This is a genomic window from Lysinibacillus sp. CTST325 (genome assembly GCF_054665055.1).
Genome location: NZ_BAAFHO010000006.1, coordinates 173015 through 230685, shown reverse-complemented (window position 1 = coordinate 230685; position 57671 = coordinate 173015). Strand labels below are relative to the sequence as shown.

49 protein-coding genes, 1 riboswitch and 1 other annotated feature (2 of these 51 running past the window's edge) are annotated in these 57671 nt (G+C 37.0%); of the genes, 36 read left to right on the top strand and 13 right to left on the bottom strand.

From position 1 onward, the window contains the following. On the bottom strand, positions 1-57 hold the start of the coding sequence (locus ACYQ73_RS16095) for an alpha/beta hydrolase (protein WP_460013421.1). It extends 900 nt beyond the left edge of the window; 57 of the gene's 957 nt are visible here — the first part of the coding sequence; it begins with the start codon at positions 55-57; the stop codon falls past the left edge of the window. A 219-nt stretch (positions 58-276) separates the two neighbouring features. Here ACYQ73_RS16095 and ACYQ73_RS16090 point away from each other — a divergent pair, with 219 nt between their 5' ends. Further along, positions 277-444, top strand: coding sequence for a hypothetical protein (locus tag ACYQ73_RS16090; RefSeq protein WP_460013420.1), 168 nt, complete (start codon positions 277-279; stop codon positions 442-444). Between the two features lie 227 nt (positions 445-671). On the opposite strand, the gene pckA is transcribed toward ACYQ73_RS16090, so the two are convergent. Continuing rightward, the gene (gene pckA, locus ACYQ73_RS16085; RefSeq protein ID WP_460013419.1) at positions 672-2258 is read right to left on the bottom strand and encodes a phosphoenolpyruvate carboxykinase (ATP); all 1587 of its coding nucleotides are present in this window, start codon (positions 2256-2258) and stop codon (positions 672-674) included. A 745-nt stretch (positions 2259-3003) separates the two neighbouring features. Then, a riboswitch (SAM riboswitch) is annotated at positions 3004-3121 on the top strand. Between the two features lie 327 nt (positions 3122-3448). Between pckA and metK the strand changes: the two genes are divergently transcribed. Then, positions 3449-4645: a methionine adenosyltransferase gene (metK, locus tag ACYQ73_RS16080; protein WP_460013418.1), complete on the top strand. Its 1197-nt coding sequence runs from the start codon at positions 3449-3451 to the stop codon at positions 4643-4645. Between the two features lie 170 nt (positions 4646-4815). Here the strand turns inward: metK and ACYQ73_RS16075 are convergent, their stop codons facing one another. After that, the gene (locus ACYQ73_RS16075) at positions 4816-5334 is read right to left on the bottom strand and encodes a gamma carbonic anhydrase (RefSeq protein ID WP_142510678.1); all 519 of its coding nucleotides are present in this window, start codon (positions 5332-5334) and stop codon (positions 4816-4818) included. Between the two features lie 135 nt (positions 5335-5469). Here ACYQ73_RS16075 and ACYQ73_RS16070 point away from each other — a divergent pair, with 135 nt between their 5' ends. Further along, positions 5470-6276, top strand: a complete 807-nt coding sequence (locus ACYQ73_RS16070; RefSeq protein WP_460013417.1) for an alpha/beta hydrolase — start codon at positions 5470-5472, stop codon at positions 6274-6276. A gap of 126 nt (positions 6277-6402) precedes the next feature. Then, positions 6403-7911: an alanine/glycine:cation symporter family protein gene (locus tag ACYQ73_RS16065; protein ID WP_460013416.1), complete on the top strand. Its 1509-nt coding sequence runs from the start codon at positions 6403-6405 to the stop codon at positions 7909-7911. Between the two features lie 114 nt (positions 7912-8025). Here ACYQ73_RS16065 and ACYQ73_RS16060 read toward each other — a convergent pair whose 3' ends face one another. Continuing rightward, positions 8026-8439 (bottom strand): DUF6241 domain-containing protein, encoded by a 414-nt coding sequence (locus tag ACYQ73_RS16060; RefSeq protein WP_460013415.1) that lies wholly within the window; start codon positions 8437-8439, stop codon positions 8026-8028. Positions 8440-8472: 33 nt separating this feature from the next. Beyond that, positions 8473-9126: a hypothetical protein gene (locus ACYQ73_RS16055; RefSeq protein WP_460013414.1), complete on the bottom strand. Its 654-nt coding sequence runs from the start codon at positions 9124-9126 to the stop codon at positions 8473-8475. A 339-nt stretch (positions 9127-9465) separates the two neighbouring features. Between ACYQ73_RS16055 and ACYQ73_RS16050 the strand changes: the two genes are divergently transcribed. After that, complete coding sequence (locus ACYQ73_RS16050; protein WP_460013413.1) at positions 9466-9630, top strand: hypothetical protein; 165 nt, start codon at positions 9466-9468, stop codon at positions 9628-9630. A gap of 411 nt (positions 9631-10041) precedes the next feature. Here the strand turns inward: ACYQ73_RS16050 and ACYQ73_RS16045 are convergent, their stop codons facing one another. From ACYQ73_RS16045 to ACYQ73_RS16035, 3 genes are all read right to left on the bottom strand, one after another. Then, positions 10042-10329, bottom strand: a complete 288-nt coding sequence (locus tag ACYQ73_RS16045) for a hypothetical protein (protein ID WP_460013412.1) — start codon at positions 10327-10329, stop codon at positions 10042-10044. A 113-nt stretch (positions 10330-10442) separates the two neighbouring features. Next, positions 10443-11012, bottom strand: coding sequence for a tRNA (mnm(5)s(2)U34)-methyltransferase (locus ACYQ73_RS16040; protein ID WP_460013411.1), 570 nt, complete (start codon positions 11010-11012; stop codon positions 10443-10445). Continuing rightward, complete coding sequence (locus ACYQ73_RS16035) at positions 11009-11965, bottom strand: tRNA modification radical SAM protein MnmL/YtqA (protein WP_370081976.1); 957 nt, start codon at positions 11963-11965, stop codon at positions 11009-11011. The genes ACYQ73_RS16040 and ACYQ73_RS16035 overlap by 4 nt, the downstream gene beginning before the upstream one ends. A 272-nt stretch (positions 11966-12237) precedes the next feature. On the opposite strand from ACYQ73_RS16035, the gene ACYQ73_RS16030 reads away from it, so the two are divergent. From ACYQ73_RS16030 to ACYQ73_RS15995, 8 genes are all read left to right on the top strand, one after another. Then, positions 12238-13413: an MDR family MFS transporter gene (locus ACYQ73_RS16030; RefSeq protein ID WP_460013410.1), complete on the top strand. Its 1176-nt coding sequence runs from the start codon at positions 12238-12240 to the stop codon at positions 13411-13413. 166 nt (positions 13414-13579) lie between these two features. Further along, positions 13580-13927, top strand: a complete 348-nt coding sequence (locus ACYQ73_RS16025) for an ArsR/SmtB family transcription factor (RefSeq protein ID WP_049667424.1) — start codon at positions 13580-13582, stop codon at positions 13925-13927. A gap of 65 nt (positions 13928-13992) precedes the next feature. Continuing rightward, a complete protein-coding gene (locus ACYQ73_RS16020) occupies positions 13993-15717 on the top strand; it encodes a SulP family inorganic anion transporter (RefSeq protein ID WP_460013409.1) in 1725 nt (574 codons plus the stop codon). Positions 15718-16521: 804 nt separating this feature from the next. Then, the gene (gene dhaK, locus ACYQ73_RS16015; protein ID WP_460013408.1) at positions 16522-18273 is read left to right on the top strand and encodes a dihydroxyacetone kinase subunit DhaK; all 1752 of its coding nucleotides are present in this window, start codon (positions 16522-16524) and stop codon (positions 18271-18273) included. 96 nt (positions 18274-18369) lie between these two features. Continuing rightward, positions 18370-18581 (top strand) — a binding site (T-box leader). Positions 18582-18671: 90 nt separating this feature from the next. Further along, positions 18672-21089, top strand: a complete 2418-nt coding sequence (gene leuS, locus ACYQ73_RS16010) for a leucine--tRNA ligase (RefSeq protein ID WP_460013407.1) — start codon at positions 18672-18674, stop codon at positions 21087-21089. A 755-nt stretch (positions 21090-21844) separates the two neighbouring features. Further along, complete coding sequence (locus ACYQ73_RS16005) at positions 21845-23026, top strand: MFS transporter (RefSeq protein WP_460013406.1); 1182 nt, start codon at positions 21845-21847, stop codon at positions 23024-23026. Positions 23027-23801: 775 nt separating this feature from the next. After that, positions 23802-25073 carry an L-lactate MFS transporter gene (locus ACYQ73_RS16000; protein ID WP_460013405.1) on the top strand — a complete coding sequence of 424 codons (1272 nt, stop codon included), beginning with the start codon at positions 23802-23804 and terminating at the stop codon, positions 25071-25073. Between the two features lie 388 nt (positions 25074-25461). Further along, the gene (locus ACYQ73_RS15995) at positions 25462-26154 is read left to right on the top strand and encodes an AIM24 family protein (RefSeq protein WP_053485054.1); all 693 of its coding nucleotides are present in this window, start codon (positions 25462-25464) and stop codon (positions 26152-26154) included. A gap of 128 nt (positions 26155-26282) precedes the next feature. On the opposite strand, the gene ACYQ73_RS15990 is transcribed toward ACYQ73_RS15995, so the two are convergent. Continuing rightward, positions 26283-27533, bottom strand: a complete 1251-nt coding sequence (locus ACYQ73_RS15990) for a BaiN/RdsA family NAD(P)/FAD-dependent oxidoreductase (RefSeq protein ID WP_460013404.1) — start codon at positions 27531-27533, stop codon at positions 26283-26285. A 176-nt stretch (positions 27534-27709) separates the two neighbouring features. On the opposite strand from ACYQ73_RS15990, the gene ACYQ73_RS15985 reads away from it, so the two are divergent. From ACYQ73_RS15985 to ACYQ73_RS15960, 6 genes are all read left to right on the top strand, one after another. Continuing rightward, positions 27710-27991, top strand: a complete 282-nt coding sequence (locus tag ACYQ73_RS15985) for a hypothetical protein (protein WP_460013403.1) — start codon at positions 27710-27712, stop codon at positions 27989-27991. 156 nt (positions 27992-28147) lie between these two features. Beyond that, positions 28148-29995 (top strand): asparagine synthase (glutamine-hydrolyzing), encoded by a 1848-nt coding sequence (gene asnB, locus ACYQ73_RS15980; RefSeq protein WP_460013402.1) that lies wholly within the window; start codon positions 28148-28150, stop codon positions 29993-29995. A gap of 415 nt (positions 29996-30410) precedes the next feature. Next, positions 30411-30668: a hypothetical protein gene (locus tag ACYQ73_RS15975; RefSeq protein WP_460013401.1), complete on the top strand. Its 258-nt coding sequence runs from the start codon at positions 30411-30413 to the stop codon at positions 30666-30668. A gap of 48 nt (positions 30669-30716) precedes the next feature. Further along, entirely contained in the window at positions 30717-32330 is a 1614-nt protein-coding gene (locus tag ACYQ73_RS15970; protein WP_460013400.1) for a putative polysaccharide biosynthesis protein, read from the top strand. Between the two features lie 9 nt (positions 32331-32339). Then, complete coding sequence (locus ACYQ73_RS15965; RefSeq protein WP_460013399.1) at positions 32340-33053, top strand: pseudouridine synthase; 714 nt, start codon at positions 32340-32342, stop codon at positions 33051-33053. Between the two features lie 174 nt (positions 33054-33227). Further along, positions 33228-34742: a GGDEF domain-containing protein gene (locus tag ACYQ73_RS15960; protein ID WP_460013398.1), complete on the top strand. Its 1515-nt coding sequence runs from the start codon at positions 33228-33230 to the stop codon at positions 34740-34742. Positions 34743-34930: 188 nt separating this feature from the next. On the opposite strand, the gene ACYQ73_RS15955 is transcribed toward ACYQ73_RS15960, so the two are convergent. Together ACYQ73_RS15955 and ACYQ73_RS15950 are read right to left on the bottom strand one after the other, a co-directional pair. Next, on the bottom strand, positions 34931-36106 hold the full coding sequence (locus tag ACYQ73_RS15955; protein ID WP_460013397.1) for an MDR family MFS transporter: 1176 nt from the start codon (positions 36104-36106) through the stop codon (positions 34931-34933). 630 nt (positions 36107-36736) lie between these two features. After that, positions 36737-36958, bottom strand: coding sequence for a DeoR family transcriptional regulator (locus ACYQ73_RS15950; protein WP_036118795.1), 222 nt, complete (start codon positions 36956-36958; stop codon positions 36737-36739). 355 nt (positions 36959-37313) lie between these two features. On the opposite strand from ACYQ73_RS15950, the gene pepV reads away from it, so the two are divergent. From pepV to ACYQ73_RS15905, 9 genes are all read left to right on the top strand, one after another. Further along, on the top strand, positions 37314-38720 hold the full coding sequence (gene pepV, locus ACYQ73_RS15945) for a dipeptidase PepV (RefSeq protein WP_460013396.1): 1407 nt from the start codon (positions 37314-37316) through the stop codon (positions 38718-38720). A gap of 27 nt (positions 38721-38747) precedes the next feature. Continuing rightward, positions 38748-39602: a D-amino-acid transaminase gene (dat, locus tag ACYQ73_RS15940; RefSeq protein ID WP_460013395.1), complete on the top strand. Its 855-nt coding sequence runs from the start codon at positions 38748-38750 to the stop codon at positions 39600-39602. A gap of 333 nt (positions 39603-39935) precedes the next feature. Then, positions 39936-40940 (top strand): nuclease-related domain-containing protein, encoded by a 1005-nt coding sequence (locus tag ACYQ73_RS15935; protein WP_460013394.1) that lies wholly within the window; start codon positions 39936-39938, stop codon positions 40938-40940. A gap of 3 nt (positions 40941-40943) precedes the next feature. Further along, positions 40944-41876: a diacylglycerol/lipid kinase family protein gene (locus ACYQ73_RS15930; RefSeq protein WP_460013393.1), complete on the top strand. Its 933-nt coding sequence runs from the start codon at positions 40944-40946 to the stop codon at positions 41874-41876. 111 nt (positions 41877-41987) lie between these two features. After that, the gene (trmB, locus tag ACYQ73_RS15925) at positions 41988-42635 is read left to right on the top strand and encodes a tRNA (guanosine(46)-N7)-methyltransferase TrmB (protein ID WP_460013392.1); all 648 of its coding nucleotides are present in this window, start codon (positions 41988-41990) and stop codon (positions 42633-42635) included. An 11-nt stretch (positions 42636-42646) separates the two neighbouring features. Next, entirely contained in the window at positions 42647-43510 is an 864-nt protein-coding gene (locus ACYQ73_RS15920) for a YtnP family quorum-quenching lactonase (protein ID WP_460013391.1), read from the top strand. A gap of 157 nt (positions 43511-43667) precedes the next feature. After that, positions 43668-43931, top strand: coding sequence for a hypothetical protein (locus tag ACYQ73_RS15915; RefSeq protein ID WP_460013390.1), 264 nt, complete (start codon positions 43668-43670; stop codon positions 43929-43931). A 140-nt stretch (positions 43932-44071) separates the two neighbouring features. Continuing rightward, complete coding sequence (locus tag ACYQ73_RS15910) at positions 44072-45298, top strand: carboxylate--amine ligase (protein ID WP_460013389.1); 1227 nt, start codon at positions 44072-44074, stop codon at positions 45296-45298. 142 nt (positions 45299-45440) lie between these two features. Beyond that, a complete protein-coding gene (locus tag ACYQ73_RS15905; RefSeq protein ID WP_460013388.1) occupies positions 45441-45581 on the top strand; it encodes a hypothetical protein in 141 nt (46 codons plus the stop codon). Positions 45582-45671: 90 nt separating this feature from the next. On the opposite strand, the gene ACYQ73_RS15900 is transcribed toward ACYQ73_RS15905, so the two are convergent. Further along, on the bottom strand, positions 45672-45986 hold the full coding sequence (locus ACYQ73_RS15900) for a hypothetical protein (protein WP_142508747.1): 315 nt from the start codon (positions 45984-45986) through the stop codon (positions 45672-45674). A 283-nt stretch (positions 45987-46269) separates the two neighbouring features. On the opposite strand from ACYQ73_RS15900, the gene ACYQ73_RS15895 reads away from it, so the two are divergent. The 8 genes from ACYQ73_RS15895 (at position 46270) to ACYQ73_RS15860 (ending at position 56475) form a co-directional block, all read left to right on the top strand. Further along, complete coding sequence (locus ACYQ73_RS15895) at positions 46270-47346, top strand: M42 family metallopeptidase (protein ID WP_460013387.1); 1077 nt, start codon at positions 46270-46272, stop codon at positions 47344-47346. Between the two features lie 75 nt (positions 47347-47421). Beyond that, on the top strand, positions 47422-47943 hold the full coding sequence (locus ACYQ73_RS15890; RefSeq protein WP_460013386.1) for a DUF84 family protein: 522 nt from the start codon (positions 47422-47424) through the stop codon (positions 47941-47943). 540 nt (positions 47944-48483) lie between these two features. Beyond that, on the top strand, positions 48484-49308 hold the full coding sequence (locus ACYQ73_RS15885) for a DUF1444 domain-containing protein (protein ID WP_248716915.1): 825 nt from the start codon (positions 48484-48486) through the stop codon (positions 49306-49308). Further along, positions 49305-49919, top strand: a complete 615-nt coding sequence (gene ytpR / locus ACYQ73_RS15880) for a YtpR family tRNA-binding protein (protein ID WP_460013385.1) — start codon at positions 49305-49307, stop codon at positions 49917-49919. Before ACYQ73_RS15885 ends, ytpR begins: the two co-directional genes overlap by 4 nt. 396 nt (positions 49920-50315) lie before the next feature. After that, positions 50316-53681 carry a DNA translocase FtsK gene (locus ACYQ73_RS15875; protein ID WP_460013384.1) on the top strand — a complete coding sequence of 1122 codons (3366 nt, stop codon included), beginning with the start codon at positions 50316-50318 and terminating at the stop codon, positions 53679-53681. 227 nt (positions 53682-53908) lie between these two features. Further along, a complete protein-coding gene (gene murC, locus ACYQ73_RS15870) occupies positions 53909-55222 on the top strand; it encodes a UDP-N-acetylmuramate--L-alanine ligase (RefSeq protein WP_460013383.1) in 1314 nt (437 codons plus the stop codon). A 111-nt stretch (positions 55223-55333) separates the two neighbouring features. Then, complete coding sequence (locus ACYQ73_RS15865) at positions 55334-55840, top strand: DUF948 domain-containing protein (protein ID WP_460013382.1); 507 nt, start codon at positions 55334-55336, stop codon at positions 55838-55840. A 134-nt stretch (positions 55841-55974) separates the two neighbouring features. Continuing rightward, positions 55975-56475 (top strand): YtxH domain-containing protein, encoded by a 501-nt coding sequence (locus ACYQ73_RS15860; protein ID WP_460013381.1) that lies wholly within the window; start codon positions 55975-55977, stop codon positions 56473-56475. Between the two features lie 51 nt (positions 56476-56526). On the opposite strand, the gene pilM is transcribed toward ACYQ73_RS15860, so the two are convergent. After that, positions 56527-57671, bottom strand: the 3' portion of a protein-coding gene (gene pilM, locus ACYQ73_RS15855; protein ID WP_460013380.1) for a pilus assembly protein PilM. Its footprint extends 1009 nt past the window's final position; the window shows 1145 of its 2154 coding nt (coding positions 1010-2154); its start codon lies beyond the right edge, outside the window; its stop codon occupies positions 56527-56529.

The following is a 57671-nucleotide window of genomic DNA, read 5'->3' as shown; positions in this document are numbered from 1 at the left end:
AAACAATACTAATAGCAGACTGACAATGGTAATAATCACTTTATATTTTTTTTTCATATGTATCCTCCTAAAACTACTATTATGAATTATACACAAAGTTACTAATATGAAAAGTAGAATTCTATAAAATAGGGGAGATAAAAAAGGGAACGATTCTAATTGTTCCCTTTGCATGTTGTTGAAATACATGAAATTAAGGTGTCTTAAAGTATGACTCTTCGGCAAAACGAGGGAGTTGATTTCCGTTCCGACTGAGCGCTTTCCTGGGGGCGTCCGATGAGCCGCTTCACTCGCGCTGCTCGCTCCAGGGTCTCGGGCCAACACGATGTTGGTCACGAAGGCGTTATCACAGGACGTGATGGTTTTAGCCTTCGTTCCTCTATTGCTGATCCCCAAGGAGTCGCTCTGTCTCCACTCCAATCAACGCGTCACTCTAATTTATAGTAATAAAACAAAACTTCAGGCAACAGGGTTTTTTTGTGAAAGTGAAGCGTCAGCAACAATGGTTTATCTATGCGAAAGCGGCCAGATGCTTGCTCTCAGGAAAGCGAGTAACATGGAACGGAAATCACCCTCATTTAAAGCTCCAAAACATTCACAAAGATTTGCTTGACCATATTTTTAACATAAAAAAGGGAACGACTATTAAATCGTTCCCTTTGCTTAGTAAATTATTTTAATGGACCGCCAAGTTTAGTGATAGCTTCAGAAACATTTGAGAATTTCTTGAAGTTTTCGTTGAATAAACCAGCAAGTTCAGCAGCTTTTTTATCATAAGCAGCTTTGTCTGCCCATGCATCACGAGGATTAAGCACTTCTGTTGGTACACCTTCAATAGAAGTTGGAATGTTTAATCCGAATACTGAATCTTGAATTGTTTCAACATCAGTTAATTTGCCATCGATTGCAGCACGTACCATTGCACGAGTGTAAGAAAGCTTCATACGGCTACCAGTACCATATTCGCCACCAGTCCAACCAGTGTTCACTAAGAATACTTGTGCACCGTGCTCGTCAATTTTTTGACCTAACATTTCAGCATAAACTGTTGCTGGAAGTGGAAGGAATGGAGAACCGAAGCAAGTTGAGAATACTGGTTCTGGCTCTGTTACACCACGTTCTGTACCAGCAAGTTTAGACGTGAAACCGCTTAGGAAGTGGTACATTGCTTGCTCTTTTGTTAATTTACTGATTGGAGGTAATACACCAAATGCATCAGCTGTTAAGAAGATGATTGTTTTTGGGTGACCTGCAACAGATGGATCAACAATATTTTCAATGTATTGAATTGGATAAGCTACACGTGTATTTTCTGTTAATGAACCATCATCATAGTCACAAACTCGAGTTTCTGGATCAACAGCTACGTTTTCTAGAACAGAACCGAAGCGGATTGCATTGTAGATTTCTGGTTCTTTTTCAGCAGAAAGGTTAATTGTTTTTGCATAGCAACCGCCCTCAATGTTGAATACACCGTTATCAGACCAACCGTGTTCATCGTCACCGATAAGCTTACGGTCAGGATCAGCTGATAAAGTAGTTTTACCAGTACCAGATAAACCGAAGAATAATGCAACATCACCAGCTTCACCAACGTTTGCTGAGCAGTGCATTGAAAGGATGCCTTGTTGTGGTAACAAGTAGTTCATAATACCAAAAATAGATTTTTTGATTTCACCAGCGTATTCAGTACCACCGATTAGGATAATTTTCTTTTCAAGTGATACAATGATGAATGTTTCAGAAGCAGTGCCATCAATAGCAGGATCTGCTTTAAAGTTAGGAGCTGAAATAACTGTGAAGTCAGCAACATGAGAAGCTAATTCTTCTTTAGTTGGACGGATAAATAATTGATGAGCGAAAAGATTGTGCCAAGCATATTCATTGATGACTTGGATGCTTAATTGCGAATCTTTGTCAGCACCAGCAAAGCCTTTGAATACGAATAATTCGTCACGTTCTTTTAAATATTTTACTACTTTTACATATAAGTTATCGAACACTTCAGAAGAAATTGGTCGGTTAACTTTGCCCCAGTCAATTTTATCTTTTGTGCTATCTTCTTCTACCGTATATTTATCTTTAGGTGAACGACCAGTGTATTTGCCAGTTTCTGCACGAACTGCGCCATCTACTGTTAACATAGCTTCACCACGAGATGTAGCTTTTTCAGCTAATTGTGGTACTGAAAGTTGAACATTAATGTTACCGCCGTTTAATAATTCCTTCAGTTCGTTTGCAATTTCTACTGAATTCATCGATTAAATACCATCCTTTTTTATAGTATTCCCTTGAGTCTGGGGAGATTTTCTTAATTTCAAAAATAGTATAACACAATTGCTTAAATAATCTATACTAATTCAGAAATTATTTTTCAGATTTTATTACTTTTCAAGAAAACGACAAAAAGTAAATTTATTCGTTTTGATAATGCTTTTTACCCTATTTATAAGTGATTACACATTCACTTTCGACACAGCAAAATTGTGTTTGGAAGCTTTTGGCTAACATGGGGTTCGCACAGGATGTGAAGTTTTAGCTTGTTTTTTTATTAGTTGGAGCTTGTCTTCGACTAAAAAGGGGCTACAATCATATTCATCCACCACATGTTCTGTAGCTAACGCTTTGCTTTTGCTACAAAATGTGCTGTAAAGGGTTACACATATGTTAACACATGATGTGAGGTGGAGAGTAGGGATTATTTTGTTTTAATTTACAATATTATGCAATTTAGTTTCTGTATAAAACCCATACTTTCTTTATAAGAATACAATCAATTATGCCATGGCATAATTTTCGTCCGGAGGCTTTAGGCCAACAAATGTTTTTTGCGCGAAAGCGAAGTGCAAACGTAGCGACAGCAACAGATGTTTTTTGTAGATGAATTGCCAAAGGACGTGGCGTTCTTAGACGGAGTTCCTCTATTTCAGCGACTCGCTGAAGGAAGATAAAAATATTTGACAATGTTCGACCTTTTACGTATTATGAGATATTGAACGGATACTCTTATCCCGAGCTGGTGGAGGGTCAGGCCCTGTGAAACCCGGCAACCTGCATGAATCATTTCACGACATGCGCTGGTGCCAATCTGATGCAAGGGGAACCCCTTGAACGATAAGAGTGAAAGGTTACGAAGTCATTATTCCTTTCCTCATGTTAAGTAAGCGTGAGAAAAGGATTTTTTTTATTGTTAAAAACGAATTAAAGGTAAGTGTACAGTCCTTTCCTTATTATAATGACGGATCTTTCGAAAATCCTCGTGTTAAAAGCAGCAGCTGTTTATTTGTGCGAAAGCGTAGTGACAGCAACAATTGTTTTACTTGTGCAAACGTGCAACGACAGCAACAACGGCTTGAGAGTTCAATCCTTAGGGGCGAACTTGACATGGGTAATGAGTACCGTATTAATTCGCAAATATTATTTGTAAAAGTAATAGGAGGAAAATCAAATGACAAACCGTCGACTTTTTACATCAGAGAGTGTAACAGAAGGACATCCAGACAAAATTTGTGACCAAATTTCGGATGCCATTTTAGATGCTATTTTAGCAGAAGATCCAAACGCGCGTGTAGCGTGTGAAACAACAGTAACAACAGGCTTAGCATTAGTAGCAGGAGAAATTACTACTTCTACTTATGTAGATATTAAAGGTATCGTTCGTGATACTGTAGCAGAAATCGGTTATACACGTGGAAAATACGGCTTTGATGCTGAAAACCTAGCAGTACTTGTTGCTATTGGCGAGCAATCACCTGATATTGCTCAAGGTGTTGACCAAGCATTAGAGGCGCGTGAAGGCTCTATGACAGACGCTGACATTGAAGCAATTGGCGCAGGTGACCAAGGTTTAATGTTCGGTTATGCATGTAATGAAACGCCAGAGCTTATGCCATTACCAATTAGTTTAGCGCATAAATTAGCTCGTCGTTTAACGGAAGTACGTAAATCTGGTGAACTAGCATATTTACGTCCAGATGGAAAAACGCAAGTAACAGTTGAATATGATGAAAACAATGTACCAGTTCACGTTGATACGATTGTAATTTCAACACAGCATGATGAAGAAGCTACACTTGAGCAAATTCAAGCAGACTTAAAAGAATTCGTTATTGCTCCAGTTGTTCCAAGTGAATTACTAGATGCCGATACTAAATATTTCATCAACCCAACTGGCCGTTTCGTAATTGGTGGTCCTAAAGGGGATGCTGGTCTAACTGGACGAAAAATCATCGTTGATACATACGGTGGCTATGCACGTCATGGTGGAGGTGCTTTCTCAGGTAAGGACGCAACTAAGGTAGACCGTTCAGCGGCATATGCAGCACGCTATGTGGCAAAAAATATCGTAGCTGCTGGTTTAGCTGATCGAGCTGAAGTGCAACTAGCTTATGCGATTGGTGTTGCTCAACCCGTATCTATAGCTGTTGATACATTCGGAACAGGAAAAGTTACGGAAAGTGAAATTGTAAAATGGGTACGCGAGCTATTTGATCTACGCCCAGCGGGGATTATTAAAATGCTTAACCTTCGTCGTCCTATTTATAAGCAAACTGCCGCATATGGTCACTTCGGTCGTACAGATTTAAATGTACCTTGGGAACAAACAGACAAAGCTGACGCATTAAAAGAAAAAGCAGGTTTATAACTATTCAGCTAAAGCAATGAAGTAGCTGGAAAAATATTTTAAAATACTATTACAGAAAGGGGCTCAACATTTAAATAGCCCCTTTCACTGTTTTTAACGAAAAAATAAGCTCCTACTCATGTATGGCTCGATTGCTCGAGCAAATGTGGAGCTGCTTTGATTTAGTTAAATTAATTTTTTGGTTGAAGAGATTTATAGTATTGACCCTTTTCTACATATTCACGTATGATGCGTTCCATATCTTCTTTATCTTCATCATTTAATTCTCTTACAACCTTTGCAGGACGGCCTAGTGCTAAGCTATTTGGAGGAATGACTTTGCCCGGAGGTACAAGACTACCCGCTCCTATGAATGCACCCTCACCAATCTCCGCTCCGTCTAATACTATAGAGCCCATACCTATTAAGGCTTTTTTTCGAATCGTGCAGCTATGTAAAGTTACTTGATGTCCTACTGTTACTTCATCTTCAATAATTAATGGATATTTGGGGCTTTGATGTAAGCAACAGAGGTCTTGAATACTAACTCTTTTTCCTATAATTGTTGGTGATACATCCCCTCGAATAACTGTGTTAAACCAAATCGTTGTTTCAGCACCTATTGTAACGTCACCAGTAACGGTTGCATAATCGGCAATAAAAACGGATGGATCGATATTTGGCTTTTTACCTTTAAATGGATAGATCATTAGGATCGCCTCTTTTCTTTCTATGATGTAATATTATCGTATCAAATACGCAACTTGATGGAAATATAAAATTAAAATGAGCTAGATATTCCGATATAATCATTGTGTAATTATTTTTTAGGAGGACTATGTGAAATGTGGAAATGGGAAGCTGATGGACAAGCAAAGGCTGTGGTTGCTATTCTTCATGGTGCATATGAAAATCACCGATGGTATGCATGGCTTATTGAAAAACTTAGATTGGAAGGCTTCCACATAGTTATGGGGGATTTACCTAATCATGGAGTAAATGTAGGATTTTCTCGTGTTCACGATGAAGATTTTAAAGAATACAACAAATATACAAGGCATTTAATGGAGAATGCTTTTTCGTATAATTTACCCGTGTTTTTAATAGGACATGGGCTTGGTGCGACTCTATTACTACATACCATGCAAAAACGAAAATATGAATGCGCAGGGATTATCATAACTTCACCTTGGCTTCAGTTAAAGCTATTGCCAGGTAAACTATCAAATGCTTTAACTAGTTTAAGTGCCCTGACTGCCAATGTGAAGCTGACCCATGAAATTACATTAGAATCGTTAACGCGCAGTGTAGAAGGTAGAGATGAGATGAAAGATGAGGTTCCTTTTTCGTCCGTTGTTTCAGTGAAATGGTATCGAGAACTACAGCAAATGATGCGTAATTTAGTGTTATTGCCTAAGGCTGAATTCCCTAATATGCCGATGTTAGTTATGACAGCTGAAAAAGATAAAATTACTGAAACTAAACAAACACGTAATTGGCTTCATCAAATGGAGTTTACAGAGTTTCAATTCAAAGAATGGGAAAACTGTTATCATAATCTATTTCATGAAGTAGAGCGTGACGAGATTTTTGTTTATATACGTGATTTTATTAATAATGCTCTTCGAAGAATTGGCTATATAATTGAATAGTGAATTACCTCTCCAATTAACTAGAAAATTACTAACTTTTTATTACTTGAATATAATGTTGTAATTTTCAGAAAAGTGTAATACTATAATGACTTAAAGTTATATTTTTCACATTGGAGGGGTAAAATGGAAACAATCGTTGGGAAAATTAATGAGATTTTATGGGGACCGTGGTTTATTTATGGCATTTTGTTAATTGGGCTCTTCTTTTCAATTATTACGCGGTTCCTACAAGTAAGACACATTAAAGATATGTTTGTTTTAATGTTTAAAGGCGAAAAATCGGATAAAGGGATTTCATCTTTCCAAGCGATGTCTATCGCATTATCTGGTCGAGTAGGTACAGGTAATATTGCCGGTACTGCTACAGCAATCGGGATGGGGGGACCTGGTGCTGTTTTTTGGATGTGGGCAATCGCCTTTATCGGTGCGGCAACTGCTTACGTTGAGTCGACGTTGGCTCAAATTTATAAAGAAGAGAAAGATACAGAATATCGTGGCGGGCCAGCTTTTTACATAGAAAAAGGAATGGGGCAAAAGTGGTTTGCAGTTATTTTTGCTGTTGCCGCATTAGCTGCCATGTTAATTTTGATGCCGGGTGTTCAATCGAATGCAATTGCGACAGCTGTTGAAAACGCTTTCGATGTTAAGACTTGGATTACAGGACTTGTTATTGTCGTATTATTAGGTACTATTATTATCGGTGGTGTTAAATGGATTGCCAATGCTGCACAGATCATTGTACCGTTTATGGCATTAGCCTATATTCTGATGGCCATCATTATTATTGCAATGAATATTAAAGAAGTACCAGCTGTATTTGGATTAATTTTTTCTAGCGCATTTGGTGCGCATGAAATCTTTGGTGGTATTATTGGCTCCGCTATTGCATGGGGGGTTAAACGTGGTATTTATTCAAATGAAGCAGGTCAAGGAACAGGTGCGCATCCGGCAGCGGCAGCAGAAGTATCACACCCTGCTAAACAAGGTATCGTTCAAGCAGCTTCTGTGTATATTGACACTCTATTAATCTGTTCAGCTACAGCATTTATGATTTTATTTACTGGTATGTATAATGTACACGATGAAAAAGCAGCAGATGGCGCTGATTCATATGTTTATGTTGGTGATTTCAATAAAGGCGGATTAACGGGAGAAGAACAAATAACATTTGCGAAAAGTATTAAAGAAGGTGCAGCCTTCACACAATATGCAGTCGATTCTTCACTACCAGGTTTTGGTGGACCATTCGTAGCAATTGCCTTATTCTTCTTTGCTTTTACGACAATTATGGCATACTACTACATTGCCGAAACAAATGTGGCTTATTTATTCTCAGGAGCTACAGAAAAAGTCGTCATATGGCTTGCTAAATTTGCAATTTTAATTTCTGCGTTTTACGGTACAGTCCGCACATCCGATCTTGCTTGGGCGATGGGGGATGTTGGATTAGGCCTAATGGTTTGGATTAACGTTTTAGCGATTTTAATTATTATGAAGCCTGCTATAGTCGCATTAAAGGACTATGAGAAACAGAAAAAAGAAGGAAAAGATCCTGTTTTTGATCCTCGTAAACTGGGAATTAAAGGTGCAGATTTCTGGGTAGATTATAATGAAAAACGTAAAAATAAATAGATAATAGAGGTCAAAACCTTAAAAAGCGTGAGAAATCAATGTTAGGAATGTTGATTTCTCGCGCTTTTCTGATGTGAAATTTTTTTAATTTTGCTGTGAAAACATACTTATGACTCAGTCTCTTGCTACTGGAATACCAAAGACTTGGAATATATAGTCTTGTTCTTGCTCTTTTGTAGCAATACCAATGGCTAGTCCACCTTCTTTTGTTCCTTGAATATGCCACATATCATTATGGTCTTTATCAACCGATTTAAAATCACCTTGTTTCCAACGATTTAATATATCTAAATATTTATCGCTGTGTTCATATTTAGCTTTATTTTCCTCTACCATTTGCAGTAAAGTGTCAATGCTTTCAGGTGTAATCATAATTGATGATTTTTTCTCATCAGCAATAATCTTTTGATGTGACATTTCTTGAATAACTTCTTGAATTAGATTCTCAACAAAGGGTTCATCTTCACTTTTCCATTCATCAATCCATTTGGAAAACGTAGTCTCTTCCCAATCAAACCGCGTATCCACTGTCGTTTATAGTCTGAGACTGTAAACAAAGTTTTACCATTTAGAAACTGCTGTTCCAACATAAATGGCTTTTGCTTTTTTATCAAACGAAGATTTATTTGCCCAAATTTCAGTTTTCACATGGAATCCTTGAGAAGAATACCAAGTTGTAACCTTTAGATACTGTCCTACAACTGCTGGTGGAAAATCTTCAATTACACCAATACTAGTAAGACCATAATAAGTTATGAATCCTAAATATGCTTTGCCTAAAACGAATCCAATTTTACTTTTTTTGAAGTAATACTCAATTGCGGCACCTAAACCTACAACTACAAAATATTCAGCTCCAGCCTCTAATTTACTAACTTCATGATATGTTACTTCTTTTTTATCAGGATAATTAAATACTGACTTAAGATGTTTGCTCTCCGTGTATCTTCCTGAAAGTTTAGCAACAACATTTTGAGTTCCAATAGCATTAACTTTTGGTTTAGGAAGAGTAATAGTATGAGTACCAACAGTATTAGCTACTGTTGTAAAACTACTATCACTTAATCGATAATTACTTGGCCATTCGTAGCCAATAGAAATGCCTTTTTTCCCTGCATCTTTTACCTTTACTTTATAAGTTACTTTAATTGTTCCATTAGTGTTTTTTGTAACACCTGTTACTGCAATATTTGCATCAATGACAGCACTAGCCATAAATAAAACACTCCTTTTTATAGTTTTTGATGTACATCTATTATATATAGTGTAAATATTAACGTTAAAAACAACCATTCAATTAAATTAATTTTAAGAAAGAAGAATCCAGTAGACTTTTTTACTATTTTTGAACTAAGAGTTTAAAGAGATAGCATCAAGCTGTCCCTTTTTGATACCATATTTTTAAATAAAAGAAAGAGCAGGAGGAAAAGCGCTTAAATTAGTTATAGGGTTAGGTAGAACCAACTTATTTAGGTCTCGCAACAAATCGATATTACTTAAACTAAAAGAGGCAAGCTCAAAATGAGGTAGAATTTTAAATTTGGAGGGAAATGTGTGAAGAAAAAAATAAGATTTGGTTTGTTTGCAATTGGTATAGTAATGATGTTAATAGGTATGACTTATTTATTGGGGTATTCAACAAATGAATTTTTAAAGTATCCTTTGTATTTAGGAATGTTATTAATAGTTATATTTTTCCCTATCCATAAAAAATATTAAAAAGAAAGTAAGTTCTCGATCTTTTCGACGAGAGCTTTACTTATTAGCAATAGCAATATAAAAAAGCATAAGTGGTTTCAGGGTTAGAAAAATCCTTCTTTCATGATAAACAAAATATTTTTGTCATTTTAAGCCGTTTAAAATCAAAGCGCTTTTATAAAGTAATGGTATGTTTGCTCAGGTAAGTTAGATATTAGTTTTATATAATTTCTACTTTAAGCAAATCCCCCATGAAAAATGCTAAAGAGCATTTTCTTGGGGGATTTGTTCATTTTTTTGCTAGTATTAATAGTGAAGTTAAAGGTATTAAAAGAAGAGTATATAAAACAAAAGATGTATCTAGTTCAAAAAAGAAGTTATTAATAATGATATATATAATGCTTATGGATAAAAAAATTCTAAAAGTTATATCTAACCTTTTTTTGCAAGGATAAGTTCTTTTTCATCTTGGTTTTCATTTTTTTTATCTATTAAATTAATTGTTGTTAGTACAAAAGCTAGTATTGACCATAGTACAAAATTACTTTTAAGGAAGAGTAGAAAAATTGAAAGTACCAGTAATAAATAGGGTAATGGACTTGATATAAATATTTTTTTTGTGATTTTCACCCCCCCTTTTTTTAAGATTATATACCATAATGGATGTATAACTATTTGGGGGGCAATTGGAATGTCTTCACTGAATTTTTGTGGCGACAAAATGCGAGCGAGTAAAACAAAGAAGACGCTGAGACATAACTGCTCAAAACCTTAAAAAGCGTGAGAAATCAATGTTAGAAACGTTGATCTCTCACACTTTACTGATGTGAAATTTAATAATCTTTCATTTTCTCCAAAGCAATCACAAAGGGTGGATCATTTTGTTGATTTAGAAACTCGTATTTTAATACATGTACATATTTTTGGGGAAGTTGACTGACATATTCTATCACAGCATCTCGTTCTTCTTTACCACCCGGATGACCGTGATAAATGACAAGAACAATAAGACCACCGATTTTGAGCAGCTTTAGCAAATCTTCAAGTGCTTGTATTGTTGTATTTGGCTGTGTAACGATGTCGTGATTACTACCAGGCAAATAACCAAGATTGAAAATTGCAGCAGCTACTGGCTTGTGGACATAGTTGGCTACTTCTTCATGCCCTCTATTTAAAACAAGTGCACGATGCTCTAAGCCATTGTCTAAAAGGCGATGGAGAGTTGCATCAACAGCGCTCTTTTGAACATCAAAGGCGTATACTTGACCTTCATCACCGACAAGTTGTGCTAAAAACAATGTATCGTGGCCGTTTCCTGCTGTGGCGTCTACTACAGTGTCGCCCTCTTCAACTGTATCTTTTATCAGCTGTTGTGCATATTGTAAAACGCGTTGTAGCTTCATTTGGCAACCTCAGCTTGATAAAATTTCCCTTGCCAGCTTCCACGGCGTTCAAGCTCTGCATCAATGCCATTTAATACTTCCCATTTATTAACACTCCACATAGGGCCAATCATTAAATCAATTGGTCCATCACCTGTAATACGGTGAATAACCATATCTGGTGGTAGAATTTCAAGTTGATCTGCTACTAGCTTTGTATAAATGTCCTGATCTAAAAATTCTAACATGCCCTTTTCATATTGCTTAACCATTGGTGTACCTTTTAAAAGGTGTAGTAAATGAATTTTAATACCTTGTACGTCAAGCTTTGCGACTTCACGAGCAGTTTCCATCATCATGTCATAGTCCTCAAGAGGAAGGCCATTAATAATGTGAGAGCATACACGAATACCATGCTTTCGTAGCTTTTCAACACCTTCCACATATGTTGCATAGTCGTGGGCACGGTTGATAAGATTTGCTGTTTTTTCATGCACTGTTTGAAGTCCGAGCTCAATCCATAAATAGGTGCGCTCGTTTAATTCAGCTAAATATTCAACTACATCATCTGGAAGACAATCTGGTCGCGTTGCAATAGATAATCCAACAACACCCTCTTGAGCCAATGCAGCTTCAAATTTTTCCTTTAATACAGGAAGTGGTGCGTGTGTATTTGTATATGCTTGGAAGTAGGCCATGTATTTGCCGTCCTTCCATTTTTGATGCATTTTGTCACGGATTTCAGCAAATTGCACTTCGATAGGATCAACTTTGTTGCCCGCAAAATCACCTGAACCTGCTGCACTACAAAACGTACAGCCTCCAAAGGCAACGGTACCATCACGATTTGGACAGTCAAAGCCCGCGTCTAGTGCTACCTTAAAAACTTTATGACCAAATTGCTCACGTAAATAGCGATTCCATGTATAATATCTTTTTCCATCTGAAGGAAAAGGAAAGTTTGTTTCTGTCATTTATTTCACTCCTCTAACACTATATTTTATCACGTGCTAGTGCTTCCGTCATGAGGGAAGAATTTAATATTATGTGAATGACCGGAGTGAATGCTGTGGGAAGCTGAGCAAAAAGTACATCAACCGGAGTTAATCATGAGGTGGACAGAACGAAAGCTACACAAAATATATTCTAAAGAGTATGTAAAAAGAGTAAAATTATTTTTCTTGTGCTTTTGTATTTTTCAACATAAACTAACTATTTAGAGTAGCGAAATAATGGAGGTCAATCTATGCCAAAAAGTGTTTGGTTTTTAATTATCGGAATGCTTGTGAACACGACGGGCAACTCGTTTTTATGGCCTTTAAACGCCATTTATATGCACGATTATTTAGGGAAGTCACTTGCGATGGCTGGCTTTGTGTTGATGTTGAATTCTGCTGCTGGTGTATTAGGAAATCTCTTAGGCGGTTACTTATTTGATAGAATAGGTGGCTATAAATCAACAATGTTGGGCATTCTTTTGACGATTGCTTCATTAATTGCTTTAACGATTTGGCACGGCTGGCCGCATTATGTGTGGATTTTAACGATACTTGGCTTTAGTGGGGGTATTGTCTTCCCAGGAATGTTTGCTTTAGCTGGAACTGCGTGGCCTGAGGGCGGACGAAAGGCTTTTAACGCAATTTATTTAGCTCAAAATTTAGGAGTAGCCATTGGACCTGCACTAGCTGGTGTTGTTGCTGATTACAAATTTGACTACGTCTTTAAGGTCAACTTAGCTATGTATATTTTGTTCTTTTTTATCGCGTTTTTTACTTTTAAACGATTAGAAGCGGGGAGCATTGCACCGAAGAATGTCGTGGGAGAAAGTAAGCGAATTATTAATAAAGCGCCATTTTATGCATTATTAATTATAAGTGCTTCCTCTGTACTATGCTGGCTAGCTTATTCGCAATGGAGTGCGACTATTTCTTCCTATACACAAGATCTAGGATTAGGATTGAAACAGTACAGCTTACTTTGGACTATTAATGGACTACTTATCGTTTTAGGGCAACCGCTAATTGCTCCGTTAGTGAAACGCTGGGAAAATAAATTGAAGCGTCAATTAGTATTTGGTGTTATCCTTATCGCAATATCCTTTGGAATCATTGCATTTGCAAGTGATTTTAAAATGTTTGGGGCAGCGATGGTTGTGCTGACTTTTGGTGAAATGTTTTATACGCCTGCTTTACCTACCATCGCCAATCAGCTTGCGCCAAAAGGGCGTCAGGGCTTTTATCAAGGGATTATTAATAGTGCGGCAACAACTGGCCGTATGATTGGCCCTCTATTTGGTGGTATTATGGTCGATCAGTTTGGCATGATTGTACTCGTATTAATCCTAGTAATTATAGTATTGTTTGCGATTATTCCATGCCTAATCTATGATTATCCTTTACGTAAAACAGTGACAGAACGATAGTTAGATTTAACAAAAATATTTTCAAAACGAGCGAAAACCGTGTGGGAAACACGTTTTTTGCTCGTTTTTTTATGTTTGCTATTGAAAGTTAGCATATTGTAGCGTACAATCAATCATACATATTCAAATATTTGAATATATGAATATGAAACTTGGAGGGATTTATGTGGAAGAGAGCTTGCAGCAATTTAAGGCAGATTTTTTTAAAGCTTTAGCACATCCATTACGAATTAGAATTCTAGAATTACTTGTAGATGGTAAAAAAAATGTCAATGAAATTCAAAGCTGCTTAGAAAAAGAGGGCTCAGCTGTTTCTCAGCAATTAAGTGTATTACGAGGCAAAAATATTGTGCATGGGACGAAAGAGGGGAAAAAAGTTTATTATTCTTTAAGTGATCCGATGATTGGAGAATTACTTGGTGTTGCAAAGGATATTTTCAACAATCATTTGATAAATACAATTTCAAGATTAGAAGAAATGACTATTAACGAAAATAATGAAGAGGATATGTAAATTTTGTAGACTGTGTTCTTATGAAACATTTACCTTGCTTATTATTTTGAAGGGAAGATTTATAGATGAAGTCACTGTTTACAGGGCGATATGCAGGATATTCTGTTCATCATTTGAAGAAAGATTTAATATCAGGGATTATTGTCGGGATTGTGGCAATACCGCTGGCAATGTCTTTTGCCATTGCGTCAGGTGTTAAGCCTGAGTATGGAATATATACAGCTTTTATTGCTGGAATACTTATTTCTCTTTTGGGTGGTTCGAAGTTTCAAATCGGAGGACCTACAGGTGCGTTTGTACCAATTCTGTTAGGGGTAGTCATTTCGTATGGCTATGAAAACTTACTTATTGCTGGATTAATGGCAGGGGTTATTTTGTGTTTAATGGGCTTGTTTAAGCTTGGCTCATTAATTAAATTTATCCCCCGTCCCGTGACAATAGGTTTTACAGCGGGAATTGCAGTTATTATATTTACAGGACAAATTGCCAATTTCATAGGTTTGACTAATATTAAAAGACACGAGTATTTTATTGACAATGTAAAAGAAATTGTTATGCATATTGGTACAACAAACTTTTATAGTGTTTTAACGGCAATCACTAGTCTCATCATAATTTTAATAACACCTAAAGTTTTACCCAAAGTTCCAGGGGCGTTAGCAGGCATTGTTGTTTCTACATTAATTGCAACGTTCTTTTTTTCTGGACAAGTTGCCACAATCGCAACGGCCTATGGTCAAATTCCAAATACATTACCGAATTTTGCAATTCCAGAGATCACATTAGAGAAAATTCAGTTACTTATTGGACCAGCGTTTGTGATTGCCATGCTTGGTGGAATTGAATCACTTCTATCTGCAGTCGTAGCAGATGGCATGACAAATACAAAGCATAATAGTAATCGAGAACTCGTTGGTCAAGGAATTGCTAATATCGTTACTCCTTTCTTTGGAGGAATCCCTGCTACAGGAGCTATTGCTCGTACTGCGACAAATATTAAAACAGGTGCAGTATCACCGATATCAGGTATTATTCACGGTGTATTTGTATTAGTCACTTTATTATTACTAGCGCCATTTGCTTCACATATTCCATTAGCAAGTATGGCTCCAGTTTTAATGGTTGTAGCTTGGAATATGAGTGAGCAAAAGCATTTTGCGCATATCGTTAAATTAAAATCAGGAGATTCTCTCGTTTTAATGATTACGTTTTTACTGACTGTCTTTACAAGCTTAACATTAGCTGTTGAGGTTGGACTTGTGTTAGCAGTCGTATTATTTGCGAAGCGTATGAGCGAAAAGCTTGTAGTAACAAAAGTATTACCGGATCATTCGAAAGAGAGTGGGAAGGTACAATCACATGTTGTTCATCAGAAACGTGATTGTCCACAAATTAGTATTTATACAGTTGAGGGCCCGCTATTCTTTGGTGCAGCTCAAACTTTTGAGGAGGCAATTGTAAGTTCCATTCAACAACAACAAAAAGTTTTGATATTACGTATGAGTAAAGTGCCTTTTATGGATACGACAGGTGAGACATATTTTGGTAATGTCATCCGGAATTTTAAAGCCCAGGGTGGCACTATTTTAGTTACAGGTGTGCAAGATGAATTGAAGTTAGCACTACAAAAAAATGGTTTATATGCTGAAATTGGTGAAGAGAATTTCTATCAGCGTACAGGAGAAGCCATAAATAAAGCTTTAAGCTATTTAGATACAAATAAATGTATTGGATGTAAGCATTTTGCTTTCCGTGAATGTCAGGAATTGTCCCGCGTTAACGGGCAGTAAGTTATCAGGAAGATAAACTGCCCGTAAACGCCCGATTGGTGAAGACTAATAAGCAGTGGGGATAGAGAAAGTCCCCCCTGCTTAAAGTTTAACTTTATCCCGCGTTAACGGGCAGTAAGTTATCAGGAAGATAAACTGCCCGTAAACGCCCGATTGGTGAAGACTAATAAGCAGTGGGGATGGAGAAAATCCCCCTGCTTAAAGTTTAACTTTATCCCGCGTTAACGGGCAGTAAGTTATCAGGAAGATAAACTGCCCGTAAACGCCCGATTGGTGAAGACTAATAAGCAGTGGGGATAGAGAAAGTCCCCCCTGCTTAAAGTTTAACTTTATCCCGCGTTAACGGGCAGTAAGTTATCAGGAAGATAAACTGCCCGTTAACGCCCGATTGGTGAAGACTAATAAGCAGTGGGGGTAGAGAAAGTCCCCCCTGCTTAAAGTTTAACTTTATCCCGCGTTAACGGGCAGTGATTTATCTCACCGAAAGCGAAGCATCAGGTACAAGTCTCCCAACTCGTACTTCTATGAAAGCGTAGAAGTTAGGTGGGAGATGAACTGCCTGAGAGGTTATGATAATCATCTCTACAACTTTATTCTCTTTCTATAAAAAAGCTGAGTGTTTTTAGACAAATCGTTCATTTTGTCCTTTTCGATAAAACGCTTTCATTTTGCTATAATTAATAAGAATATGCTTTCAAATAAAAGAAATCATATCATAGCAGGAATCTCCTAAGAATAATTATAGAAGTATGGATATGAATAGGCTGCGAAGAATATAACCAAGCTTACACGGGAGGAATAAAAATGAAGAAAATTATGAATCAACCTGAAACACTCGTTATGGAAATGTGCAATGGGATGGTTATGGCTCATCCGGAACTTGAGTTGTTAAAAACATATAAAGTAATTAAGAAAAAAGAAATGAATGAAAATAAGGTAACTTTAATTAGCGGTGGCGGTAGTGGACATGAACCGGCACATGCGGGGTTAGTCGGGAAAGGAATGTTGGATGCTGCAGTATGTGGTGATGTCTTTGCTTCTCCTTCACAAATACAGGTATATCAAGCAATTAAAGCAACAGCTAGCAAAAAAGGTACACTGCTCATTATTAAAAATTACAGCGGAGATATTATGAACTTTAAAAATGGTGCTCAATTAGCTTCTGAGGATGGCATTCAAGTAGAATATGTCCGCGTAGATGATGATATCGCAGTAGAAGATAGTCTTTATACAGTAGGACGCCGGGGCGTTGCGGGAGTTGTGTTAGTACATAAAATCGCTGGTGCCGCCGCGGAAGAAGGTATGGATTTGATGCAGGTCAAAGCTGTGACAGAAAAAGCAGCGGCAAATGTTCGAACAATTGGTCTAGCGCTAACCTCCTGTACAGTTCCGGCTAGTGGCTCACCGACATTCAAATTGGGTGAAGATGAGATGGAATATGGCGTCGGTATTCATGGAGAGCCAGGAAGAAAACGAGAAAAAATGATGGCTGCAGATGACTTAGCTTTACGTATGACAAATGACCTTATGAAAGATTTAGGGCTAGATGAAGATGCTGAAATAGCTGTTCTAGTAAATGGATTTGGTGGTACACCGCTTCAAGAACTTTATCTGTTTAACAATGCAGTGACTAGAGAATTGAGTAAAAGAAAGATACGAATCAATAGAACGTTTGTCGGCAATTACATGACAAGTATTGATATGGCTGGAATATCTCTAACAGTAATGAAACTAGATGATGAGCTGAAAACATTGCTTTCGAAAGAATGTAATACCCCTGCATTTAAGGTAGATGGACCAGTTAAGAGTGTAGAATACGTAGATATTATTGATCACGTAGAAGAGAAGCAAGTTTTCTTTGAGACGGAAACAGAGGAAGAACACGCGATCATCAAAAATGAGGTAATCACATTAAGTAATATGATTTATCTCGTAGATAAAATGAGCGAAATTATTATTAAGAACGAAGTACCTTTCTGCGAATTGGATACCCATGCAGGTGATGGCGATTTCGGAATGAGCGTCGCTAAAGGATTTAAGCAATTGAAACGAGAATGGAGCTCGATTCTAAATCAAGAACATTTAAATATTGGGACTTTCCTTGATGCGAGTTCTATGGTAATTATGGAGCATTGCGGAGGAGCTTCTGGTCCAATATGGGGCGGGGCTTTCCGAGCTGCAAGTAAAGCTGTAGAAGAAAAAATGGAATTAACAGTCAGTGAGTTTGCTGAAATGTTACAAGCTACGCTTAAAGGTATACAGTCTGTCGGTGAGCGCTCTTTTGGAAGAGGGGCAGAGGTAGGCGATAAAACGCTTGTAGATGCGTTTGTACCTTGTGTAAATGCTTGGTTAGAAAGCGCTGCAGCTGGTACGGATTTTAAAACAGCTTTTGAAAACGGAGCAGAGGCTGCGGTTAAAGGAGCGGAATATACAAAAGGAATCGTTGCTCGAATGGGTCGTGCTGGTACAGTTGGTGAAAGAAGCCTAGGCTATCCGGATGCTGGTGCTTATGCGCTAGGGGTTATCTTTACGGAGCTTTCTCGTAGTTTAAAATAACTGTAACAAATAGGGATTGAATTGTTCAAAAATGGGTAGGATGTAAACAAAGTCTTGTGCTTTTCAATACTTTCTATTAGAATAAATGCAATACTTGTAAAGACAGTGATGAGGAATAGTAAATTTGTGGTTCTTTTTAGAGAGCTAGCGGTTGGTGGGAGCTAGTAGGAAAGCAAATTGAACTCGCCTTCTGAGTCTGCCCGCGTGAAATAGCGCGTGCCGTTCATTCCGCGTTAAGGAAGCAAGAGCCGAGTGTGATCACTAATGTGGGTGGTACCGCGGGAGATACGAATTCTCTCGTCCCTTTCTGACAAAGGAAGGGACGAGTTTTTTTATTTTTTAAATATTTTGTCAATTCTTTAAGTGAAAAGTATGACGCATTCAAAGGAGGAAAAATAATGAGTTTTAATCATCAACAAATTGAAAAAAAGTGGCAGCAATATTGGGCTGATAACAAAACTTTCAAAACTGAAAATGAAACAGAAAAACCGAAATTTTATGCATTAGATATGTTCCCATACCCATCTGGTGCAGGTCTTCATGTAGGACATCCAGAGGGCTACACAGCGACAGACATCCTTTCACGCTTCAAGCGCATGCAAGGCTATAACGTGCTACATCCTATGGGCTGGGATGCATTCGGTTTACCAGCAGAACAATATGCACTTGATACAGGAAATGACCCAGCAGAATTTACAGCGAAAAATATTGCGACATTCAAGCGTCAAATCCAAGAGCTAGGCTTTAGCTATGATTGGGATCGTGAAATTAACACAACAGATCCAGAATATTATAAATGGACACAATGGATCTTTATCCAACTTTATAAAAAAGGTTTAGCTTATGTAGATGAAGTAGCTGTAAACTGGTGTCCAGCACTAGGAACAGTACTTGCAAACGAAGAAGTTATTGATGGAAAGTCAGAGCGTGGTGGTCACCCGGTAGAACGTCGTCCGATGAAACAATGGATGCTTAAAATTACTGCCTTTGCTGATCGTTTAATCGACGACTTAGAGGAAGTTGATTGGCCAGAGTCTATTAAGGATATGCAACGAAACTGGATTGGCCGTTCAGAAGGTGCAGAAGTAACATTTAGTATAGATGGCACAGATGAAAACTTCACAGTATTTACAACTCGTCCTGATACTTTATTTGGTGCTACATACTGTGTTCTTGCACCTGAACATCATTTAGTGGAGCAAATTACAACTGCTGAACAACGTCAAGTTGTTGAAGCTTATTTAGATAAAGTAAAAATGAAATCTGATTTAGAACGTACAGATCTAGCGAAAGAAAAAACAGGCGTATTCACAGGTGCCTATGCAGTGAATCCAATTAACGGTAAGAAAATGCCGATTTGGATTGCAGACTACGTATTAGTATCATATGGTACAGGTGCAATCATGGCAGTTCCAGCACATGATGAGCGTGACTATGAATTTGCAAAAGAATTTGGTTTAGAAATTACTCCTGTTCTTGAAGGTGGAGACATTAGTAAAGAAGCATTCACAGGAGATGGTAAGCACATTAACTCTGACTTCCTTGATGGCTTGAACAAAGAGGACGGTATTGCTAAGGCAATTGAATGGCTTGAGGAAAAAGGTGTAGGAGAGAAGAAAATTTCTTACCGTCTTCGCGACTGGTTATTCTCTCGTCAACGTTACTGGGGTGAGCCAATCCCTATGATTCATTGGGAAGATGGTACAACGACGCCAGTGCCAGAATCAGAATTACCATTAATGCTACCAAAAACAGATAATATTCGTCCTTCGGGTACTGGTGAATCTCCACTAGCGAATATTTCTGAATGGGTGAATGTTGTTGACCCTGAAACAGGCAAAAAAGGTCGTCGAGAAACGAACACGATGCCACAGTGGGCAGGTTCTAGCTGGTACTTCATACGTTATATTGACCCAACAAATAAAGAAGCAATTGCGGATCCTGAGTTACTGAAACGCTGGTTACCAGTGGATATTTATATCGGTGGGGCAGAGCATGCCGTATTACACTTACTATACGCTCGCTTCTGGCACAAAGTATTATACGATTTAGGTGTTGTACACACGAAAGAGCCATTCCACAAATTATTTAACCAAGGGATGATTCTTGGTGAAGGTAATGAAAAAATGTCTAAATCAAAAGGTAATGTCGTTAACCCTGATGAAATCATTTCTTCACACGGTGCTGATACTTTACGTCTATATGAAATGTTTATGGGTCCACTTGAAGCATCTGTTGCATGGTCAACAAATGGCTTAGACGGGGCACGTCGTTTCTTAGATCGTATTTGGCGTCTATTTGTCAATGAAGAAGACGGTACAATCACTGCGAAAATTCAAGCTTCTGATGACAAAACTCTAGAAAAGTCATATCATCAAACTGTGAAAAAAGTGACAGAGGACTACGAAGGTATTCGCTTCAATACAGCTATTTCACAAATGATGGTATTCATCAATGATTGCTACAAAGCCGATGTTATTCCAACAGCTTACGCTGAAGGCTTTGTGAAAATGCTAGCTCCAATGGTTCCACACGTTGCTGAAGAGTTATGGCAGATTTTAGGTCATGGCGAAACACTTTCCTATGCGCAATGGCCAACATATGATGAGTCTAAACTTGTTGATGATGAAGTGGAAGTCGCTGTTCAAGTTGCCGGCAAAGTACGTGCGAAAATCATTGTAGCAAAAGACGCTTCAAAAGAAGAAATCGAAAAAGTAGCACTTGCAGATGACAAAGTACAAGAGTATATGGCAGGCAAAAATTTAGTAAAAATTATTGTCATTCCAGGTAAGCTTGTTAATATCGTCGTTAAATAAATGAAGGAAACAACTTTACATGCTTCTATAAAAGTTAAGATTACTTGTTACAGAACAGGTGAGTCTTAATGGAAGCACTTTTGATGGTTGGATCATTTCATTAATATATGATAAAAGGCAGAATCAAATTTTGATTCTGCCTTTTTATATTTACAATTTGTATTGTGGGACATGAGGTAAGCGAATGGAATAGCTTGGAAAATTGCAAGGGAGAATAAATTTTCCCTTAAATGATACAAGTATTGATCAAGCAAAGCAGACGGCAATGATTATATTATTAAAGAAGACATTAATATTCCTTTACAAGAAATGTCCCAATTTAGTGAGCGGGATTATGGAGATGCAGAAGGTTTAACGAAAGAAGAAAGAACAAGAATGTTTCCTCAAAAAAATTCCCCAAATCAAGATCTAGCGAGAATTAAACTAATAGAGTATTAGAGGGTAAACGCGTAATCCTTGTAGCCAATGGAGCGGTTATAAATGCAACTTTAGCAGCATTAGGAATGGTTTATCTAACTACGAAGTTGAGATTATAAGAATCCTTTCTTTGGTGTTTGGTTGGTAGCAATAACCTTAATAGAAATGAATTCTTTTTTCATCTTTTAAGTGAAAAAGAGAGTCCCACAGAAAAACTGATAGGTCAGTTTTTCTGTAGAATTTTGTATATGTTGGTAAATGATCTAGGTATTATAATCTATTTTTAATCAATATCATAAAATCTCCAAAAAAATATGAATCATATTGGAGGAATAACGATGTGGAAAAATAAAAACTTTGTGATGCTATTTAGCGGACAAATTGTTTCATTTATCGGCGCTGCTTTATTTACAACTTCCTTGCCTTTTTTAATTATTCATTTAGGTGGTCAAGCGAGCGATATTAGTGCAACGCAAAGCATGTTTATTATACCTCAACTGCTGATTCTTCTTTTAGGTGGTATGCTCGTGGATCAGCTACCTAAGAAGTTTCTAATTGTTATCATCAATCTAGTAAGAGGTATTGCTCTTTTACTAATCACTTATCTCATCATAAACAAACATATTCGTATTTGGCACATCTATTTGCTTACCTTTTTCTTAGGGACATTAAATACTTTATATCGTCCAGCATTAAAAGCAATCTTGCCTAGTATTGTGGATAAAGAATATCTAGTAAAAGCCAATTCTTATCGAACTATGGCACAACAAATCTTCGAAATGATTGGACCTATTCTAGCTGCCTATTTAGTCGTAACTTTTAGCATATTTATTACATTTGGTATCAACGCTGTTTCATTTTTACTTGCCGCTTTCGCCTTTGCCTTTCTATCTATAGAAAGAAAGCCAGCAGTTGAATCGAAAAAAACATTATGGCAACAATATAAAGAGGGTTTCCAAGTGTTAATTCAACATAAATGGCTAGGTTATAGCATCTTGATTGGTTCCGTTGTAAATATTGGGATTGCCTCATTTGATGTTATTATCCTACCTATTTATGCAAATGAATACTTTAAGGGGATTGAAAGTTTTGGCTGGTTATTGAGTAGCATGGCATTAGGAGCATTTTTAGGGGCATGGTTTATTAGTAGGCAACGCGAGGTTTCGAATAACTTCAAAAAATATTATCTTTTTATGCTTAGTGTTGGGTTGCTCATTTTATTTTTATCCTTTTCAAATATCTTTCTACTCTCTTTATTGATGTTGTTTTGTATCGGTTTTGCTATTACCTCATTTGTGATTATATGGGATAGTGCGGTACAAGAATTAATTGAAGAAGAATACCTTGGTCGTGTGACAAGTTTACAAATGTTCGGTGGGCTTTTATTTTTACCAATTGGCTATTATATTTTTGGCTATTTGATTGACCATATAAGCATTCAACTCGCCATGTTTTTAAGCAGTTTGATTATAATATTGGCATCTATCATAGGGATTTTAATTGTACAAAAAAAGAATTAGTTCAAGAAAGTTGTAGGAAAATATCTCACCCTACAACTTTTACTATTTTATTTTGGCTTAACGCCAAAATCTACTGTTATTACTTGTGTGCTATAGCAAAGTTTTTTGTTATAACTGATTGGTTTAGTCGCTTTTAAGTTTAAAAAGCATTACTTGCTATAGTCTAAAAAATGTGCAGGATTCATTTTAAGTGAAAAAATATATATTTGAATAATAAAAATGAATGGGTAGTGATGATTCATTTTGAAATATACAAAATGTGTATTGGGTTTATTTAATTGAATATCCATTAAAAGTTAAATAAATCATTTAATAGCGTATTTTAGTATCCTTTTACGGGAAAGAAATTCATTTATTTAAGCTTTAAAATTCTCTTTTATTCTAAAAATTTCTACATGGTGATTATCTTTTTGTGTCCTATTAAAGAAATGTGCAGGATTAATGAGAGTTAGAAAAAAGGCAATATACATAGTTTGTATGTGAAAATATGCACAAAATTAATTATATCAAAATAATTTATGTATAACTAGATAATAGAGTAGAAAAATAATATTAGCTAAAAAATGTTGTGGTTTTCGTTTAATAAACATCTATTTACTTAGAGGCTGTAGGGTTTTCGTTATAAAATCACTAGGGTGAAAAATAAAATACTTTTTCGAGAAATAATATTTTTTTAAAAAACATCTTGCATTTGAATAATTCTAAGTGTTAAATTGTTTTCAGGGACGTTCATAAAACTTTCACAGGTAGCAAAAGAGGGGAGAAAAGAGAAATTATGAATAAAAATAGATGGTTAATTGCATTATCCGCAATCGCTATTCATCTTTCGATCGGTGGAGCATATGCATACAGTGTATACAAGCTACCGATTGTCACAGAAATGGGATGGAGTGAAACAAACGTAACGGTTGCCTTCACAATAATGATGGGGCTTGCTGGTTTTTCAGCAGCATTATTCGGTAACTTAGTAGAAAAAATGGGGCCACGTAAATCTGCAATGATAGCAGCTGTTCTATTTGGAGCAGGACAAGCTGGTGCGGGACTAGCGATTTCTATGGATTCCGTAACATTGTACTGGTTAACATATGGTTTACTAAGTGGATTGGGTATGGGTATTGGTTATATTTCGCCTGTATCGACATTAGTTAAATGGTTCCCTGATCGCCGCGGTTTAGCAACAGGTATGGCTGTACTTGGATTTGGTTCAGGGGCACTTATTACAGCGCCAGTCGCAGCTAACTTAATGGAGGCTGTAGGTATTTCTACAACGTACTTTATTTTAGGGGCAAGTTATTTCACGTTAATGATTTTAGGGGCTTTATATATAGTACCGCCTGCACCTGGTTATATGCCAGCTAATATGAAGGCTGCTGCAAATAACGGTAAAGAAGTAGTGAAAAAAGATTTAGCTGTCATGTCAGCACGTGAAGCTGTGAAAACTAAGCATTTCTGGATGCTTTGGTCGATGCATTTAGTAAACGTAACAGCAGGTATTATGATGATTTCTGTTGCATCTCCAATGGCTCAAGAAATTGTAGGATTATCAGTTGCGGGAGCCGCAGCAATGGTAGGAATAATGGGATTATTTAATGGTGGTGGTCGTTTAATATGGGCTGCTGTGTCTGACTATATTGGTCGTTCGAACGTCTTTGTCATTTTCTTTATCGCACAGCTAGTTACATTTATTGTCTTACCGCATACAACAAACGTTATTGTTTTCCAAGCACTTATTTTCTTAGTTGTTAGTTGCTATGGTGGTGGTTTCTCGAATCTACCAGCGTTTGCAAGTGATTTATTCGGTACGAAACAACTCGGAGTTATTCATGGTTATTTATTAACAACTTGGTCATTAGGTGGTATTTTTGGGCCGCTTTTAGTGAGCACAATTAAAAACGCTTATGGAAGTTATATTCCAGTATTCTATGTGTTTACAGGATTAATTGCTGCTTCATTAATTATTTCATTAACTTTACGTGCAGATGTACGTAAACGAACAGCATTAAAACAAGCTTCTGAAAAGGTTGGAGACGTCTCCGCTACACAATAAATTATACTTTCAATTCGCACTTGAAGGTATCGGCCATATGAGAGTCATTTCGCACATGACGCTTGTATGGTCTTTTTTTTGTAGCTATTGTTATATAACACTTGATTAATCTCTGTTTAATGTATAACAGCTGATGTCTGATGTCAATATCATTACGGGAAATAAAGTGATTTCGCTACCAAAAGAGAAATTTTGTAACGGAAAGCAATTGTAGGGTTCATTTTTAAGAGGGCGACCTAAAACTGGTTTTTTGTCGCGCTCCCTTAAAGCTAGTCTTTTTAGTAGAGTCATCTAATAATTCAATTGTTTGTTTTTATCACTTCTTTCATTTGATTGAATCTTTTCATATGTTAAAACGTATATAAAATAAATAAGGAGGCAATGTGATATGGGGAAATTTTCTTTAAATGAATTTATCAATAAAACACAGCAAGACGACAACGAAAATGAATATTTCGAGTTAGAAACTGAGCGTGTATTAGAGGTCAACCTAAATGGCGAGGTTTGGTCGAAAATGGGCGCGATGATTTCATATATAGGAGATATTAAGTTTGAGCGTGAGCGTGTGTTGGAACATGGCCTCGGTAAAATGTTTAAAAAAGCATTAACCGGCGAAGGTACACAACTTATGAAAGCGAAAGGTAAGGGGCGACTTTATTTAGCCGATCAAGGGAAAAAAATAACGGTCTTCGATTTAAAGGATGAAAGTATTTGTGTAAACGGCAATGATTTACTTGCTTTTGAGCCAAGTATTGATTGGGATATTCATTTAATGCGTAAAATGGCAGGAGTGATGTCAGGTGGGTTGTTTAATGTAACCTTACAAGGAAGAGGGAAGGTAGCTATCACAACTCATTTCGAGCCGTTAACATTGTTAGTAAAGCCTGGTGAAACGGTCTATACTGATCCACATGCCACAGTAGCATGGTCAGGTAATCTGGCACCAGAGTTTAAAACAGATATTAGCTTCCGAACATTTATCGGTCGTGGTAGTGGTGAATCCATTCAAATGGCGTTTTCAGGTGAAGGATTTGTCATCATTCAACCATTTGAGGAAGTATATATGTCTAAAGATAGCTAAAAAAGCGTGTCCGCATTTCGGGACACGCTTTTTATATGATGAGAAGTAACTTGAATCGCTGATAGAACACTGAACATCGCTGATAACTCCCGAAAAATCGCCGATAGAAGTCTGAGATACAGAGTATATTACAGTGCTGCATTCATCCCTGCGATACGTCCTGTTACGAGTGCAGATGTTATATTATAGCCACCAGTGTAGCCATGAATATCAAGGATTTCTCCGCAGAAAAATAAACCAGCCTTTTTCTTTGAAGCCATTGTCTTTGAGTCAATCTCTTTAACGGAGACGCCACCTCCAGTGACGAATGCTTTTTCAAGGGATTGCGTACCACTAACTGTCATTGTGAAGTTGACGAGTAGTTTAGCTAAATTGCGGATTTTATCCTGTGATAATTCAGTACCCGTCAGTTGTACATCGATGTCTGCACGTTCACACAAAAATAGAAGCCAGCTTTCAGGTGCAATTCCTTTCCAAACATTTTTCACCGCTTTTTTTGGATCTTCTTTAATGAGTTTGTTTAAATATTGCAGACACGTTTCTTCATTATATTCAACAAGAGTTTGAATACGCATTGTCACAGGCTCGTAACCTGTTTTCATTAATTCTTTCACGACAAATTGACTGCAGCGTAAAACAGCAGGACCACTTAATCCGAAATGAGTAAAGAGCATGTCCATTTGATGTGTTACGAGTACCTTACCCTTTTTGTTTAAAACAGAGACAGCGACATCTCTTAGGGCAAGCCCTTGTAGCTCACGAGTTTGAATAAAATCCTCTTTCGATAGAACAGGAACCTCAGTAGGGAAAAGAGTTGTAATTGTATGGCCAGCACGCTCTGCCCATGTATAACCATCTCCTGTTGATCCTGTTTGTGGAACAGCTTTCCCACCAACTGCAACGACTACTGCCTCACTACGAATTTCAGTGCCATCTGTAAGGCGTACCCCAAGAATTTTTTCCTCATCCATTAGCAGTTTATTAACGGGTGTGTTTAAGCGCACTTCAACATGTAGCCTCTGAAGCTGACGAATAAGTGCATCTACAACATCTTGCGCGCGATTAGATACAGGGAACATGCGCCCATGATCTTCCTCTTTTAATGCCACGCCAAGTCCTTCGAAAAATGCGATAATATCTTCATTATTGTAAACTGTGAATGGGCTGTAAAGAAAACGGCCGTTCCCAGGTATGTGCTTAACGATTTCTTCAACAGGTAAACGATTTGTGACATTACAGCGACCACCGCCTGAAATGGCCAATTTTTTGCCAAGCTTCGTCCCTTTTTCTAGTAATAATACTTTCTTTTTATGCTCTCCAGCAGCGATAGCAGCCATTAAACCAGATGGGCCACCACCGATAACGATAACATCGTACATATATTTAAACTCACTTTCTTTTCAAATTAGGAATCTTTCCTATTATACATGAAGTCTATATAGAGGGGCTTCTTTCACATTGAAAATAAAACAAAAGTATTTTATAATTCCTTATCTTCTACTTTAAGTAGCTCGTCACCATAACGTGGAGTTGATTTCCGTTCCGACTGGGCGCTTTGTTGCTGTCGCTTCGCTTTCGCACAGAGCAAAGCTTCCTGGGGGCGTCCGATGAGCCGCTACGCTTCAGGGTCTCGGGCCAACACGATATTGGTCACGAAGGCATTATCACAGGATGTGATGGTCTTAGCCTTCGTTCCTCTATTGCTGATCCCCACGGAGTCGCCCAGTCTCCACTACAATCAACTTATACACATGACATACGTTTTAACACAATGTCATCCAAAAGTTTAGGGGAAGAGCTTACATGTGTAATGTTTAGATGGGAAATTCAAGTATAATTGAGAGATAAAGTGCTCGTTGTTTGAACGAATAATCAGTGTAGAATAACCTCACTGATGAAAGTTTTGCTTTATCTGTATTGTCTGTATGAAATGAATGTCTTTTCATGCTATTATGGTAAAGGTTAAGCACTAAATTATGAGGTGAAAAATAGAATGTGCGGATTTATAGGCTATATTAATGGAACAAATGTGATCGATCATCATCAAACGATCGAAAATATGATGAATACAATTATTCACCGTGGACCAGACAGCGGTGGGATTCACAGTGATGATAAAGTAACATTAGGATTCCGTCGATTAAGTATTATCGACTTATCAGACGTGGCAAATCAGCCGTTATACAGTGCGGATGGTAACATCGTTCTCGTATTTAATGGAGAGATCTTTAACTTCCAAGAGCTACGTGCGGATTTGGTTGAAAAAGGTCATAACTTTAAAACACACTCTGATAGTGAAGTTATTATTTATGGTTATGTTGAATACGGAGTAGAATTTGTCAAAATGCTTCGCGGAATGTTCGCATTCTGTATTTGGGATAAAAAGAATGATTTACAATTCATCGCTCGTGATGGCTTTGGTATTAAGCCACTGTATTACACAGAAAACACAACAGATGGTACTTTTATTTTCGGTTCAGAAATCAAATCATTTTTACCACACCCAGCATTTATTAAAGAATTAAATAAAAATGCGCTACGTCCTTATTTGACGTTCCAATACTCTTCAATGGACGAAACGTTCTTTAAAGGTGTGTACAAATTACAACCAGCACACTATATGCTTATTCAAAATGGGCAAAAGCAAATTGTGCAGTATTGGGATAAAAAATTCCATGCAAAAGAAGCTCCAATTGAAAAATATGTAGAAGAAATTCGTACGACAGTAAGAGAATCAGTAGATGCGCATCAAATAAGTGATGTAAAGGTTGGTTCTTTCTTATCAGGTGGTATTGATTCAAGTTATATTACTTCATTATTACGCCCTGATAAATCCTTCTCTGTTGGTTTCTCTGACTACGAGGATATGTTTAATGAAACAAATTTAGCAAAAGATTTATCTGATACATTAAACATTCAAAATGAGCGTAAATATATTTCGGCAGATGAGTGTTTTGAAGCATTACCAAAAATTCAATGGCACATGGACGAGCCACAATCGAACCCATCTTCTGTGCCGCTTTACTTCCTTTCTGAGTTAGCGTCGAAGGATGTAACAGTAGTACTTTCAGGTGAAGGTGCGGATGAAATCTTTGGTGGTTACTCATGGTACCAAAACTCTGGCAAAATGCAAAAGTATGAGAAAGTTCCATTTGGTATTCGTAAAGCGTTACGTGGCTTAGCAGAGGCGTTACCTAAAAATCAATATACACACTTCCTTGTTAAAGGTGGTCAAACCGTAGAAGAACGCTTCATTGGGGAAGCGGTTGTATGGGACGAAGAAGATGCATTAAATGTCTTGAAACCAGACTATAAAAATGGTCCATCTGTAAAATCGATTACAAAACGTATTTACGATGAGGTTCCAGGTGATGATGATGTTACTAAAATGCAGTATCTTGATTTAAATCTTTGGATGCCAGGCGATATTTTATTAAAAGCAGATAAAATGAGTATGGCTCATTCTATCGAATTACGTGTACCATTTTTAGATAAAGAAGTGATGGAATTAGCGAAAAACATTCCATCAAAATATCGTGTAAATGACATTGATACGAAATACGTTCTTCGTCAAGCTGCACATCAGGAATTACCTGAAGAATGGGCAAAACGTCCAAAACTTGGCTTCCCAGTGCCAATTCGTCACTGGTTACGTGAAGAAAAGTATTATAAGATGGTAAAAGAAATGTTTACAACTGACTTTGCCAATGAATTCTTTGATACAAAACAATTAGTAGGTTATCTAGATGAGCACTATGAAGAAAAAGCTAATCGTGGACGTTATATTTGGACAGCCTATGTGTTCTTAGTATGGTATAAACAATTTTTCGTAGATATGTAATAGAGAAGTAGCTTTAATCGGTGGGGGTTTTCTTAATCTCCACCGATTATTTTGAGCCTTCTACTTTCCGTGAGAAGGGCACAATCACTATTTTTTTTGAGCTCTAGAACTTTTTAATGTATTTGTGCGTCTGTTTACCTATAAATATGTTAAGATTACAGTTGGTTTACTTATTTAATATTTTGCGATGCTATGCTTTCTAGTTGTTTATTGGCGGTAGTATTAAGGTTTGAACAGTAAAGAAAGCTATTTTTTAACTTCTTACAGTGAGTGTCTAAACATACGCTGAAATAGAGGAACTCAGTCTAAGAACGCCACGTCCTGTGGCAACGACTGAGTGACCAACATCGTGTTGGCCTAAAGCCTCCGGCGGATGTCACGGAATGATGCCGAGGCATCATTGATATGACTGCTTTTGAAACAATCCAGTAAAACTGCTCGGGTAGCGGAAGAAATCGCTCAGGTATCCAGTAAAACTGCTTGGGTAGCGGAAGAAATCGCTCAAGTATCCAGTAAAACTGCTCGGGTAGCGGAAGAAATCGCTCAGGTATCCAGTAAAACTGCTCGGGTAGCGGAAGAAATCGCTCAAGTATCCAGTAAAACTGCTCAGGTAGCAGAAAGAACTGCTCTGCTTGTACTGAAACAAATACCTTTAACAGCAAATATTTTATAAGTGTTATGACAATGAAAATATTGACTTTACGATGAATGGATGGGTACGATGTCCAATTTAATGAAAGGTACTGCGATATTAACAATGGGAATGTTTTTATCGAAAGTGCTCGGATTAATTTATATTTTTCCTTTTTATGCGATTGTGGGTGAGGAAAATGTTGCCCTCTATCAATATGCATATATTCCCTATTCGATAATGCTAGCAATAGCCATCTCAGGTGCGCCAATTGCTGTATCCAAGTTTGTTTCTAAATACAATGCAATGGGTGATTATCAATCAGGTCGCAAGCTTTTGAAATCAGGCATACTTATTATGATGTCTACAGGGTTAGCGGCGTTTATTGTTCTCTTTATGTTAGCTACGCCAATAGCGGGGCTTGTTATTAAAAGTGATGAACAGGCATTTACGGTAGAGCAAATTGCTTCAGTTATTCGCTGGGTTAGTTTTGCGTTAATTGTCGTGCCGTTTATGAGCCTCTGGCGTGGATTTTTCCAAGGCTATGACAAAATGGAGCCTACAGCGGTTTCTCAGTTAGTGGAGCAAATTGTTCGTATTGTTGTATTATTGGGTGGTTCTTTCTTAGTTGTAGTAGTTTTCAAAGGGAAACCAGAAACAGCTGTTTCCTTTGCGGTATTTGCTGCATTTATTGGGGCGATTGGTGGGTTGCTAGTACTTTATTATTATTGGAAGAAGTATCAACCTGAATTTGATTTACTGCGCAGCCAAAGTGTGACGTCTACACAGCTACCAATGTCCAACATATACAAAGAAGTAATTACGTATTCAATTCCAATGGTATTTGTAGGCGTAGCCAATCCGTTGTTCCAATTAGTAGATATGCTAACATTTAATGGAGCTATGATATCTATAGGCTTAGCGGAAGTAACGGATAAGTATTTATCAATGATTAACTTTACAACACAAAAGGTTGTCATTATCCCAGTAATGTTAGCTACAGGTTTTTCGTCGGCACTAGTACCGACGATTACAAAGTACTTTACGCAAGGTGAATATTTATCGCTACGACACGCAATGGATAAAACATATCAAATATTAATTTTTATTACATTGCCTGCGGTAGTTGGAATTTCATTGTTATCAAATGAAATTTACTTTATGCTCTATACTGAGAGCGAGATGGGGGCTATGATTTTAGCCCATTATGCACCCGTTGCTATTTTATTTGCATTATTCCAAGTGACAGCAGCTCTTTTACAGGGCATTGACTTCCAAAAGTGGATTGTCTTAAGCTTATTAACTGGAATTTTCGTCAAGCTAGCGATTAACATTCCGTTAATTCGTTGGATGGAGGCAGATGGCGCACTTCTTGCTACAGCTATTGGCTATAGTGTTTCAATTATCATTAATATGCTTGTGCTACGAAAAACACTGAACTATAAATCAGAAATGGTTATTCGTCGTGTCATGCTCATTTCTCTTTTGACAGCGGCAATGGCGGTAAGTGTACTAATCGTTCATAAACTTTTAGTGTTATTAATGGGACCAGTAAGTGGTAAATTCTCTGCATTAGTTTATTCTGTTATTTGTGCTGGAGTAGGTGTAGCAGTATATGGCTTTTTATCTTTACGCCTAGGCTTAGCACAAAAGCTTCTTGGTGAACGATTGACAAGAATTACAAACAAACTGGGGTTTAAATAGGAGGTACTAATGCGTTTAGATAAATTACTGTCGAATATGGGTTACGGGTCACGCAAGGAAGTTAAGCAGCTTCTAAAGCAAAAAGCAGTGACAGTAGATGGCGCATATGCGAAGGATGCAGCATTACATGTTGATCCTGACAAGCAGGATGTCTCCGTATTTGGTGAACGTGTGAACTATACAGAATTTGTATACTTTATGATGAATAAGCCTCCTGGCGTTATTTCTGCAACGGAAGATTTACGAGATGAAACTGTCATCGATTTGTTAGATCCTCTACATCAACATTTTCAGCCTTTCCCTGTAGGTCGCCTAGATAAAGATACAGAGGGATTATTGTTGATAACAAATGATGGCATATTAGCACATAATTTGTTGTCCCCAAAAAAACATGTGCCTAAGGTTTACTATGCACTAATAGAAGGAATTGTGACTGAGGAAGACAGTGAGAAATTTGCTCAAGGTGTTGAGCTAGACGATGGTTATGTAACAAAACCAGGAGAGCTCATCATATTAAAATCTGCTCAGCAATCAGAAATTGAGTTAACGATTCAAGAAGGTAAGTTTCATCAGGTGAAGCGTATGTTTGAGTCTGTTGGTAAACGTGTAACGTATTTAAAACGCCTATCGATGGGCAGCCTAAAGCTAGATGACAGTCTAGAATTAGGTGAATATCGAGAATTAACGGCTGAAGAACTAGCTTACTTACAAAATAGGGATTAAAGAATTCCTCGATGCTAACATAGATTAGTATCGAGGCATTTTTTATATACATAGTTATACCAGTAACTGTATAATTAATATAACTTTTGTGTGAAAGTTATTTAGTCTATCGTACTAATAAATCTCTTAATGTTTCAGAAAATATGATAGTGAAAATAAGTAGAGGACAAGTTAATGAAAAACTTAAGAATTAAATTATTAATATCTTTAATTGCCTTTGCATTAATACTAGTTGGTGTGATTTTTTACGTTAATAGGCAAATACTTACCGAAGATATGAAAAAACAAGAAGTCATGAATAGAACATTAATTGAAAATCATATTCTTAAAGATATGCAGGCTGTAGATAATGCACATTTTTATTTTGATAAAAATCTCTCTGACAAAATGGAAGAGGTACTACGAAAACTAATTACTTATTATAAAGAAAATCCATATATAGCGAAGTGGGATTTGCAGAAAATAAAAAGCGAAAATGGAATGGATGTGTACATACTCGACCAATCAAATACCGTAATTTATACAACTTTTGAAAAAGATAAAGGTTTAAATTTTTCTCAATGCTGCCACCGTTTTTCTACTTTACTAGACGAACGTCGAGCAAGCGGGCAATATTACACTGATGGTATAGATATTTCAACAACTACTGGGGGATATCGAAAATTTGGTTATTTAGCAACACCTGACAAGAAATATTTATTTGAGGTAGGTATAGATTTACTTGATGATCCTGTATTCCAAACTTTTAACTTCGGAAAGACTGCTGACTATCTAATAGATAAATATGCAGATTTGTTAGAAGTACAAACGATAAATGCGGGTGGGATTTTCTTTGATGATTCTAAATCTCATGAAATAACTGTAAATGATAAATCGAAAATGTTTCAAGAGCATTTTGAGCTAGCGAAAAAAACGATGAAGCCAACAGAATATCAAACGGAGTTTAAAAATGGTTATATCGAAAAATACCGTTTTATACCATACGAAGCTGAAGCAGTTCGGGGAGAATCCTCTAAAAGAGTTGTATATGTGAAATATGGTAATTTCACAGAAATGAGAGCGCTAACTAAAAATACAAAGCAGTTTCGAGTATTGCTTGGTATTGCCTTAGTAACTTCTTTCATCATGCTATTAGTCATCAACAAACTCCTTTCTAAAACGATTCATCTTGCAACATATGATCCTTTAACAAATGTTTATAATCGTGCTACCTATATTAGTAAAATGGATAAGTTATTAAGACAAAGGAAGACGAATCAACCTGGTTTATTGCTGTTAGATTTAGATAATTTTAAACAAGTAAATGATCGGTTTGGACATGTTGAAGGTGATAAAATTCTGATTGAAACAGCAAGAACTTTAAAACAAGAAGTAGGGAAAAATGGCTTTGTTGTAAGATTTGGTGGAGATGAATTTGCAATTGTTTTATATGACACGAAGGATGAATGTATTGGGAAATTAGCAAATTCTATTTTGGAGAAAATTCATCACTTGAAGTGTGAGGATCAAGTTTCTACTGATAGATGGTCTATACTTTCAGTCAGTATGGGCGGTGCCATTTGCATTCATCCAGACGAGTCAGAAAGAAGCTTATTTGAGCGTGCAGATAAGGCTTTGTATCATTCGAAAAATGCTGGTAAAGACCAATACACCAGTTATGAAGAGGCTCCTGCTAATGAAGAAAGCTAAAGCCACTTTATATTTTTAAGGATAAAATTATATGCTCGCTCCATTCTTATAAGTGAGTCCAAGCAAGAAGTTAAAGTCTCCGGACGCAATTTGCCGAGGCATAATTGATATGCTTGAGATTCACATATAGAAATGGAGCGATTTTTTTGTCAGAAGTTAATATCTGTAAAAGCCCGATAAGTTTCACTTTATTTCTGGTGCGTCTTAAGCTTTGATCTATAAAATAAACAACTGCATAAAACTAGAACTGCAATGACCGCAAACATTACGTTCATATAATGTGTTAGCAGCCACCCGCCAATAATTGGCCCAATAAAGCCCCCTAAATTTTTAAATTGAGCTGCTCCTAAATAGGTTCCCTTTTGTGTATCAGGCGCAATTTCATCAATCATGACATTCATAGTTGGAAAGGCAAAAATTTCACCAATCGTGAATATAATCATAGCGATAATATAGAACGGATAGTTATTTGAGAAGCCGAATAATAAAAGACCAAACGCGAAGAACAGAATCCCTACTAAGAGAGTAGCTGTCGATGAAAAACGTTCTGAAAGTATACTAATCGGTAATTGTAGTAATAACACAACTGCTGCATTTAGCGAGATTAGTAGAGAATAGAGCTTGGCACCATCTTCAATTTTAAGTTCAATAATTTGTGGCAATGTTGAATCAAATTGAGAGTAACCAATATTTATTAAAATTGCCCCAAAAATAAAGCTTAATAGTACACGATTTGTTAATAGAATCGTAAAGGTTTGCAGTATTTTAGTTGGTGTTGAAGCTTTTGGTTGTTGCATTTCATAGCGATTTAAAACGAAAAATAAAAATACGGCGTAAATAATATACATAGTTCCTGTCAGCATGAATGGAATACTTGGGCTGGACAATTGAGAAATATAAACACCAATAATAGGGCCGATAACAGCGGCTATGTTAATGGCTGTATAACGAAATGAAAACAACCTTTTTCGTTTGTCAGCAGGAGTAAAATCAATCATTAATGCTTGTGTTGAGGGTTCGAAGAAGGATCGACATAAGCCATTAAGGGCGTTCAATGCTACAAAGAACCAAATCGTTTGTGCTGTTGCAAAGCCAAAGAACACAATGCTCCAAACAATAATGGTAAGCAAAATGACGTTTTTTCTACCAAATCGGTCAGTTAAATAACCACCAAAGAACCCTCCTACAGTGGAGATTAACGGTGCAATACCAATCGTCAAACCTATTTGTAAAGGGGATGCTTCAATCTCATTATGTAAGTAAATTGCTAAAAAGGGCATTGCCATAAAACTTGCAATACGTGTGAAAATAGTTCCTCCTAAAATAATCCAAACTAGTGGATGAAACAGTTTGGGAAGTTTCATAGAATCCTCCTCTCAAAATGTAGAGTGTTTCGATTTTAACGGATTGTTAAACAATTGTAAATAGTCGAAAAACATTTAAAGATAACGCTGACAAACCAAATTGTAATAAAAATACATGAATTTTTAGCAAATATAGGGCTTTGTATAAATAAGTTCATCACCATAACGTGTTGTTGATTTCCGTTCCGACTGGGCGCTTTGCCGCTGACGCTCTGCTTTCGCACAGATAAAACAATTGTAGCTGCCTCCTTGCTTTCGCTACAGAAAACATTTGCTGCCGCTTCGCTTTCGCACAGAGCAAAGCTTCCTGAGGGCTTGCGATGAGCCGCTTGGGCCAACAGGATGTTGGTCACGAAGGAGTCGCCAAATCTCCACTCCAATCAACTTTTATACATGGCATACTTTTAAAATAATGTTATCCTCAACTTTTGATGATGAATACCATAAATAATGAATTTCATGATTAGTGGAAATTTCACTAAAAGTAATCGCAATCTTTTGAGAGGTAATTTACTTGGAAGCTTGAGAAATTGTGGGGAATCAAAAAATAGTAGAAAACAAAAAAAGAATGACCACGACGAAAGGTCATTCTTTTTCCATACAAGATGCTTTACGTGTTACACGTAAAAACTAAGACGTCATTTTTACTTTTTTCTTCGTCGTTGTCCATTTGCCTCGACTTGGACTCATCACCAAATCGTTAAAGGCTAACACGTTCAAATCTCTTTGAACGGTGCGAGGAGTGATACTAAACTCTTCGACTAAATCCTGTGTAGACACGGTTCCTTTGTCTAAAATAAACATGTACACGTCTTTAATACGATTAAGCATTCGATCAGTAGTTGGTTTCATAAATGAACCACTCCTTCATCTTAATTCTCTTGGCAAAGACTAGCGGACGACAATATGTGCGGAGTGCACTTAGGCTAATAAGTAGCTGCCTTAGACATCCCCTTTTCTAATTTTATATTCAGAAAAATCATTCTGATAACTTCATTATATAGAAAAGTAAGTCGATTTTCTAGTGAATGCAAGGGAAATTTACAATTAAGACATAAAATTTATACTGTATTTTGTGGGAATAAGTGAAAAACGTGCTATATGTGGTAGTGTCCGAAGTAAGATTTTGAAAAGTTGTTAGAAAGATGATTGTAATTTATGTTGTAAAGAGTAGAATAATGTTAATACATTGAAGGAGGTACATCGTATGGATTGGTTACAAGCTGCAAAGGAAAGGCAAGATGAATTGATACAAGAGTTACAGGAGCTTGTGCAAATAGATAGTGTTCTTGATGAGAATACGATCACTACTGAAGTACCTTTTGGCGATGGTCCACTAAAGGCTCTTGAATGGTTATTAGCAAAGGGCCAAGTTGAAGGACTGCAAACTAAAAATATTGATAATTATGCAGGTCACATACAGATGGGTGAAGGCGATGATTTATTAGGTATTTTATGTCATGTTGACGTAGTACCAGTTGGTGATGAAACAGATTGGACATACCCACCCTTTAGCGGCACTGTAGCAGATGGTAAGCTATTTGCTCGTGGCGCAATAGATGATAAAGGACCAACAATTGCGGCATGGATGGCTATGAAACTTGTCAAAGATGCAGGCATTGAGCTTAATAAAAGAGTACGTATGATAATTGGTACGGATGAAGAAACAGGCTTCCGCTGTGTCGACCACTATTTTAAACATGAGGAAATGCCGACGATTGGTTTTGCTCCAGATGCGGATTTCCCGCTCATCAATGCTGAAAAAGGCATTGCAGAGCTAGTGTTCTCTCAAAATAAAACTGGCGATGCTTCGAAAGAACAGCTATTACTATTTAATGCTGGAAAGCGACCAAATATGGTACCTGATTTTGCAAAAGCAACAGTTCAGTTTGTTTCCCCACAATTCGAACAGAATTTTCACACATTTTTAAGCAAAAATCAGCTAGAAGGCTCTTTATTAATAGAGGGTTCTCGCTATATAATAACTATCAAAGGTAAGGCAGCCCATGCAATGGAGCCGGAAAAAGGTGTCAATGCAGCTGTTTATCTTACAGCATTTTTACAACAAGAGTTGACGACAGAGGCAAGTAAACAATTTGTCGACTTTACCGCAGATGTTTTTTATCAAGACCATTATGGTAACAAACTTGATTTACAATTTGAGGACGAAATGTCTGGTAAAACTACATTGAATCCAGGCATTGTAACTTATGATGTCACTAAAGGTGGTAGCATGGTCATTAGCATGCGCTATTCTGTCACATATCCGTTTGATGAAAAAATCACGGAAGCACAACGCTTAGCTGTGGCAAAAGGATTTTCATTAGATATTCAAGATGACTCAAAGCCTCATTATGTAAGCGAGGACGATGCATTTATCCAGACTTTAGCCGATATTTATAGACGTCAAACAGGAGATTATGAAACGCCTTTACTTTCTACAGGTGGTGGTACGTATGCACGTGTGATGAAAAAAGGTGTGGCATTTGGCATGCTGTTCCCGGGTGAACCTGATGTAGCGCATCGTGCGGATGAGTTTGTCGTTATTGAAAATCTCATAAAAGCAACAGCAATTTATGCTGAAGCAATTGTTGAACTTGCAGGAAACAAATAAATTAAATATGAAAAGGATGAACGAAGCATGGCATATTCATTATGGAATGATCAAATCGTTGAAGAAGGATCAATTGCAGTATCTCCAGAAGACAGAGGTTACCAATTTGGTGACGGTATTTATGAAGTAATTAAAGTTTATAACGGAAACATGTTCACAGCACAAGAACACATTGATCGTTTCTATGCGAGTGCCGAAAAAATTCGTCTTGTCATTCCGTATACTAAAGACGTATTACACAAATTATTACACGATCTTATCGAAAAAAATAATTTGGAAACGGGTCATGTTTACTTCCAAATTACACGTGGTACAACTTCTCGTAATCATATTTTCCCGGATGCAAGTGTTCCGGCTGTATTAACAGGGAATGTCAAAGCTGGCGAACGTTCGTATGAAAACTTTGAAAAAGGTGTTAAAGCTACCTTTGTAGAGGATATTCGCTGGTTACGTTGTGATATTAAATCATTAAATTTATTAGGTGCTTTACTGGCGAAACAGGAAGCATCTGAAAAAGGCTGCTATGAAGCTATTTTACATCGTGGTGACATCGTAACAGAATGTTCATCAGCAAATGTTTATGGCATTAAAGATGGTAAGCTTTATACACACCCTGCAAATAACTTCATTTTAAACGGTATTACACGCCAAGTTATTTTAAAATGTGCTGAGGAAATTAATTTACCAGTTATTGAAGAACCAATGACGAAGGCTGATGTATTAACAATGGATGAGGTAATTGTGTCATCTGTATCTTCTGAAGTAACACCTGTTATCGATGTGGATGGTAACAAAATTGGTGCTGGAGTTCCAGGGGAATGGACTCGTAAATTACAGCAAGCATTCGAAGCGAAATTACCGCTTTCTATTAATGCGAAATAAATAAATCCTTTAAGAGAACTACCTAAACTAGGGTAGTTCTCTTTTTCTAATAGAACAAATTATGGATGTTTTATCCTGAAACGTCATGTAAAATAAAAAGGATGAATGCAGTTGTAGAATGATTGCTATCGGAATTTAAAGTTAAAGAGCAAATGTCGATGTAATGAATGCAAATGTTTATTTATCTTTATTTAGTAATTTTTTTTGTAGCGACAACAGCAGCTACAACTACATTATGCCAAGGAGAAAATTGATACTTCGATTTGCCTTCCATGCAGTAGTAGGGAAATTAGCAAATTAGATATAGGCGAGTAAGATTGGAGTGACCTTAACATGGCACAATTGGTGAAAATACAAGATTATATTTCACGTTATCAGATTGATTTAGCAAGATATCCAACTCAATTTGTACGCTTAAAGAAAAGTCAATGGGATCGTGTTAAGCGACAGTGGGAGTTAGGAGAAGAAATTAGTGAGTGGCAACATACCGACGACGATTCAGAAAATGATTCTTTTGCAGAAAAAGAGAGATTCTCTTTATTCAAAAAGATATTTGCAGGTCGTCAGAAGGAAGAAAATGAGGACGTTGAACAGATAGAAATATCGAATGAACTAGTAAGTGATGAAGACAGTATACCTGAAGAAGAAACGACTTTAACATTTGAACCAAAAATTGTCTACGCACCACAATCTATTCATGAATTAAAACGAATGTTTATCGATCAATTTTTCCATTTCCAAATGAAATGGGCAAGTTCAACATTACGTGAAAAGTCGTATGTAGATCCTCGTTTTATGCGTGATCCCTTACTACGAGATTTATTGCAAAAATTACCGGACAATTATTTGCTTTTTTATTATCCTATCTTACAAATAAGAAAAGCACCCATAGAGCTTGATGTCGTACTAATGTCACCGACAGAATGTATTTGTATAACAGTGCTGGAAGCAGAAAATCAAGCAGTTTATGTGGGAGGCAGTGAGCGATTCTGGATAAAAAAAGTAGGAACGAAGGATTCAAAAGTCCTTAATCCAATGATAAGTTTAAATCGTATGGAGTCTGTATTAACTCAATTATTTATGCAGGATGATATAAATATGCCGATTCGTAAGGTTATTTTAACAAAGAATGGCTATTTCGATTATCCAGGGTCACCTTACGGAATTCAATTTGTAGATCGTCGAAATTATGGAGAGTGGATGGAGCAGTTAAAGAAAGTATCCTCTCCTATGAAACATATGCAAATTCGTGCTTCTCAAACAATTTTAAATAACGTACAAACAACATCTTTTAATCGAGATATTTGGAAGCAATCTTCTCAACCTGCCGGGGATTAGTGAATGCAAGTATTATTTATTGTGAATGAAGCAGCAGGGCACGGCAAAGGTAAGAAAGTTTGGCATCACCTTCAACAACAATTAACAATGAACTATGAAGTCGCTTTTACAGAATATGAGGGGCATGGACAGGAACTTGCAAAAAATTGGGCGCAAAATGCTCAAACCAAAAAATTAATTGTTATTGTTGGCGGTGACGGCACAATACATGAGATTGTTAGTGGCGTTGTACATAATAAATTTATAGTTATTGGTGTAGTCCGTGCTGGTTCCGGGAATGATTTCGCCCGATACTTTACTACATTTCAAAATGCTTTTCAAATTGAAAGCTATATACAAAATGATATGGCTAATCTCCCAATGGATGTTGGTGTCGTTCAATTTGGAGAGCAACAGCACGAAATATTTGTCAATAATGCTGGTGTGGGCTTCGATGCATTTGTCACAAAACGGATTAATAAATCCCGTTTGAAGCTTTACCTCAATAAAATCGGGCTCGGCAAGCTATCCTATGCTGCGGCTGTTGTAAGAGGGCTATTTAGCTTTAGATGTTTTGATGTAACTATTCGTACAAACAATCAAGAATGGCAATTTAAGCAGGCATGGTTTGTTGCGATGAGCAATCAACCTTATTTCGGAGGGGGTATGAAAATTTCCCCATCCTCTAAACCTGATGATGGACTAGTCGAAATAACAATCGTTCACGGTATTTCACGCCTTAAATTGCTACTAGTTTTTGGCACGGTTTTTTTTGAAAAGCATACAAAATTTAAAGAGGTTACTTTTTTAAAAGGCAATCAATTTAATATTTTCGTGCAAGCAAATAACGTTGATTGTCATACGGATGGTAACTATATTGGAGAAATTAGAGAGGGAACGAGGATTCATTGTACAGTGCAATGTGATGCTTGGCAGGTTATATCAGAGAAGCATTGAAAATGGCCCATCACTAAAATATCATTTCGCAATAATTTCATGCGAATTTTATGGTTATACGTTATACTATAAAAAATCAATAATTTCATGAGAAAGAAATGAGGAAAAAAATTGAGATTAAGAAATAAGCCTTGGGCGGAGGAAATGATTACGAGTCATCCAGAGGTGATTGTTCCAAATCCTGAAGACTTTAAAGGAAATTGGCAGGCTGTTTTCAGAAATGACAACCCACTACATATTGAAGTAGGTACTGGGAAAGGGCAATTTGTCACAGGTATGGCCTTACAAAATCCGGATATAAATTATATTGGCATTGAGCTTTATGACAGTGTCATTGTTTGTGCATTGGAAAAAATTATAGAGGCTAAATCTCCAGCGAATTTACGACTATTAAAAGTAAATGGCGCAGATTTAAATAAATTTTTTACAAAAAATGATGTAGATCGTGTGTATCTGAATTTCTCAGATCCTTGGCCAAAAACGCGCCATGCTAAGCGACGTTTAACGCACGGGGATTTTTTGAAATTATATGAGTCGATTTTAGTGGATGAGGGGGAAATCCATTTTAAAACGGACAACCGTGGTTTGTTTGAGTATTCATTAATGAGTATGTCTGAATATGGTATGTTACTAAAGTATGTATCACTCGACCTACATGCGAATATGCCTGAGGATAATGTTATGACTGAATATGAGGAGAAATTTTCTGCTAAAGGACAGCCAATTTATCGTCTAGAATCGCAATTCTTTACTAAATAGGGGGAGTATGGATGGATAAGTTAAAGTTTCATAATATGTCATTATCATGGCTAAACGGGGGTGTCACTTGCCTTGATGGCGGTGCTATGTTTGGCGTTGTACCAAAACCACTTTGGTCACGCAAATATCCGGTCAACGAAAAAAATCAAATCGAGCTACCAACCGAGCCGATTTTAATTCAATATGGTGGCAAAAACTATCTTGTTGATACTGGTGTTGGCTTTAACAAATTAAATGAAAAACAGCTACGAAACTTTGGAGTAACTGAGGAATCAACATTAGCGGCTAGCTTACAAGAACTGGGGTTAACAACAGCTGATATAGATGCAGTATTAATGACGCATCTACATTTTGACCACGCTGGAGGTTTAACGCAATGGGAAGATGATGTCCTTGTACCAACATTCCCGAATGCCAAAATCTTCGTAACGAAAATCGAATGGGATGAAATGCGTGAGCCAAATGTTCGCTCGAAAAATACGTATTGGAAAGAAAACTGGGAGCCAGTTCAGCACTTAATAGAAACGTATGAAGGTACGTTAGAGGTAGCTCCGGGTATTGAGATGATCCATACAGGTGGTCATAGTGATGGACATGCCATTATAAAATTAACTCAAAATGGCGAGGTATTATTGCATATGGCAGATATTATGCCAACACATGCACACCAAAATCCATTATGGGTTTTAGCATATGACGATTATCCAATGACGAGTGTCTATGCGAAGGAACGTATAATGAAAGAAGCACTTGCGAATGGCTACGGCTTTATCTTCTACCATGATGCGTATTATCGCATGATTAAATGGGATGAAACAGGTAAAGAAATTGTAGATAAGCTAGAACGTAGCAGACAAGCTGTTATTACATTCTAATTAATAGAACGTGTGAACCTTTTGTGTTCGCACGTTTTTTTCATCGTGTTGAAAACTATTGCGTCAACAAAATTCCGGTAATTAAATAAAGTATTGCTCTTTGGCAAAACTAGGGTTTGATTTCCGTTCCGACTGGGCGCTTTCCTGGGGGCGTCCGATGAGCCGCTTCACTCGCGTTGCTCGCTCCAGGGTCTCGGGCCAACACGATGTTGGTCACGAAGGCGTTATCACAGGACGTGATGGTTTTATCCTTCGCTCCCCTATCGCTAATCCCCGAGGAGTCGCCCAGTCTCCACTCCAATCAAACGCTTCACATAGTATGTATCTCCGACATGTCACTCTAACTTATAGCGATAAAACGGCACTTCAGCAATTGATGTTTAGGCAAACGTATGCCATGCATATAAATTATTGGAGTTAAACTGTCGGAACGAAACCAGACCTTATGGTGAAGAGCTTAATTATCTTTACCCCATTTTTTTGACACTTTTTTCGTGAACATCTTGGAAAGTATGATACACTAAAATCTATACTAAAACACAAAAGAGAGTTGAAATATACATGGCAACTGAGCAACCATTTTTACCAGTATTACTAGGATCAGATATGAATGCATATGGTATGGCACGTGCATTTTATGAGGCATATGGTATTAAACCACTTGTATTAGGACGTTCACATTTAACGGCAACGCAAGACAGTCATATCATAAATTTCGAAGAGATTGATCGCTTAAATGAACAGGATGTATTTGCACCTGCACTTGCAAAGGTCGCCAAAAAATATTCTGATAAAAAACTACTGTTGTTAGCTTGTGGAGATGATTATGCAAAGCTTATTATCAAAAATAAGCCAGCATTGCAGGAGCATTTTACAGTACCATACATTGATGAATCACTTATGGATGAAATTTTATTAAAAGAAAATTTCTATAAAATGTGTGATAAGTACGATTTTAAATATCCAGGGACGACGACTGTAACAGCAGACAATTTCGAAAACTTTACACCACCATTTGATTACCCAATTATTTTAAAGGCATCGAACTCGGTGGAATATTGGGCATGTAAATTCCCAGGTAAGAAAAAAGTTTTCGTTGCGAATGATGAAGCGGAAAAAACAGCTATTTTAAAAGCAATCTATAGCTCAACTTATCAGGATACAATGATTATTCAAGAATTCATTCCAGGTGATGATTCGTATATGCGTGTATTAAATGCGTATGTAGGGAAAGATGGCAAAGTGAAGCTAATGTGTCTAGGAAACCCAATCTTAGAAGAGCATTCACCTGAAGGAATCGGTAGTTATGCAGCAATTGTTACAACATACGATAAAGAATTAATGGATCAAGTTCGTTCCTTCTTAGAGGATATCGGTTATACAGGCTTTGCTAACTTCGATATGAAATACGATATGCGTGACAAACAGTATAAGTTGTTTGAAATTAACTTACGTAATGGTCGCTCTAGTTATTATGTAACAGCAAGTGGTCATAATTTAATGAAATATGTAGCTGATGACCATATGTTAAATATTGAACAGGAAGTAACTTATGTTCAGGACAAGCATTTATGGATGATCATTCCTAAGGGTGTTCTATTTAAATATGCATCAAATGAAAAGCTTAAGCTAGAAGCGAAAAAATTAATTCGTGAAGGGAAATATACAAATTCTCTTTACTTTAATCAAGATATGAATGCGAAACGTTGGGTGAAGCTAACGTTAAATAACTTAAATTATTATCGAAAATATAAAAAATACTTCAACAATAAAGGATTGTCTGAGTAAAACAAAGAAACCATCTCAACTAACTGAGATGGTTTTTTCAAGTTGTTGAAAAACTATAAGACCCTATTAAATAAAGTATGGCTCTTCGGCAAAGCGAGAGGTTGATTTTCGTTCCGACTGGGCGCTTTCCTGGGGGCGTCCGATGAGCCGCTTGGGCCAACAGGATGTTGGTCACGAAGGCGTTATCACAGGATGTGATGCTCTTAGCCTTCGTTCCTCTATCGCTGATCCCCAAGGAGTCGTCCAGTCTCCACTCCAATCAACCACATTACTTAGTAAATAAAATAACTCCGTACAAAAAAGCCGTCTCAAATAAATGAGATGGCTTCTTGTGTAAGGTTCTATAATTTTTTTCACATATTGCTGAGTAAGGTTAAACTTCTTGTAGCTCTACTACAACGCCTGAGCGAGCGTCAGCAGCAAATTCAAATGTTTGCATTTCGCCCTCATTCATACGAGAGATACCTCCACGATATACAGGAATAGTCATAATACCGTTTGAGAAATTATCTGTTTTCATAAAAATCCAAGAACCGTCAATCGGTGAATCTTTTTTAAATTCCTTTTTTATGTTTTCGAGTACTTGTCCTGCAGGTACATACGGAGAAACCTTTTCACTTGCTTCTTTAACAATGACTGCGGCAGCTAGGCCAGTAGCAACACCAATTAAAAAATCACGTAATTTCATGCTTTTTTCCTCCTTTTTCTATAGCTCCATTTTAACATAGCATACAGAGTGAATGCACGTTCACACTTTAGCACTTTTTAGGAAATGTATCAATATTTCGAACTTGGAAATTGCACGGGTGTCTCGCCTTTGCACATAGCAAATTTGGGGTAAACTTTGAGGATGAATTACGCTCTCCTTTATCTAGCTACTCATTGAAAAATGGGAGTTTTCTGCTGAAATTAGATAAATATGTTATAATGGCAAGGAAGAATATTCTACTTCGTGGGGAGAGAGAGTCATCATGAATGAGGAAACACTACAATTATTTAAAACACTAACAGAATTACCAGGCGCGCCGGGTAATGAACATGCGGTACGTGCGTTCATGCGTTCTGAGTTGGGAAAGTACTCGGATGAGATCGTTCAGGATAATTTAGGGGGTATTTTTGGTGTGAAGCATAGTGAAGTTGCTGATGCACCAAAAGTGTTAGTTGCTGGTCATATGGATGAAGTGGCATTCATGGTTACTTCTATTACTGATAACGGGATGATCCGCTTTCAAACATTAGGTGGCTGGTGGAACCAGGTTATGCTAGCGCAACGAGTTGAAGTATTTACTAAAAATGGTGCGATTCCTGGCGTAATTTCATCAATACCACCACATTTATTAACAGATGCTGAACGTTCTAAACCGATGGAAATTAAAAATATGCTAATAGATGTTGGCGCGGACAATAAAGAAGATGCAATTGCACTTGGCGTTCGTCCAGGTCAATCAATTATCCCTGTCTGCCCATTTACGCCAATGGCGAATCCGAAAAAAATTATGGCCAAAGCTTGGGATAACCGTTATGGTTGTGGATTGGCGATTGAATTGATGAAAGAAGTAAAAGGTGAAAAATTAGCCTCGCATTTATATTCAGGTGCCAATGTAATGGAAGAAGTTGGTCTGCGAGGTGCTCAAGTGTCCGCCAATATGATTAAACCTGATTTATTCTTTGCTCTAGATGCTTCACCTGCAAATGATATGTCAGGAGAAAAAAATCAATTTGGTCAGCTTGGAAAAGGGACATTATTACGTATTCTTGACCGTACGATGGTTACACATAGAGGCATACGTGAGTTCATCTTAGATACTGCGGAAACGAATCATATCCCTTATCAATATTTTGTATCACAAGGTGGTACGGATGCAGGACGTGTGCATACGGCAAATGACGGTGTTCCTAGTGCAGTAATTGGTGTTTGCTCACGCTATATTCATACATCTGCTTCAATTATTCATATTGATGACTATGCAGCTGCAAAAGCTTTAATTGTGGAACTAGTGAAAAAAGCAGATCGTTCGACATTAGCAACTATTCACGCTAATGTGTAAAGTGATTCCGCCGAAAGAAGTTAAAAGATGCCTTTAGGGGCATCTTTTTCTATGCAAAGAAAGAGGGATTAGAAAATGAACATAACTATTGGGACAACAAACAAAGCGAAAACAGAAGCAGTTGAAGTGATAGCTAGAAAATATTTTGATAAACCAAATTTCACCTACGTTAAGGCTGCTTCGCAAGTATCTGATCAACCGATGACTCATGAAGAAACACGGTTGGGAGCAATAAACCGTTCGAAAAACGCAATCAAAGAGACGGGTGCCCAATTATCGTTCGGACTAGAGGGCGGAGTGACTGAAATAGATGGTGTTATGTACGTTTGTAACTGGGGAGCACTTACAGTATCAAATGGCACAACTTATACAGCTGCTGGCGCACAAATTATATTACCAGAAGAAATTGCCCAGGAAATAAGAGCTGGGAAGGAACTTGGACCTGTAATGGAGCACTATACACAACGCCGAGATATCCGACAAGGTGCGGGAGCTGTAGGTGTTTTCACACAAGGGTTAGTAAGTCGTCAGATGATGTTTGAACATATAGTTTCGCTTCTTATTGGCCAATATTTATTCACATTAGTACATGACTAGTTTCTTTGATTAGAGATAATGGAATAGTGAAGTTGCAACTATGAAATAATTTTTTTAAAATAGAAAAATATAAGATAATTTACATGAGATGACGAAATTCGTTCATTCGGTTAAGATTAAGTAATAGGGTAGTTTTGAACAGAACGGTTCACAAATATGTGAGCCGTTTTCTCTTCATTTAACTTCTTTCAGCAATTATTTTCTGAAGCGACAGCAACACGGTTTTATCTGTGCGAAAGCGAAGCGACAGCAACAACACTAGACTGTGTGTCCAACATCTTGCTGTTGACGCTACGCTTTCGCACAAAAACATTTGTGGGCCCTAAGCCGATTCCAGACGCAATTATGCCGAGGCATAATTGATTATATTAAGCTACAATAGACTTTTACCTCTATTGTTGATGAACTGAATAAAGATATAATTCATTTTCGAAGGGTACCCAGTTTATAAACGTCACAACCTGTGACAATTTATTTCTGCGCGACAGCAGTAATTACGCCAAAAATATAAATTAATTTAGACGAAAGGGGATGAGCTAGGTGAAACAAATTAAATCAGAACAACTTGTGACCCTATTAAAACAACATTTGAATGAGGAAAAGTTTGATTTTGAATTTGATAAAAAGCACGATAAATTACGCCTAAACCATAAAAAAATTGGTAAAGGGATGGAGCTATCTCTACCAGGTATTTTAGCAAAATATAATGACAAGCAAGGGGCTGCAATCGATGAAGTTGTTTATACAATCGAGCAAACCTTTAATGCTATGGAGCAAGAAATGGAACAAGGATTCCAAGCTATTACAAAAATTTATCCCGTTATTCGCGCAACATCTTACCCTAAAGCCTCGAAGGAAGGGCATGCATTCATTACTACTGAACATACAGCTGAAACACGTATTTTTTATGCGCTTGATTTAGGAAAAACCTATCGTTTTATTGATGAATCCATGTTAGAGGTACTACAATTAACAGTAGAGCAAATTCGTGAAATGGCACGATTTTCCGTAAAGCAACTGCCAACAGTTTATAAAAAAGATGAAGTTGCGGGGAATATTTTCTATTTTGTTAATGCTAATGATGGCTACGATGCAAGTCGTATTTTAAATGAAAGTTTTTTGAAAGAGATGCAGACTAACATTGAAGGTGACATGACGTTATCTGTGCCACATCAGGATGTATTAATAGTAGGTGATATTCGTAATGAAACAGGGTATGATGTATTAGCGCAGATGACGATGCATTTCTTCGCTGTCGGTACTGTACCGATTACGTCATTATCTTTTATTTATGAAGACGGGGAGCTAGAACCGATCTTTATATTAGCAAAAAACAGAGTTAAAAAGGAGCAAGAGAAACAATGAATGTATTTTACAACAAAGAGCATGTAGGAGATGTATTGCTAGTACAATTAGCAACAGAATCAATCGTGAAGACAGAGATAGAACGTGCGGGTGATATCGCTATATTAAAGGAAGCTCAAACGGGAGAAATTAAAGCATTTAATTTATTTAACGCCAGCAACTATATTCAAACTGATGCAAAAGGTCTAGTTGAAATTACTCCAGAATTAGTAGCACAACTAGAGGCAGCTATATCGAAAAATGGAGCTGTAATCAGCCTTGATGTAGATTTTTCTCCAAAGTTTGTTGTAGGCTATGTAGAAACAAAGGACAAGCATCCAAATGCTGATAAATTAAGTATTTGTTCTGTAAACGTAGGTGAAGAAACATTACAAATAGTATGTGGTGCACCAAATGTGGAAGCAGGTCAAAAGGTTGTTGTAGCAAAAATTGGTGCAGTAATGCCTTCTGGAATGCTTATTAAAGAAGGTAATCTACGTGGTGTTGAATCATACGGTATGTTATGTTCAGCACGCGAGTTAGCAATACCAAATGCACCTTCTGAAAAAGGAATTTTAGTATTACCGGAAGATGCGAAAACTGGTAGTGCGTTTGAGGCACCAACTAGATAAAGCCTTCGGGAGCACTGTTTAGCTGCGCGACAGCTACAATTTGCTAAGTGAAAATTGATTATATGTACTTAAAATCGTTATGCTACTATTATGCTAGTAACATAACGATTTTTTTATCTAGAATGAGCCTCTTAATGCAAGTTTCTATTACATTTTTATGGTATGCTTTTTGTTATAGACATTTAACTTCTTTCAGCAAGTATTTTCTGTAGCGAAAGCGAAGCGACAGCAACAGCAACGACTGAGTGACCAACATCCTGCTGCTGCCGCTGCGTTAACACTACGCTTTCGCGCAAAAAACATCTGTTGGCTAAAAGCCTCTGGAAGTAATTATGCCGAGGCATAATTGATTTAGTTAATGCTATAAATGAAGTGTAAGAGAAATGAGTGAACAATGTGAATTGGTTAAAAAAACAAATGAATAAATTTTTAAATAAAGATGACAATGATTACGAATATGAAGAGTTTTATGATGACTATGAAGAAGAACAATCTCAGCAGTTGCATTCATATAAAGAAACAACTGTAGCAAAGCAAAAAACTTTTCGTTTTCCGTTAATTGAGGATGAGGAATTTTCTGCTTCACCATCAACACCACCATCAAAAGAAGCATTCAATCAAATGGATGATGCTTACTCCGGACAAATTGAAAATTTATCGCTACCGAGGCATTTAAATAATCATATTGTGGATTCGAGTGTTTACGATATTGAGGTTTCAGGTATTCGAGATTTATTAGCAAATCGGACGAAGAGAACTGGTAGAACGACGATTACACGAAGTCAGCCGGAACAGGAGAATCGTTCAAAAGCAAGTCTTGTTTTTCGAGATGCGCAAAATGAAATACCTACGTCACCTAAAGTTACGAATTCTCAATTAGAAAAAGCAGATGAAAGTGTTTTACTCGAAAATCGTAAGCGTTTTGTACCAAGTGATGTTCCGTCACCAGTCTATGGTTTTTCTAAGCCAAGCCCAATTGAGCAATTATTAGAGAAACGGAAGGAAGAGCACGACAAGAAAGAGTTAGAAATACCTACAGCTTCTATGTCTTTAAAAGAAGCGACAACAAAAGAGGCTATTGAAAATATACTAGAAGAAAAAGAGCCCATTAGTGCAATTCGGAAAGATGAATCAGAACAGCTTGAAATCACTGGGAAAATTGAAATACCTGCAAAGCAACCTATTACTTTTGAAGATAAATTAACAGACGAAACAAATCATCATAGTGATAAAACGACGACTGAATTACCGGTACCGCAAACAACTTCTTTTGCCGTAGAATTTGAAAATCAAGTGAAAGAAGCCGTGCAACATGATCTGAATATTGAACAACTTTCATCTGACCAATCAGAAATCCATGTAAAAGAAGTAGTTGTAGAACAAGTACAAATCGAAAATTCTACCATCCACATTGGTGAGGTTACAGTTGTCCAACCACCAATGAATGAAGATGATAAGCAAGATATGTTGCAAGAACAGTCTTTAGAAGAACAATCTTTAGAAGAGCAATCTGTAGAAAAGAAAGAAAAAAGTGGCATTCCATTTAATGTTTTAATGCTAAAAACTGATAAAGAGAAATGGAGAATCCAACAGCAATTTAAAAATATGAAGCCGACATCAACAATTGTTGAAATAAATCAAGAGGAACAGGAGCCTTCATCTGAGCTTATTAATTCGGAAGTAGAACATCCATTAGTGACATCCGAAAAAGAACAAATTCCACAATCTATAGATGTAGAGATTAGTGAGTTAGAGATGAACAATAAAACAACTCCGCAGTTGACGAAGGAAAACGAGGTTTCTATTGAAAATACTACTCCATCCGAAAAAGAACAAATTCCACAATCTATAGATGTAGAGATTAGTGAGTTAGAGATGGATAATAAAACAACTCCACAGTTGACGAAGGAAAACGAGGTTCCTATTGAAAATACTACTCCATCCGAAAAAGAACAAATTCCACAATCTATAGATGTAGAGATTAGCGAGTTAGAGATGGACAATAAAACAGCTACACAGTCGACGGAAGGCAATGAGGTTTCTATTCAAAATACTGTTCCATTCAATGCTGCAACAGAGAGTGTATCAGTCATTACAATGGCACCAGTCACATCAATGTCTAACGTTTCGACATTAGAAAAAACAGTGATTGATGTGGAGAGCTTCGACGAAATTTCAGCGACTACCGAAATGGAAGTAGAAACAGCTTCTGAACAGAGGCTTACTACCGAGATTATAGATATTCCTGTGGAGAATTCTATTGATATAGAGGAATATCAAGAGCAACCTTCCATATTAGATGAAACGTTAGTGGAAGATCAAATACAGGAAATACCTCGAAAACCTGTTCATGTATATCAAAAGCCAGTTGATGAGTTTTTAGAGCCACCTGAGGAAAAAACACAAGATACTGAGTGGATGGAGCAACAGGGAGATACATTGGTCGAAGCTTTGTCTTATTTCCAAGTCTCCGCTCAAATAGAATCCATTATGCAAGGACCTGCCGTGACACAATTTGAAATAACCGTGAGTCATGGTACTAAGGTTAGCAAAATCCGCAATCTATCAGATGATTTGAAGCTTGCATTGGCAGCGAAAGACATCCGCATCCAAGCACCGATTCCTGGGAAGAGCTCAATTGGCATTGAGATACCGAACCGTGTATCTCGCGCTGTTCGATTATCGGAAGTGACAAATAGTGCTTCTTTCCTCGAGTCAGATTCACCGTTAGAAGCAGCATTGGGTCTGGATTTAACAGGGAAGCCTGTAACCATTGATTTACGAAAAATGCCACATGGATTAATTGCCGGAGCTACAGGTTCTGGTAAATCGGTTTGTATCAATTCAATTTTGGTTAGTTTATTATATAAAGCTGCACCACATGAATTAAAGCTGATGCTTATCGATCCTAAAATGGTAGAATTAGCACCGTTTAATCATATTCCACATTTAGTGAGCCCGGTCATCACCGATGTTAAGGCTGCTACAGCTGCACTGAAATGGGCAGTGGAGGAAATGGAGCGTCGTTATCAGTTATTTGCACATGCGGGCGCACGTGATATTACACGTTATAATGCAATTGCGGATAAAAATAATGAACATAGCTTAAAATTACCGTATATTCTAATTGTCATTGATGAATTAGCAGATTTAATGATGATGTCTCCGGCAGATGTAGAGGAGGCGATTTGTCGTATTGCTCAAAAGGCACGTGCTTGTGGTATCCATTTAATTGTTGCAACTCAAAGACCTTCTGTTGACGTTATTACAGGGCTTATTAAATCAAATATTCCTACACGTATTGCTTTTGCGGTATCTTCACAAATCGACTCACGTACAATTTTAGATGCGCAAGGTGCAGAAAGATTGCTTGGACGAGGCGATATGTTATATTTAGGTAATGGTATGTCTGCTCCTGTACGTTTGCAAGGTACATTTGTGACAGATGATGAAATTGAAGCGATTATTGAGCATGTTCGGGAGCAAGGAGAGCCTGATTATATTTTCGATCAAGAGGAACTTTTAAAGAAGACAGAGGTTTCCGCTGAGCAAGATGAATTGTTCGAGGATGTATGTCGATTTGTCTATGAGCAGGGAGGAGCTTCTACTTCCTTAATTCAGCGCAAATATCATATTGGTTATAATCGTGCTGCTCGTTTAATCGATATGTTGGAATCGCACGGCTTTGTGTCTGAGGCACGTGGCAGTAAACCACGAGAAAGTTACATTACAGAAGAAGATTTAATTGCTATGTTTGAATAAGAATTACATTGTTTTCGTATAGATTATCTTATTCACGTCAAAATTAGTATTTTTAGAAAAGTTACACATTTATCCTTATGCATAAATAGTGCTATAATAGACGAGATGTGATGATTAGTTCGTATTTTTTAGTACTTACAGAGGTATTAATACCTAATAATTGGTGGAAAATACGATACACCTAATAGATGATAGAAGGGATATTGAATTCCCGGGGGGTTTAATTAATGACAGTTTTTCATTTCACAGGCATTAAAGGTTCTGGCATGAGTTCACTTGCACAAATCTTATTTGATGCTGGTGAACAAGTACAGGGCTCAGATGTTGATAAATATTTCTTCACGGAACAACCGTTACGTGATCGTAATATTCCAATTTTTACATTTAATGCAGATAATATTAAAGAAGGTATGACAGTTATTGCAGGGAACGCATTTCCTGATGACCATCCTGAATTAGAGCGTGCTCGTGAAATCGGTGTAGAAGTTATTCGCTACCATAAATTTTTAGGTGAATATATCGGTAATTATATATCGATTGCTATTACTGGTGCACATGGTAAAACATCTACGACAGGCTTAATGTCTCATGTTGTAGGTGGTTATAAACCAACTTCTTATTTAATCGGTGATGGAACAGGAGCTGGACATGAAAATGCTGACTTCTTTGTGATGGAAGCATGTGAATACCGTCGACACTTTTTAGCTTATAATCCCGATTACGCTGTAATGACTAATATTGATTTTGACCATCCGGACTATTTTGCAAACATAGAGGATGTTTATTCAGCATTTCAATCATTAGCACTACAGGTTAAAAAAGCAATTATTGCTTGCGGTGATGATGAACATCTACAACGTATTCAAGCGAAGGTGCCTGTTGTTTATTACGGTTTTGGGGCTGAAAATGATTTTGAAGCTCGTAATGTTGAAAAAACAACAAAGGGTACAAAATTTGATGTATTTGTTCGTAATGAATTTTATAGCACTTTCTTTATCCCATTATTTGGAGATCATGCAGTATTAAATACTTTAGCTGTTATTACACTTTGCCAATATGAAGGTATTTCACCAGAAATCGTTCAAGAACGTTTATACACATATAAAGGTGTGAAAAGACGTTTTACAGAAACGGATATTGGGAATAATGTTTTAATAGATGACTACGCACACCATCCAACAGAAATCCGTGCAACGATTCAATCGGCACGACAAAAATTTCCGGATCGTGAGCTAGTAGCTATTTTCCAACCACATACATTTACACGTACACAAGCTTTTTTACAGGATTTTGCAGATAGTCTAAGTCTTGCAGATACAGCATACTTATGTGATATTTTTGGCTCTGCAAGGGAAACACAAGGCGCACTTTCAATCCAAGATTTAGCGTCTTTAATTGAAGGCAGTGCAGTGATTACCACTGAAGGAATTGAAGTGTTAACAAAGCATAAGGACGCAGTATTTTTATTTATGGGCGCTGGCGATGTTCACAAATTCCAAGATGCTTTTGAAGACGTGCTAAAGAACAACGAAACAGCTTAGTCCGCAAGGAATAAGCTGTTTTTTCTCAAAAATGAGGAGGAATTCAGTTTTTTTTGTCGAATTTAAGGAAATGAATAGTAAAGAGAATTTTTACTTGTAGGAGGTCTAGTTATGGAAGTTATTTTGTATATTGCAGCAATTATCGCAGCAATCGGTTTTTTAATTTTTTGTGTGAGCGTTGGCATGACATTATTTTCGCTCAAACCAATCCTTAACAGTTTAGCTGGAACATTATCAGGTATTGAAGGACAAATGGAAGGTATTACACGTGAAACGACTTCCTTACTATCCAAAACAAATAGCTTGGCAGAGGATATTCAAGAAAAATCTGAACAATTAAATTCTGTTGTTCATGCAGTAAAAGGAATTGGCGACTCTGTGAATGGTTTAAATACATCTGTACAGCAAATTACTTCTTCAATTTCTAAAAGTGTGGAACAAAATGAAGAAAAAATTGCACAAGTTGTTCAATGGAGTAATGTCGCAATGGGCATTGCAGATAAGTGGAAAAAACGTAAAATTATCGATCAGGCCAATGAGGTGATTCAAGAAGATATTTATTCTTCTGAATCAGAGCAATCGGAAAAACCGAAAAGAAAATGGGGCCGTAAAAAATAATAATTATTCGGTAGGCATTTAATGTCAACGGAATAAAAATATAATCTTAGGCATATGTTGTAGAATGCATCCGCGAAAGCAGATGGACAATTAGTCTAAGCAAATTAGATAATAAGATGGGGAGGAATTGTTGCATGACAACTCAAAAGCCAAATTATAATGAAGTGAAGGAACAACAACTTGAAAGTTCATTGCCACAGCTTTATCAACCGCAGGAGTCGATCTATGAAGAGGAGCGAGTGAACATGAAGGATTTTGTTATTGGCGCATTAGTTGGGGGTATAGTAGGTGCAGCTGCAGGCTTATTACTAGCTCCAAAATCAGGAAAAGATTTACGTAGCGATGTAGCAGTACAAGCTGTTAATTTAAAAGATAAGAGTGCAGATTTCTCGACAACTGCTAAAGATAAAACGGTTCAATTATCTAAACAAATTCAGGAACAATCTACACAATTAGTAGAGAAAGTAAAAACATTAAAATCAGCAAAAGCACCAACTGTTTTTGACGATGGTACAGTTTCTTTTGAGGGTGAAGAACCACTAGAGGATTTCATTCCTAGTGAAGAACCTAAAGCAGAGGATGCTAGTGAAAAAAAGGAACAATCTGAAGAAAAAAGTGAAGAAGTTCGCGCATAATAGATAAAAGGGATACGTTACATCTTATCAAAGATGTAACGTATCCCTTTTTTAAGATATGGGCGCTTTTTCTAGTAAAATTTCTAATTTATCCCCGCCGAAAATCTCCATATCAAAGCTTGCCGGTTGACCATTTCGTAAAATTGTAAAATTACCTTTAAATGTAGTAGGTAGTTGCCAATTAGAGAAGCGGAACACATCCTGGTATATCCAACGACTTCTTTCTTTTTCTTTAAATGATATTATTGCTCCATTTGGAACAGTTGAAAGAGGTGATACCACTACATGATTAACGAGAACTTCGTTGGCCATCTTCTTTAGCTCTAACACCTCGTTTTGAAAGTGTATGATGATGTTATCCTCAAGTAAAACATTCATTTGGTCAGCAATCCGTTGAACAGTAGGGAATGTTTGTTGCTGAAATGTAAGGACATCACCATCTTGGACAGCATAGGACATTTTAGCTGGTTTACCATTAATCATTAAATGAGCTGAAAACTCTGGTAAATACAGTGGTTTTCCGTCCACTTGAATATAAAATGACTCAAATTGTTTTAATAACTCCCGATTATTTGTGAGCTTAAATACATCCTCGACTGTGTCAGCTATTTCAAACATCACAACATCTCGATCATTTAATGCGCTATCGAGTGATGTAGGAGAACCATTAACAGTTATTTGTGGTTCAATTACATATTTTGTATGTTGAATTGTAATTGTTTTAATGGCAGCATCATCTACAATATCTCTCACCGTAGCATTAGCTGGCTGACCGTCTTTGCCTTCAATTAACTGGATAGCATCGCCTGTTTTAATCATCGTTTTTGTGGATGCCTGATGACCATTCACTAAAATTTCTGCCGGCTGACCGTGACCACCAGGGATGAAAATATCTTGTCCATTAACATTCACTGATAATCCATGTCCCGGTTTTCCATATAATTGTTTTGCTCGAATATTAGCTGCTAAAAATGCATCTGCAACGGTCATTTCCTTTAATTCAAAAAGGCGAACTACTTGTTCATTGACAGTTAGACTCATATATTGAATAGGCATTTTTTTGGCGGCAATGGCGATACCGATTGGTGTCACCAATTCAGGAGATGCTTTAATATGATCTTCCTTCGTTAAGTTTTGAATGGCGTCAATCCCTCGAACGGCAATACGATTGGCAGGTAAATCTAGTACTTGTCCAA

What these genes read in the sequence shown, in the direction of transcription:
- ACYQ73_RS16090 (WP_460013420.1), top strand. Translation starts at nt 277, where the DNA reads ATGAGCCGCTTCACTCGCGCTGCTCGCTCCAGGGTCTCGGGCCAACAC.
- pckA (WP_460013419.1), bottom strand. Translation starts at nt 2,258, where the DNA reads ATGAATTCAGTAGAAATTGCAAACGAACTGAAGGAATTATTAAACGGC.
- metK (WP_460013418.1), top strand. Translation starts at nt 3,449, where the DNA reads ATGACAAACCGTCGACTTTTTACATCAGAGAGTGTAACAGAAGGACAT.
- ACYQ73_RS16075 (WP_142510678.1), bottom strand. Translation starts at nt 5,334, where the DNA reads ATGATCTATCCATTTAAAGGTAAAAAGCCAAATATCGATCCATCCGTT.
- ACYQ73_RS16070 (WP_460013417.1), top strand. Translation starts at nt 5,470, where the DNA reads ATGTGGAAATGGGAAGCTGATGGACAAGCAAAGGCTGTGGTTGCTATT.
- ACYQ73_RS16065 (WP_460013416.1), top strand. Translation starts at nt 6,403, where the DNA reads ATGGAAACAATCGTTGGGAAAATTAATGAGATTTTATGGGGACCGTGG.
- ACYQ73_RS16055 (WP_460013414.1), bottom strand. Translation starts at nt 9,126, where the DNA reads ATGGCTAGTGCTGTCATTGATGCAAATATTGCAGTAACAGGTGTTACA.
- ACYQ73_RS16040 (WP_460013411.1), bottom strand. Translation starts at nt 11,012, where the DNA reads ATGAAGCTACAACGCGTTTTACAATATGCACAACAGCTGATAAAAGAT.
- ACYQ73_RS16035 (WP_370081976.1), bottom strand. Translation starts at nt 11,965, where the DNA reads ATGACAGAAACAAACTTTCCTTTTCCTTCAGATGGAAAAAGATATTAT.
- ACYQ73_RS16030 (WP_460013410.1), top strand. Translation starts at nt 12,238, where the DNA reads ATGCCAAAAAGTGTTTGGTTTTTAATTATCGGAATGCTTGTGAACACG.
- ACYQ73_RS16020 (WP_460013409.1), top strand. Translation starts at nt 13,993, where the DNA reads ATGAAGTCACTGTTTACAGGGCGATATGCAGGATATTCTGTTCATCAT.
- dhaK (WP_460013408.1), top strand. Translation starts at nt 16,522, where the DNA reads ATGAAGAAAATTATGAATCAACCTGAAACACTCGTTATGGAAATGTGC.
- leuS (WP_460013407.1), top strand. Translation starts at nt 18,672, where the DNA reads ATGAGTTTTAATCATCAACAAATTGAAAAAAAGTGGCAGCAATATTGG.
- ACYQ73_RS16005 (WP_460013406.1), top strand. Translation starts at nt 21,845, where the DNA reads ATGTGGAAAAATAAAAACTTTGTGATGCTATTTAGCGGACAAATTGTT.
- ACYQ73_RS16000 (WP_460013405.1), top strand. Translation starts at nt 23,802, where the DNA reads ATGAATAAAAATAGATGGTTAATTGCATTATCCGCAATCGCTATTCAT.
- ACYQ73_RS15995 (WP_053485054.1), top strand. Translation starts at nt 25,462, where the DNA reads ATGGGGAAATTTTCTTTAAATGAATTTATCAATAAAACACAGCAAGAC.
- ACYQ73_RS15990 (WP_460013404.1), bottom strand. Translation starts at nt 27,533, where the DNA reads ATGTACGATGTTATCGTTATCGGTGGTGGCCCATCTGGTTTAATGGCT.
- asnB (WP_460013402.1), top strand. Translation starts at nt 28,148, where the DNA reads ATGTGCGGATTTATAGGCTATATTAATGGAACAAATGTGATCGATCAT.
- ACYQ73_RS15970 (WP_460013400.1), top strand. Translation starts at nt 30,717, where the DNA reads ATGTCCAATTTAATGAAAGGTACTGCGATATTAACAATGGGAATGTTT.
- ACYQ73_RS15965 (WP_460013399.1), top strand. Translation starts at nt 32,340, where the DNA reads ATGCGTTTAGATAAATTACTGTCGAATATGGGTTACGGGTCACGCAAG.
- ACYQ73_RS15960 (WP_460013398.1), top strand. Translation starts at nt 33,228, where the DNA reads ATGAAAAACTTAAGAATTAAATTATTAATATCTTTAATTGCCTTTGCA.
- ACYQ73_RS15955 (WP_460013397.1), bottom strand. Translation starts at nt 36,106, where the DNA reads ATGAAACTTCCCAAACTGTTTCATCCACTAGTTTGGATTATTTTAGGA.
- ACYQ73_RS15950 (WP_036118795.1), bottom strand. Translation starts at nt 36,958, where the DNA reads ATGAAACCAACTACTGATCGAATGCTTAATCGTATTAAAGACGTGTAC.
- pepV (WP_460013396.1), top strand. Translation starts at nt 37,314, where the DNA reads ATGGATTGGTTACAAGCTGCAAAGGAAAGGCAAGATGAATTGATACAA.
- dat (WP_460013395.1), top strand. Translation starts at nt 38,748, where the DNA reads ATGGCATATTCATTATGGAATGATCAAATCGTTGAAGAAGGATCAATT.
- ACYQ73_RS15935 (WP_460013394.1), top strand. Translation starts at nt 39,936, where the DNA reads ATGGCACAATTGGTGAAAATACAAGATTATATTTCACGTTATCAGATT.
- ACYQ73_RS15930 (WP_460013393.1), top strand. Translation starts at nt 40,944, where the DNA reads ATGCAAGTATTATTTATTGTGAATGAAGCAGCAGGGCACGGCAAAGGT.
- ACYQ73_RS15920 (WP_460013391.1), top strand. Translation starts at nt 42,647, where the DNA reads ATGGATAAGTTAAAGTTTCATAATATGTCATTATCATGGCTAAACGGG.
- ACYQ73_RS15915 (WP_460013390.1), top strand. Translation starts at nt 43,668, where the DNA reads ATGAGCCGCTTCACTCGCGTTGCTCGCTCCAGGGTCTCGGGCCAACAC.
- ACYQ73_RS15910 (WP_460013389.1), top strand. Translation starts at nt 44,072, where the DNA reads ATGGCAACTGAGCAACCATTTTTACCAGTATTACTAGGATCAGATATG.
- ACYQ73_RS15905 (WP_460013388.1), top strand. Translation starts at nt 45,441, where the DNA reads ATGAGCCGCTTGGGCCAACAGGATGTTGGTCACGAAGGCGTTATCACA.
- ACYQ73_RS15900 (WP_142508747.1), bottom strand. Translation starts at nt 45,986, where the DNA reads ATGAAATTACGTGATTTTTTAATTGGTGTTGCTACTGGCCTAGCTGCC.
- ACYQ73_RS15895 (WP_460013387.1), top strand. Translation starts at nt 46,270, where the DNA reads ATGAATGAGGAAACACTACAATTATTTAAAACACTAACAGAATTACCA.
- ACYQ73_RS15890 (WP_460013386.1), top strand. Translation starts at nt 47,422, where the DNA reads ATGAACATAACTATTGGGACAACAAACAAAGCGAAAACAGAAGCAGTT.
- ytpR (WP_460013385.1), top strand. Translation starts at nt 49,305, where the DNA reads ATGAATGTATTTTACAACAAAGAGCATGTAGGAGATGTATTGCTAGTA.
- murC (WP_460013383.1), top strand. Translation starts at nt 53,909, where the DNA reads ATGACAGTTTTTCATTTCACAGGCATTAAAGGTTCTGGCATGAGTTCA.
- ACYQ73_RS15865 (WP_460013382.1), top strand. Translation starts at nt 55,334, where the DNA reads ATGGAAGTTATTTTGTATATTGCAGCAATTATCGCAGCAATCGGTTTT.
- ACYQ73_RS15860 (WP_460013381.1), top strand. Translation starts at nt 55,975, where the DNA reads ATGACAACTCAAAAGCCAAATTATAATGAAGTGAAGGAACAACAACTT.